Source organism: Streptomyces sp. PTY087I2, assembly GCF_001687325.1.
Classification (GTDB): Bacteria; Actinomycetota; Actinomycetes; order Streptomycetales; family Streptomycetaceae; genus Streptomyces.
Window position 1 is genome coordinate 56,703 of sequence record NZ_LZRD01000025.1, and the last position, 56,709, is coordinate 113,411.

At 72.0% G+C, this 56,709-nt stretch carries 47 protein-coding genes, 1 tRNA gene and 1 pseudogene (2 of these 49 running past the window's edge); 29 read left to right on the forward strand and 20 right to left on the reverse strand.

Annotated features, from left to right (window positions below):
• Positions 1–195: the beginning of a universal stress protein gene (locus A3Q37_RS26545; RefSeq protein ID WP_065488147.1), read on the reverse strand. 327 nt of this gene lie to the left of the window's left edge; the window shows 195 of its 522 coding nt (coding positions 1–195); its start codon is at positions 193–195; its stop codon lies beyond the left edge, outside the window.
• A gap of 919 nt (positions 196–1,114) precedes the next feature.
• On the opposite strand from A3Q37_RS26545, the gene A3Q37_RS26550 reads away from it, so the two are divergent.
• The 5 genes from A3Q37_RS26550 to A3Q37_RS26570 all read left to right on the forward strand — a co-directional run bounded on the left by A3Q37_RS26550 (position 1,115) and on the right by A3Q37_RS26570 (position 5,072).
• Positions 1,115–2,332 (forward strand): helix-turn-helix domain-containing protein, encoded by a 1,218-nt coding sequence (locus A3Q37_RS26550; protein ID WP_065488148.1) that lies wholly within the window; start codon positions 1,115–1,117, stop codon positions 2,330–2,332.
• Between the two features lie 10 nt (positions 2,333–2,342).
• On the forward strand, positions 2,343–2,948 hold the full coding sequence (gene orn, locus A3Q37_RS26555; RefSeq protein WP_065488149.1) for an oligoribonuclease: 606 nt from the start codon (positions 2,343–2,345) through the stop codon (positions 2,946–2,948).
• 120 nt (positions 2,949–3,068) lie between these two features.
• Positions 3,069–3,141, forward strand: a tRNA-His gene (locus A3Q37_RS26560).
• A 130-nt stretch (positions 3,142–3,271) separates the two neighbouring features.
• Positions 3,272–4,006 (forward strand): 2OG-Fe(II) oxygenase, encoded by a 735-nt coding sequence (locus tag A3Q37_RS26565; RefSeq protein ID WP_065488202.1) that lies wholly within the window; start codon positions 3,272–3,274, stop codon positions 4,004–4,006.
• A 487-nt stretch (positions 4,007–4,493) separates the two neighbouring features.
• Complete coding sequence (locus tag A3Q37_RS26570) at positions 4,494–5,072, forward strand: DNA-3-methyladenine glycosylase I (RefSeq protein ID WP_079138006.1); 579 nt, start codon at positions 4,494–4,496, stop codon at positions 5,070–5,072.
• Positions 5,073–5,087: 15 nt separating this feature from the next.
• Here A3Q37_RS26570 and A3Q37_RS26575 read toward each other — a convergent pair whose 3' ends face one another.
• Entirely contained in the window at positions 5,088–6,617 is a 1,530-nt protein-coding gene (locus A3Q37_RS26575; protein WP_065488150.1) for an FAD-dependent monooxygenase, read from the reverse strand.
• 197 nt (positions 6,618–6,814) lie between these two features.
• Between A3Q37_RS26575 and A3Q37_RS26580 the strand changes: the two genes are divergently transcribed.
• From A3Q37_RS26580 to A3Q37_RS26595, 4 genes are all read left to right on the forward strand, one after another.
• Complete coding sequence (locus tag A3Q37_RS26580) at positions 6,815–7,621, forward strand: 2-amino-3,7-dideoxy-D-threo-hept-6-ulosonate synthase (protein ID WP_065488151.1); 807 nt, start codon at positions 6,815–6,817, stop codon at positions 7,619–7,621.
• On the forward strand, positions 7,618–8,727 hold the full coding sequence (locus A3Q37_RS26585; protein WP_065488152.1) for a 3-dehydroquinate synthase II: 1,110 nt from the start codon (positions 7,618–7,620) through the stop codon (positions 8,725–8,727). Before A3Q37_RS26580 ends, A3Q37_RS26585 begins: the two co-directional genes overlap by 4 nt.
• A gap of 88 nt (positions 8,728–8,815) precedes the next feature.
• Positions 8,816–10,237, forward strand: coding sequence for a class I adenylate-forming enzyme family protein (locus A3Q37_RS26590; RefSeq protein WP_255311954.1), 1,422 nt, complete (start codon positions 8,816–8,818; stop codon positions 10,235–10,237).
• A complete protein-coding gene (locus A3Q37_RS26595; protein ID WP_065488153.1) occupies positions 10,234–10,917 on the forward strand; it encodes a helix-turn-helix domain-containing protein in 684 nt (227 codons plus the stop codon). Before A3Q37_RS26590 ends, A3Q37_RS26595 begins: the two co-directional genes overlap by 4 nt.
• Positions 10,918–10,939: 22 nt before the next feature.
• Here A3Q37_RS26595 and A3Q37_RS26600 read toward each other — a convergent pair whose 3' ends face one another.
• Both A3Q37_RS26600 and A3Q37_RS26605 read right to left on the reverse strand, forming a co-directional pair.
• On the reverse strand, positions 10,940–12,547 hold the full coding sequence (locus A3Q37_RS26600) for a 4-hydroxyphenylacetate 3-hydroxylase family protein (protein ID WP_065488154.1): 1,608 nt from the start codon (positions 12,545–12,547) through the stop codon (positions 10,940–10,942).
• A 64-nt stretch (positions 12,548–12,611) separates the two neighbouring features.
• A complete protein-coding gene (locus A3Q37_RS26605) occupies positions 12,612–13,112 on the reverse strand; it encodes a flavin reductase family protein (RefSeq protein ID WP_255311955.1) in 501 nt (166 codons plus the stop codon).
• 214 nt (positions 13,113–13,326) lie between these two features.
• On the opposite strand from A3Q37_RS26605, the gene A3Q37_RS26610 reads away from it, so the two are divergent.
• Positions 13,327–13,989, forward strand: a complete 663-nt coding sequence (locus A3Q37_RS26610; RefSeq protein ID WP_218064572.1) for a class I SAM-dependent methyltransferase — start codon at positions 13,327–13,329, stop codon at positions 13,987–13,989.
• A 72-nt stretch (positions 13,990–14,061) separates the two neighbouring features.
• Here the strand turns inward: A3Q37_RS26610 and A3Q37_RS26615 are convergent, their stop codons facing one another.
• Positions 14,062–15,753 carry an FAD-binding oxidoreductase gene (locus A3Q37_RS26615; protein ID WP_369691473.1) on the reverse strand — a complete coding sequence of 564 codons (1,692 nt, stop codon included), beginning with the start codon at positions 15,751–15,753 and terminating at the stop codon, positions 14,062–14,064.
• Between the two features lie 375 nt (positions 15,754–16,128).
• Between A3Q37_RS26615 and A3Q37_RS26620 the strand changes: the two genes are divergently transcribed.
• The gene (locus A3Q37_RS26620) at positions 16,129–17,814 is read left to right on the forward strand and encodes an FAD-binding oxidoreductase (RefSeq protein ID WP_107471596.1); all 1,686 of its coding nucleotides are present in this window, start codon (positions 16,129–16,131) and stop codon (positions 17,812–17,814) included.
• Between the two features lie 71 nt (positions 17,815–17,885).
• On the opposite strand, the gene A3Q37_RS26625 is transcribed toward A3Q37_RS26620, so the two are convergent.
• The 5 genes from A3Q37_RS26625 to A3Q37_RS26645 all read right to left on the reverse strand — a co-directional run bounded on the left by A3Q37_RS26625 (position 17,886) and on the right by A3Q37_RS26645 (position 23,238).
• Complete coding sequence (locus tag A3Q37_RS26625) at positions 17,886–18,542, reverse strand: cupin domain-containing protein (protein WP_065488157.1); 657 nt, start codon at positions 18,540–18,542, stop codon at positions 17,886–17,888.
• A 115-nt stretch (positions 18,543–18,657) separates the two neighbouring features.
• On the reverse strand, positions 18,658–19,431 hold the full coding sequence (locus A3Q37_RS26630) for an SDR family oxidoreductase (protein WP_065488158.1): 774 nt from the start codon (positions 19,429–19,431) through the stop codon (positions 18,658–18,660).
• A 160-nt stretch (positions 19,432–19,591) separates the two neighbouring features.
• Entirely contained in the window at positions 19,592–20,398 is an 807-nt protein-coding gene (locus A3Q37_RS26635; RefSeq protein ID WP_065488159.1) for an SDR family NAD(P)-dependent oxidoreductase, read from the reverse strand.
• A 108-nt stretch (positions 20,399–20,506) separates the two neighbouring features.
• Positions 20,507–21,385, reverse strand: coding sequence for an AfsR/SARP family transcriptional regulator (locus A3Q37_RS26640; RefSeq protein ID WP_255311956.1), 879 nt, complete (start codon positions 21,383–21,385; stop codon positions 20,507–20,509).
• Positions 21,386–21,558: 173 nt separating this feature from the next.
• On the reverse strand, positions 21,559–23,238 hold the full coding sequence (locus tag A3Q37_RS26645) for an FAD-dependent monooxygenase (protein WP_065488161.1): 1,680 nt from the start codon (positions 23,236–23,238) through the stop codon (positions 21,559–21,561).
• Between the two features lie 315 nt (positions 23,239–23,553).
• On the opposite strand from A3Q37_RS26645, the gene A3Q37_RS26650 reads away from it, so the two are divergent.
• From A3Q37_RS26650 to A3Q37_RS26690, 9 genes are all read left to right on the forward strand, one after another.
• Complete coding sequence (locus tag A3Q37_RS26650; RefSeq protein ID WP_065488162.1) at positions 23,554–25,278, forward strand: class I adenylate-forming enzyme family protein; 1,725 nt, start codon at positions 23,554–23,556, stop codon at positions 25,276–25,278.
• A 45-nt stretch (positions 25,279–25,323) separates the two neighbouring features.
• Positions 25,324–26,328, forward strand: a complete 1,005-nt coding sequence (locus A3Q37_RS26655; protein WP_065488163.1) for a methyltransferase — start codon at positions 25,324–25,326, stop codon at positions 26,326–26,328.
• A 50-nt stretch (positions 26,329–26,378) separates the two neighbouring features.
• Positions 26,379–28,397: an FAD/NAD(P)-binding domain-containing protein gene (locus A3Q37_RS26660; RefSeq protein WP_065488164.1), complete on the forward strand. Its 2,019-nt coding sequence runs from the start codon at positions 26,379–26,381 to the stop codon at positions 28,395–28,397.
• Positions 28,394–29,815: an adenylosuccinate lyase family protein gene (locus tag A3Q37_RS26665; RefSeq protein WP_065488165.1), complete on the forward strand. Its 1,422-nt coding sequence runs from the start codon at positions 28,394–28,396 to the stop codon at positions 29,813–29,815. The genes A3Q37_RS26660 and A3Q37_RS26665 overlap by 4 nt, the downstream gene beginning before the upstream one ends.
• A 139-nt stretch (positions 29,816–29,954) precedes the next feature.
• On the forward strand, positions 29,955–30,941 hold the full coding sequence (locus tag A3Q37_RS26670; protein ID WP_065488166.1) for a carbohydrate kinase family protein: 987 nt from the start codon (positions 29,955–29,957) through the stop codon (positions 30,939–30,941).
• A gap of 132 nt (positions 30,942–31,073) precedes the next feature.
• Positions 31,074–31,862, forward strand: a complete 789-nt coding sequence (locus A3Q37_RS26675) for an AfsR/SARP family transcriptional regulator (protein ID WP_065488167.1) — start codon at positions 31,074–31,076, stop codon at positions 31,860–31,862.
• A 76-nt stretch (positions 31,863–31,938) separates the two neighbouring features.
• Positions 31,939–32,526 carry an RNA polymerase sigma factor gene (locus A3Q37_RS26680; protein WP_065488168.1) on the forward strand — a complete coding sequence of 196 codons (588 nt, stop codon included), beginning with the start codon at positions 31,939–31,941 and terminating at the stop codon, positions 32,524–32,526.
• Positions 32,523–33,368, forward strand: a complete 846-nt coding sequence (locus tag A3Q37_RS26685; RefSeq protein WP_079138005.1) for an MGMT family protein — start codon at positions 32,523–32,525, stop codon at positions 33,366–33,368. Before A3Q37_RS26680 ends, A3Q37_RS26685 begins: the two co-directional genes overlap by 4 nt.
• Before the next feature lie 51 nt (positions 33,369–33,419).
• On the forward strand, positions 33,420–34,001 hold the full coding sequence (locus A3Q37_RS26690; RefSeq protein ID WP_255311957.1) for a methylated-DNA--[protein]-cysteine S-methyltransferase: 582 nt from the start codon (positions 33,420–33,422) through the stop codon (positions 33,999–34,001).
• 39 nt (positions 34,002–34,040) lie between these two features.
• Here A3Q37_RS26690 and A3Q37_RS26695 read toward each other — a convergent pair whose 3' ends face one another.
• From A3Q37_RS26695 to A3Q37_RS26715, 5 genes are all read right to left on the reverse strand, one after another.
• Positions 34,041–35,078, reverse strand: coding sequence for a LacI family DNA-binding transcriptional regulator (locus A3Q37_RS26695; RefSeq protein WP_065488170.1), 1,038 nt, complete (start codon positions 35,076–35,078; stop codon positions 34,041–34,043).
• Positions 35,079–35,264: 186 nt separating this feature from the next.
• Positions 35,265–36,722 (reverse strand): GH1 family beta-glucosidase, encoded by a 1,458-nt coding sequence (locus A3Q37_RS26700; RefSeq protein ID WP_065488171.1) that lies wholly within the window; start codon positions 36,720–36,722, stop codon positions 35,265–35,267.
• Between the two features lie 48 nt (positions 36,723–36,770).
• Positions 36,771–37,691 (reverse strand): carbohydrate ABC transporter permease, encoded by a 921-nt coding sequence (locus A3Q37_RS26705; RefSeq protein WP_065488172.1) that lies wholly within the window; start codon positions 37,689–37,691, stop codon positions 36,771–36,773.
• Positions 37,688–38,704 carry a carbohydrate ABC transporter permease gene (locus A3Q37_RS26710; protein ID WP_065488173.1) on the reverse strand — a complete coding sequence of 339 codons (1,017 nt, stop codon included), beginning with the start codon at positions 38,702–38,704 and terminating at the stop codon, positions 37,688–37,690. The genes A3Q37_RS26705 and A3Q37_RS26710 overlap by 4 nt, the downstream gene beginning before the upstream one ends.
• Before the next feature lie 99 nt (positions 38,705–38,803).
• Positions 38,804–40,126, reverse strand: coding sequence for an ABC transporter substrate-binding protein (locus A3Q37_RS26715; protein WP_065488174.1), 1,323 nt, complete (start codon positions 40,124–40,126; stop codon positions 38,804–38,806).
• Between the two features lie 294 nt (positions 40,127–40,420).
• On the opposite strand from A3Q37_RS26715, the gene aspT reads away from it, so the two are divergent.
• The gene (gene aspT / locus A3Q37_RS26720) at positions 40,421–42,097 is read left to right on the forward strand and encodes an aspartate-alanine antiporter (RefSeq protein ID WP_065488175.1); all 1,677 of its coding nucleotides are present in this window, start codon (positions 40,421–40,423) and stop codon (positions 42,095–42,097) included.
• A 46-nt stretch (positions 42,098–42,143) separates the two neighbouring features.
• Positions 42,144–43,796: a bifunctional aspartate transaminase/aspartate 4-decarboxylase gene (locus tag A3Q37_RS26725; protein WP_065488176.1), complete on the forward strand. Its 1,653-nt coding sequence runs from the start codon at positions 42,144–42,146 to the stop codon at positions 43,794–43,796.
• Between the two features lie 201 nt (positions 43,797–43,997).
• On the opposite strand, the gene A3Q37_RS26730 is transcribed toward A3Q37_RS26725, so the two are convergent.
• Complete coding sequence (locus A3Q37_RS26730; protein WP_065488177.1) at positions 43,998–45,455, reverse strand: HAMP domain-containing sensor histidine kinase; 1,458 nt, start codon at positions 45,453–45,455, stop codon at positions 43,998–44,000.
• Positions 45,452–46,183, reverse strand: coding sequence for a response regulator transcription factor (locus A3Q37_RS26735; RefSeq protein ID WP_065488178.1), 732 nt, complete (start codon positions 46,181–46,183; stop codon positions 45,452–45,454). The genes A3Q37_RS26730 and A3Q37_RS26735 overlap by 4 nt, the downstream gene beginning before the upstream one ends.
• A 231-nt stretch (positions 46,184–46,414) precedes the next feature.
• Here A3Q37_RS26735 and A3Q37_RS26740 point away from each other — a divergent pair, with 231 nt between their 5' ends.
• Positions 46,415–46,984 carry a hypothetical protein gene (locus tag A3Q37_RS26740; protein WP_065488179.1) on the forward strand — a complete coding sequence of 190 codons (570 nt, stop codon included), beginning with the start codon at positions 46,415–46,417 and terminating at the stop codon, positions 46,982–46,984.
• Between the two features lie 15 nt (positions 46,985–46,999).
• Here the strand turns inward: A3Q37_RS26740 and A3Q37_RS26745 are convergent, their stop codons facing one another.
• Complete coding sequence (locus tag A3Q37_RS26745) at positions 47,000–47,941, reverse strand: spermidine synthase (RefSeq protein WP_065488180.1); 942 nt, start codon at positions 47,939–47,941, stop codon at positions 47,000–47,002.
• A gap of 87 nt (positions 47,942–48,028) precedes the next feature.
• Positions 48,029–48,439, reverse strand: coding sequence for a hypothetical protein (locus tag A3Q37_RS26750; RefSeq protein WP_176711516.1), 411 nt, complete (start codon positions 48,437–48,439; stop codon positions 48,029–48,031).
• Positions 48,440–48,728: 289 nt separating this feature from the next.
• Between A3Q37_RS26750 and A3Q37_RS26755 the strand changes: the two genes are divergently transcribed.
• On the forward strand, positions 48,729–50,114 hold the full coding sequence (locus A3Q37_RS26755) for a transcriptional regulator (RefSeq protein WP_065488182.1): 1,386 nt from the start codon (positions 48,729–48,731) through the stop codon (positions 50,112–50,114).
• Between the two features lie 317 nt (positions 50,115–50,431).
• Here the strand turns inward: A3Q37_RS26755 and A3Q37_RS26760 are convergent, their stop codons facing one another.
• On the reverse strand, positions 50,432–51,028 hold the full coding sequence (locus A3Q37_RS26760; protein WP_010062813.1) for a histidine phosphatase family protein: 597 nt from the start codon (positions 51,026–51,028) through the stop codon (positions 50,432–50,434).
• A gap of 244 nt (positions 51,029–51,272) precedes the next feature.
• Between A3Q37_RS26760 and A3Q37_RS26765 the strand changes: the two genes are divergently transcribed.
• From A3Q37_RS26765 to A3Q37_RS26785, 5 genes and pseudogenes are all read left to right on the forward strand, one after another.
• Positions 51,273–52,277 (forward strand): phosphatase PAP2 family protein, encoded by a 1,005-nt coding sequence (locus tag A3Q37_RS26765; RefSeq protein ID WP_065488183.1) that lies wholly within the window; start codon positions 51,273–51,275, stop codon positions 52,275–52,277.
• Between the two features lie 118 nt (positions 52,278–52,395).
• Positions 52,396–53,456 (forward strand): annotated as a pseudogene (locus A3Q37_RS26770) (hypothetical protein).
• Positions 53,447–55,126, forward strand: a complete 1,680-nt coding sequence (locus tag A3Q37_RS26775; protein ID WP_065488184.1) for a hypothetical protein — start codon at positions 53,447–53,449, stop codon at positions 55,124–55,126. The pseudogene A3Q37_RS26770 and the gene A3Q37_RS26775 overlap by 10 nt, the downstream one beginning before the upstream one ends.
• A 25-nt stretch (positions 55,127–55,151) precedes the next feature.
• Positions 55,152–56,486: an AAA domain-containing protein gene (locus A3Q37_RS26780; RefSeq protein WP_065488185.1), complete on the forward strand. Its 1,335-nt coding sequence runs from the start codon at positions 55,152–55,154 to the stop codon at positions 56,484–56,486.
• Positions 56,487–56,593: 107 nt separating this feature from the next.
• Positions 56,594–56,709, forward strand: the start of a protein-coding gene (locus A3Q37_RS26785) for a hypothetical protein (protein WP_010062808.1). It continues 226 nt past the right edge of the window; only the first 116 of its 342 coding nucleotides appear in the window; the start codon lies at positions 56,594–56,596; the stop codon falls past the right edge of the window.

Sequence of the window (56,709 nt, forward strand, 5' to 3'; positions counted from 1 at the left end):
GCCCGAGCGGCCGGCCATGCCGATGGCGTAGGCGAGGGCCCGCTCGCTGGACGTGGAGCCGTCGAAACCGACCACGACTCCGTGCCGGAAGGCGGGATCGCACGCATGGCGTGCTTCTTCGACCGTCCGCGGCTCCGACCCGGGGTCGGCGAGCGGCTTGCGGTCCTTGGGTTCAGGGATTTCGTGACCGGCCATCGGTGTCTCGGCGAAGAGAGTCCTCGTGAGGAGGGAACGGTTTCGACGTGCGTTCAAGGTGCGTCAGCTGACGGTGAAGCTCTGTCCGGGAATCATCTTCCCAACCCCATACCCCCAAGGGTACGGCGTCACTCCTCCATCGCCCAGACCCCCGCAAAAGCGTGCGTGACGCTGGAGGGAGCATGCACGAGCCCGTCCGGTATGGCAATGCCGGTTGTGTCGTACACGGGCCTGAGAGGGAGCGAACACCGTCGGGCGTCCTGTTTTTCGCGACGGTCCGCGACCGGCCGTCGGAGGCGGCGACGGGGTCCGCACCCGGTCCCTGTTGGCCACATCGCCGAACTCCATCCGAAACCCGTCGTTCGCGTGTTCCGCGGCACATCGGCGGGTGACGCGAACCCGCGCGGCCGTGACCCCGGCCACGCCGCTACGCCCGCCGCGACCGCCTTCCCTGACCCGAACACGCCATGGATCCACGGCCGCCCGGGAGCGCACCGGCGCGGCCGCCTCACGGCGGTTGTGCGCCCGGCGTGACCGGATACAGCACACGCAACCGATGGTTTTCAGCCAACTTCGCCCGGGGGCCGACCCCTTCGCGGGATGGCCGGACAACCCACCGCCCACCAGGCAGGAACGGACCGCGCGGTACGCTTTCACCCGACGCGGACGGGCCACGTTGGCGAAGGGCACTTCCCTGTGCGCTTCGCAGGTGAAACGCTTCGTGATCGAACGCTTCACGCCACGTTTCCTTATCGACATCGAGCTGGTGGGGGAAGGTGTCACGGCGGGACCACGCGACGCAGTAGATTCGATCTTGAAAATCGGGGGCTGGGAACCGTGCGAAACCGAGGGGAAACGTGCAGGAGCGGCAGGCCCGTAAGGACCAGGGAGACGCGAACACCGAGGGGGGCTTAGCGTCATGAGCCAGGACTCCGCCACCGCGACGGAGGCCGCACGCAAGCTGACCGGGCGGCGACGCCGGGAAGTCGTTGCCGTGCTGCTGTTCAGCGGCGGCCCTATCTTCGAGAGCTCCATCCCGCTCTCCGTTTTCGGGATCGACCGGCAGGACGCGGGAGTTCCCCGCTACCGCCTGCTGGTCTGCGGGGGCGAGGAAGGACCGCTGCGCACCACAGGTGGGCTCGAACTCACCGCGCCGTACGGCCTGGAGGCGATCAGCAGGGCCGGCACCGTGGTGGTGCCCGCCTGGCGGTCGATCACCTCGCCGCCGCCCGCCGAGGCACTGGACGCGCTGCGGCGCGCCCATGAGGAGGGCGCCCGCATCGTCGGTCTGTGCACGGGAGCCTTCGTGCTCGCGGCCGCCGGCCTGCTGGACGGCCGGCCGGCCACCACACACTGGATGTACGCGCCGACGCTGGCCAAGCGCTATCCGTCGGTGCACGTCGATCCGCGCGAGCTGTTCGTGGACGACGGCGATGTGCTCACCTCCGCCGGAACGGCGGCGGGTATCGATCTCTGCCTCCATATAGTCCGCACCGACCACGGCACGGAGGCCGCCGGGGCACTCGCCCGCCGGCTCGTCGTGCCGCCGCGGCGCAGTGGCGGGCAGGAGCGCTACCTGGACAGGTCTTTACCGGAGGAGATCGGGTCCGACCCGCTCGCCGAGGTCGTGGCCTGGGCCCTGGAGCATCTGCACGAGCAGTTCGACGTGGAGACGCTCGCGGCGCGCGCCTACATGAGCAGGCGGACCTTCGACCGCAGGTTCCGTTCGCTCACCGGCAGCGCACCGCTCCAGTGGCTGATCACCCAGCGGGTGCTTCAGGCACAGAGGCTGCTGGAGACCTCCGACTACTCGGTCGACGAGGTCGCCGGCCGCTGCGGATTCCGCTCCCCGGTCGCGCTGCGCGGGCACTTCCGCCGCCAGCTCGGCTCCTCCCCCGCCGCGTACCGGGCCGCCTACCGGGCCCGTCGTCCGCAGGGGGTGGCGGAGAGTGCCGCGACGGTGGTCGAGACGATGGTGCCCAGCCAGGGGCCGTCGTCCGGACGCCGGGGTTCCGCGTTGCCCTCCGCACCGGTCGCCATGGCGGCCGCGACGGGTCCCGGGGAGCACTCCCTGCCCGGCCCCGACGCGTTCGTTCCCGGACGCCCGGCCCTGCCGGGACAGCGGAGTGCCCCGTAGGGTGGGGCCCATGAACGACCGCATGGTGTGGATCGACTGCGAGATGACCGGGCTCTCGTTGACGGACGACGCACTCATCGAGGTGGCCGCCCTGGTCACCGACTCGGAGCTGAACGTGCTCGGCGAAGGGGTGGACATCGTGATCCGCCCGCCGGACGCGGCCCTGGAGACCATGCCCGAGGTGGTGCGGCAGATGCACACCGCCTCGGGCCTCCTCGACGAGCTGGCCGGGGGCACCACCCTGGCGGACGCCGAGGAGCAGGTCCTGGCCTACGTCCGCGAGCATGTGAAGGAGCCCGGCAAGGCCCCGCTCTGCGGAAACTCGGTCGGTACCGACCGCGGCTTCCTGGCGCGGGACATGCGGGATCTGGAGAGCTATCTCCACTACCGGATCGTGGACGTGTCCTCGGTCAAGGAGCTGGCCCGGCGCTGGTTCCCCCGGGCGTATTTCAACAGCCCGGACAAGAATGGCAACCACCGGGCGCTGGCGGACATCCGTGACTCCATCACGGAGCTCCGCTACTACCGGGAGGCGGTCTTCGTCCCGCAGCCCGGCCCGGACTCGGAGCGCGCCAAGGAGATCGCGGCGCGTCTGGCGGCCCCGACCGCACCGTAGGAACCCGCTGGTCACGGGCGTGGAAGCGCCCGCGGACCGGCCCCGGGAAACGGGGGCGCGAGCACCCTCCCGGACCCTGTACACTTTTTCTCGGCCGGTCGGAAACGACCGGGCGACATGGTGGGTATAGCTCAGCTGGTAGAGCACCTGGTTGTGGTCCAGGATGTCGCGGGTTCAAGTCCCGTTACTCACCCTTCAGGGAAAGCCCCTGATCTGCGGAAACGCAGGTCAGGGGCTTTTTCGCGCGCCATGGCGGAGGAAACCCCGGGGCAAGTTCGTCATCCTCGGCGGGTCCCCGTGGCGCCGGACATACGGTGGTGGTCATGCCATCCCACGACATCAACCCGTCCGGTCCCCGTCCGTCCCCTGTCGAGGAGACCGACTGGGCTCAGGTCTCCGAGGAGATGAACGCGCACGGATACGCGATCACCTCGCCGGTCCTCGATCCGGAGCAGTGCCGGAGCATCGCCGAGTTATACGACGACACCGAGAGATTCCGCGCCACCATCGACATGCAGCGCTACCGGTTCGGGGCCGGGCAGTACCGGTACTTCGACCACCCGATCCCCGAGGTCGTCGCGGAGCTGCGCGAGGCCTTCTACCCGCGGCTGCTGCCGATCGCCCGGGAGTGGGCCGAGAAGCTGAAACGGCCCGCGCCCTGGCCGGACAGCCTCCAGGAGTGGCTCGCGATGTGCCACGAGGCGGGGCAGACCCGGCCGACGCCGATCCTGCTGCGCTACGGGCAGGGCGACTGGAACGCCCTGCACCGGGATCTGTACGGGGACCTGGTCTTCCCGCTCCAGGTGGTCATCGGGCTCGACACGTACGCGGCCGACTACACCGGCGGCGAGTTCCTCATGGTCGAGCAGCGGCCCCGGGCGCAGTCCCGGGGCAGTTCGGCTGTCCTTCCGCAGGGCAGCGGGCTGGTCTTCACCACCCGGGACCGGCCGGTGGCCTCGGCCCGCGGCTGGTCGGCCGCGCCCATGCGGCACGGGGTGAGCACCGTGCGCTCCGGTCTCCGCCGCACCCTCGGGCTGGTGTTCCATGACGCCGCCTGACGCCCCGCACACCGCCGCCGAACTGGACGCGCTCCTGCGGCTCATCCCGTCCTCGGTCCGGGACGTCGCCGTCGGGCACGGGCGGGACGGGGTCCACCGGGCCGCCGCCGAGGCCTTCGTCGCGGCGTGGGAGGCGACCGGGCGCACGGTCACGGCGGTCGTGGACTGGCCCGAGGAGGCCGCCTCCTGGCTCCGGCCCGCGCGGCGGTTCGCCGCCGGGGCCCCGGACGCCTGGGTGGTGGCCGGGGCGCCGCCGGGCTGGGCGCGGATGAGCCGGCGGCTGGCGCACAGCACCGACTGGGCGGCGGACCGTACGTACGCCTTCGCCTCGCTCGACACCCCGCGGCTCGCGGAGCTCGCCGGGGCCCCGGTCCTCGACGGGCTGCGCGGCGCCACGGCGGACGGCGGCACCTGGCAGATCTTCGACGGCGGCAGGACGCACTGGCCGCCTCCTGCCCCGGTCGCCGCGGCCGAGGACGGCGGTCCGGTGCTGGGGGCGGACGGGCGCAGGCGCTGTCCGTGGGCTGCCGGGCATCCGCTGAATCTGGCGTACCACGACAGCGAATGGGGGCTGCCGGTCCACGGCGAACAGGCGCTGTTCGAGCGGGTCTCGCTGGAGGCGTTCCAGGCCGGGCTGAGCTGGCTGACGATCCTCGCCAAGCGGCCCGCGTTCCGTGCGGCGTTCGACGGGTTCGTCCCGGAGAAGGTGGCGGCGTACACGGACGCCGATGTCCTGCGGCTGATGGCCGACGCCGGGATCGTCCGCAACCGGGCCAAGATCGAGGCGACCGTGCGCAACGCCCGTGCCGTCCTGGCGCTGCGGGAGAGCGGCGGCCTGGACCGGCTGATCTGGTCGCACCGGCCCGCCGAGACCCCGCGGCCGCGGACGGTGGCCGAGGTGCCGACGAGCACCCCCGGGTCGAAGGCCCTGGCCCGCGAGCTGCGGTCGTACGGGTTCAGCTTCGTCGGCCCGACCACGAGTTACGCCCTCATGGAGGCCATCGGGATGGTCGACACGCATCTCGTGGGCTGCCACCGCCGGGGCTCGCGGCAGGCTGCCGGCTGAGGGGCCGGGCTTCCGTCAGCGGGCGGGTCCGAACCAGCGGGTGAGCGAGTCCCGCAGTTCGGGCCCGTCCCGCCGGTCGCCCCGCCCGCTCCAGGCCGTGTAGCCGTCGGGCCGCACGAGCAGGGCCGTGGTGCCGAGCGGCTCGTCGGTCGTGGCGGTGACGACGTCGACCCGGTCGTGCCACGGGGCGGCCGCCGCGCGCAGCTCGGCGTGGTCGGCGAGGTCGAGGAGGACCGGGCGCGCGGCGTGCAGCAGTCCGGCGAGGGTGGCGGTGCCCTCGGCGGTCTTCAGCGTGAGGTCGGGGGCGAGCCGGCCGACCAGCGGGGCGTTTCTGCGCAGCCCCATGTCGTACACCAGCGAGGTGCCGGTGATCATGCTGCTGAGGTGGTCGTTGACCTCGTCGAAGTGCATCAGCTCCGCGAAGAGCTCGCGCAGCGCGTCGGTGCGCGGGGCCGGGTCCATCAGCGCGACCTGGGCGCGCACGTTGTGCAGGACGGCGGCCGCGTCGGGGTGGCGCTCGGCCTGATAGGTGTCCAGCAGGTCGGCGGGGGCGCCTCCGCGTAGATGCGCGGCCAGCTTCCAGCAGAGGTTGAAGGCGTCCTGGAGGCCGAGGTTGACGCCCTGTCCGCCCGCCGGGAAGTGCACATGGGCCGCGTCCCCGGCGAGCAGGACCCGGCCGTGGCGGTAGGTCTCGGCCTGGAGTGCGGCGTCGCTGAAGCGGGTGAGCCAGGTCGGCGAGTCCATCGGGACCTCGCGGCCGGCGATGCGGGCGACCTCCGTCCGTAGCTCGTCCAGGGTGACCGGGGAGTGCCGGTCGGGGTGCGGGCCGCGGAAGTCGTACGTACACACCCGGCTGCGGCCGGACGGCGACACCCACAGCAGGGTCCAGCCGTGCGGTGTGCGCTGCCACCCCGACGGGGCGTTCCACGGGTCGAGGAGGCGGACCTCGCCCATCAGGGCGGAGACCGTGGCGGGCGTGCCGGTGAAGGCGATGCCGGAGAGCTTGCGGACCGCGCTGCGCGCCCCGTCCGCGCCGACGACCCAGCGGGCCGTGACCGTACGGGGGTGGCCGGCCGTGTCGCGCAGGTCGAGCCGGACGTGGTCGCATTCCTGGTGGATGCCGGTCAGCTCGCTGTCCCGTTCGACGCGGGCGCCGAGCGTACGGGCGTGTCCGGCGAACACCTCCTGGGCCCAGGCCTGCGGGCTGGTGATCATGGCCGGGCCCTCGTCCACCACCCGGGACAGATCCAGGTCGAACAGCGCGCCGAAGTGGAAGCGGACCCTGCCCCGTTCGTCGCGCCGCGCGGGGGGCCCGGGCTGGACCGCGTCCAGGATGCCCCGCCGGTGCAGGAGTTGCGCGGTGCGGGCGTGCAGCGTGCTCGCCTTGGAGACGGGCGAGGGGGTGGGCAGCTTCTCGTACACCGTCGTGCGGACGCCCAGGAGGGCCAGCTCTCTGGCGACCAGCATGCCGACCGGACCACCGCCCACCACGGCGACGTCTGTGTCCACGGCGGTGGGAACCGTCTCCCGGGGGCTGGCGGGCATGGCAGCTCCGTCTGTCGTCGGTGGTGGGGGGTCGCAGGGTCAAACCCCGTGTGAACAGTCCCGGTTGCGCGGCTCTCTGGCTCGATTCTTCAGCGGCCGCTGCGACAGTGCAGCCAGGAGAGCGGCCACCACGGCTTCGACCTGTTTCCTCTCCGGTCGCGCAGAGATCACGATGGAAGAGGTGTGTCATGTCAAGCATGCCGCTGAGTGGCAAGGCGCTGCGCCTGGCACGGCTGTCCAGGCGGGGTGACGGCCGCTATCTGTTCGTCCCGCTCGACCACTCCGTGTCCGACGGCCCCTTCGTCAGCGGTGCGGGCTTCCGCGAGCTGGTCCGCAGCATCAGCGAGGGCGGCGCGGACGCCGTCGTCGTCCACAAGGGCCGGGCCCGGATGATTCCGCCGGGCCTGCTCACCCGCACCGCGCTCGTGGTGCATCTGAGCGCCAGTACCGCCCATGCTCCGGACGTCGACGCCAAGGTCCTGGTCGGCGATGTGGAGGACGCCGTACGGATCGGCGCGGACGCCGTCAGTGTCCACGTCAACATCGGTTCGCCGACCGAGGCGGCACAGCTCGCCGATCTCGGCGCCGTCGCCTCGGCGTGCGACCGGTGGGGCATGCCGCTGCTGGCGATGATCTACCCGCGCGGGCCGCGGGTGGCGGATCCCAGCCTGCCGGAACTGGTCTCGCACGTCACCAGCATCGCCGCCGACCTCGGCGCCGACCTGGTCAAAACGGTCTTCGCCTCGCCGACGCCCCGGATGTCGGAAGTCGTGGCGAACTCCCCGCTGCCGGTCCTGGTGGCCGGAGGCGGGGGCAGCGGTCCCACCTTGCACCAGTTCGCGTCCTCGGCCCTGGCCGCCGGATGCAGCGGACTGGCTGTCGGGCGACGGGTCTTCGCCGGCCCGTCCCCCCGGCAGACGGTCCGGGAGCTCGCCGAAATCGTCCATGGCCGGGTGCTCGCGACCGAGCCGACTCCGCCCTCACACATGGCAGGTGTGCTGTGAAATTTGCCTGGATCGACATGCGTAACGTCCCCGCGGAGCACCGTGAATCGGTGATCGACGCGGCCGTCCACGCCCGGGTCGACGCCATCGTCGACAGCGATGTCGCCACGCTGGCGACCCTGCCGAACACGGTGAAAAGGGTGCTGGCCGGCGCCCAGCGGCCGGCCGAGCAGACCCTCGACGACGTGATCGTGCTGAACGAGGTGGCCGACAGCGGCCGGCTGGGCGAGCTCCAGGCCCTCCACCGCAACGGTCAGAAGGACACCGCCGGTCTGGTCAACGTGGTCGACGACCCGTCGCTGACGCTGGCCTGCGACACGGCGATCGCGCTGGCGTACACCGTGGTGGAGTTCAAGGACCCGACGAAGATCCCGCTGGAGATCGTGATCGCGGCGGCCGACCGTTCGCCGGGCCAGCTGATCTGCCGGGCCGACGACATCGAGGAGGCCCAGGTCATCGTCGACGTCCTGGAGAAGGGTTCGGAGGGCGTCCTGCTGTCGCCCCGGGACGCCAACGACGTCTTCGCCCTGGTGGAGATGCTCCAGGTGAAGACGCCCGCGCTCCAGCTGTCCACGCTGACCGTCGAATCCATCGAGCACCTCGGGCTCGGGGACCGGGTGTGCATCGACACCTGCACCCATTTCGAGAAGGACGAGGGGATGCTCGTCGGCTCGTACGCGCACGGGTTCATCCTGTGCGTGAGCGAGACCCATCCCCTGCCGTACATGCCGACCCGTCCGTTCCGTATCAACGCGGGCGCGCTGCACAGCTATGTCTTCGGCCAGGACAACCGCACCAACTACCTCAGCGAGCTCAAGGCGGGCAGTTCCGTCCTCGCGGTCGGCGCCGACGGACGCACCCGCCGCATCGTGGTGGGCCGCATCAAGCTGGAGTCCCGGCCGCTGCTGAGCATCAAGGCCCGTTCGACGGAGGGCGTCGAGGTCAACCTCATCGTCCAGGACGACTGGCATGTGCGGGTCCTCGGGCCCGGTGCCGCCGTGCTGAACGTCACCGAGCTCAAGCAGGGCGACCAGGTGCTGGGCCATGTCGCCACCGACAAGCGGCATGTCGGCTGGCCGGTCGGCGAGTTCTGCGTCGAGAAGTAGCACCCGGTGTCCGGTCCGGGGCAGCCCGCGCGGCGGCCCCGGACCGGACCTGTCGCAGGACGGACGATCCGGCCGGTGGGAAGGGACCATGTCGCAACAGTCCTGGCAAGCTCCGCTGTCGTCGCTGGTGCACCGCGCCCGGGGCCCGGTCTGGGTGCAGGCCGGGCGGCCCGGCTCCGAGGTCGACGCGACCGCGCTCCGGGTCCGGACGGACCGGCTGGCGCACACCTTCCGCTGCCACGGGATCGGTCCCGGCAGCACCGTCGCGCTGCACGGAACACCGAGTTTCACCCAGCTGTGGTCGCTGTTCGCCCTCTGGTCGCTGGACGCGCAGGTGATCCTGCTGGAGCCACGGCCCGGGCAGGCGGAGCGCGAGGCGCTGCTCGAACTCTGCGCGCCGCAGTACGTCATGACCTTCGGCGAACTGTACGGGCGCGAGGACCTGTTCGTCGGTGAGTGCGAGGTGCTGGTACGCCGTCGGCGCACCGGCCGCCCGGCGCGCACCGGCCACTGCCTCGTGCAGTTCTCCTCCGGAACGACGGGGCGCCCCAAGGCCGTCGGCCGTACCGCGCGGTCGCTGCTGACCGAGCTGGAGCGGCTGCGCGCCCTCCCGGAGATGCCCCGGGAGGGCGAACGGGTCGCGGTGCTGGGCCCGGTGGCCCACTCGTTCGCCCTGGTCGCGGGCGTTCTGTACGCGCTCGGCGCCGGCGCCACCGTGGTCTTCCCCACCTCGCAGGATCCGGAGGCGCTCGCCGCGTCGGCCCACGGGTCGCACGTGGTGATCGGCGGCCCCCGGCACTTCGGGGCGCTGGCCCACGCGGACGCCGGGCTCACCCTGCCGGATCTGCGGCTCGCCGTCTCCGGCGGGGACGTGCTGGACGCCGGGGACGCCGGGGCCTTCGCCCGCCGGTACGGCGTGCTGGTGGGGCAGGGGTACGGGACGACGGAGACCGGGATGGTGTCGACGGATCTGTCGGGGGCGGCCGGGCCGGGGGCGATCGGTACGCCCGTGCCCGGTGTCCGGACCCGCATCCTCGGCGGCGTCCTCGGTGTTCATCTTCCCGCGTCTCCCTATCTGTACGAGGATCTGCCGCCGCACGACGGCTGGCTGTCCACGCAGGACCTGGTGACCCGCGATCCGGCGACCGGCGTGCTGCGGCTGCGCGGCCGGGTCGAGAGCCTCGCGCCGGGCGGTGTCGACGCGCTGCGGATCGAGGCGGTGCTCCGTGCCCACCAGGACGTCACCGACGCCGTGGTGCTCGGGGCCGATCCGCCGCAGGCCCTGGTCGCGTGCGGCGACGGGCTGACGCGCACGGATCTGGCCGCCTGGTGCCACCGCTTCCTCGGCCCTTCCGGGGTCGCGCCGCGCTTCCACCTGGTGCCCGAACTCCCCCGCACGGCGGGCGGGAAGGTGCTGCGCGACCGGGACTGGCTGCACGGGCGCAGCTGGTCCAGCCGTCCTGCCGCACGGCAGGACGGCCGGCGACAAGAGAGACGGGAGCGACGATGACAGGCACCGTTGCGTACGGACGTGACGTCACCGGAACCGGCAAGGCGGGCCGCAGCGGGTCGCACGCCCTCGCGGTGGCGCGGGCCTGCCGGCTGATGGACGAGTCCGCTGCCCCGCCGAACCTCCAGGAGCTGGCGCACTCGGCCGGCTACAGCCGTTTCCACTTCCACCGGATGTTCAAGACCTTCACCGGGGTGACCCCGCACGCGTACGTGTCGGTGGTGCGCGCCCGTCGCGTACGCCATGAACTGGCGCACGCCCCCACGGTGTCGGACGCCATCTACCGGTCGGGCTTCAACTCCAACGGGCACTTCTACTCCGCGTCCCCGGCGATCCTCGGCATGACGCCGCAGGAGTTCCGCTCGGGCGGCCGCGGGACCGTGATCCGGTACGCCTGTGCTCCGTCGTCGCTGGGCCCGGTGCTGGTCGCGGCGGCGGACAAGGGCGTGTGCGCGGTGCTGGCGGCGGCCGGGGCGCCGGGCCGGGCGGTCCTGGCCCGGCTGTTCCCGCTGGCCCGGCTGACGGCCGGGGACAGCGGGTTCGCGGCGCGGGTGAGCGCCGCGGTCCGCCGGGCGGAGCCGCCGGCGGCCGGCCGGGCGCTGCTGCCCGTGGATCTGCTGGAGGTGTGCCTGCACGAGCGGGTGCGCCAGGAGCTCTCGGGGCCCGGCGCGGCCGTGTGAGGCGCGCCGGGCCCGTCCCGGCTCAGCCGGAGTTGCCGAGGTTCCCGCGCAGGCCCTTGAACCCGTCGAACGAGTCGAGGTCGGGCACGGTCCAGCCGTCGAGGTCGTACTCCTGGAGGCACTGTTCGGCGAAGCCCTTGTAGGCGGCCACCTGACCGCTGGCCTCCTGCGCCTGGAGGATGTCGGTGCGCACCGCCTCGTGGTTGCCCGAGTAGTTGCGCTCGTACAGCTCGTGGCGGCCGCCGAACTCGGTGCCGACGGCGTCCCACAGCAGCTTCATGAGCTTGACGCGGCTGACGGCTTCGTGGCCGCCCGAGCCGCGTACGTACTTGTCGAGGTACGGGCGGATCTCGGGGTTCTTGAAGTCCTCGGCGCCGGAGGTGGTGTAGATCAGTCCGCTGGCGACGTCCTGCTGGATGATCTCCTTGATGCGCGGGTAGCCGATCGTCATGAACCAGCGGTAGGCCATGCCGTAGTCGAGGCGCGGCAGCAGTGCGCCGTTCTTCCACTCCTGGGGGTTGCGGGCCGCGGCGTCGCTGAGGGCCCAGAACATGTTCCGCCAGGCCAGCACCTCGCCGACCCGGGCCTGGACGCCCCGGAAGTCCTTGGTGCCGGTCATCTCGACGGCCTTGAGCAGCAGCCCGGCGATGAAGTCGATCTTCACGGCGAGGCGGATGGAACCGTGGAAGGTGAGGCGTTCCAGGAAGCCGGACTGCGGCGCGAACCCGTTGACCCGGTCGACGTCCCCGTACAGGAAGACGTTCTCCCAGGGGATGAGGACCTTGTCCATGACGAAGATCGTGTCGTTCTCGTCGAACCTGCTGGAGAGCGGGTAGTCGAAGGGGGTGCCGAGGACCCCGGCGGTCGCCGCGTACGACGGCCGGCAGATCAGCTTCAGTCCCGGCGCGTCCATCGGGACGGTCGCGACGAGCGCGAACTCCTTGTCCTTCAGGGGCAGTCCGTAGTGCGACACGAAGTTGAAGTGGGTGATCGCCGAACCGGTGGCGACGACCTTGGCGCCGCTGACGATCAGCCCGTTGTCGGTCTCCTTCTCCACGTGGACGTAGACGTCCCTGACCTCTTCCGCGGGGCGGTTGCGGTCGACCGGCGGGTGGATGATCGCGTGGTTCCAGAAGAGCACCTGCTCCTGGGACTCGCGGTACCAGCGCCGGGCGTTCTCCTGGTAGGGCGCGTAGTAGTCGCTGTTGGCGCCGAGCGTGCCGAGGAACGCGGCCTTGTAGTCGGGGCTGCGGCCCATCCAGCCGTACGTCATCCTCGCCCACTCCGCGATCGCCTCGCGGTCCTCGACGAGGTCCTGGACGCTGCGGGGGGTGCGGAAGAACTTGTGGGTCCAGCCGTCGGAGCCGGTGTCGGTGGGGGCGGTGAGGACATCGCGCCGGGCCGGGTCGTGGAGGGCGTCGTAGAGCCGCGCGGTCATCAGCGCGGAGTTGCGGAAGGCGGGGTGGGCCGTCACGTCCTTGACCCGGTCGCCGTAGAGGTGGATCTCCCGGCCGTCGCGCAGCGACTCCAGGTACGCGTCGCCGGTCAGCGGGCGTGTCACCCGGCGCGGGGAATCCGGGCCGCCGGCCGCTGTCGCCGCTTCTGCCGTCTCGCCCTGCTCAAGCGTCATGTCGGTTTCCTTTTCGGGTGGTTGAGCCCCGCGAGGGGCCGGCGGTGAAGAAGGGCGCCCGGCGTCAGCGGCGGGCGGATCCGAGATCGGCGGCCGAGCGCAGGGCGTGGAAGGAACCGCGGTGGAAGACCAGGGGCTCGCCGCCCGGGGCGTCGAAGCTCAGCACCTCGCCGACGTACAGCAGATGGTCGCCGCCGTCGTAGGAGGCCCACGGCCCGCAGGCAAGGTGCGCGACGGTTCCGGCCAGCCGCGGCGCGGGCCCGGCGTCCTGCCACTCGATGTCCTCGTGGGGCGCCTCGCTCCGGCCGGCGAAGCGCAGCGCGAGGTCGCCCTGGTCCGCCGCGAGGACGTTCACCCCGAACGGCCCGCCGGCCAGCAGCGCGCTCAGCCTGGAGCGCCGGTCCAGGGACACCATGATCAGCGGCGGCCGGAGCGAGACGGAGGTGAACGAGCTGACGGTGGCGCCGTGCACCGTTCCGAGGTCGCCGTGGAGGGTGGTGACGACGGTGACTCCGGACGCGAACTGTCCCAGGCAGTCCCGGAAACTTCGCTCGCCTGCGCTCACGAGAATTCCTCCACATCGGGAATGCGAGTACATCGAAAATGTGAGACACAAAGGAAATGCGCTGCACATTCCCCAGCGATACACGACCAGTGTCGCAGGGGTGTCTGAAGAATCAATCAAGGGAGCACCGGGCGCATTTCCGTGCTTGACAGGGAATACGCGCCGCAGTTTAGATGACCGCATCGTCAGAGGTATGCCGTCGAAGGGATCAGGTGTGAGAATCCAGGTCGATTTGAGCGATGCCATTCAGGACTATGTCGCCGATGTCTCCCTGCGCGAACCCGATCTGCTGGCCGAACTGCGGGAGAAGACGTCCGAGCTGCCTCTGCATCTGATGCAGATATCTCCCGAACAGGGTCAGTTCCTGTCGCTGCTGGTGAAGGCGGTCGGCGCGAAGCGCACGCTGGAGGTCGGCGTCTTCACGGGCTACAGCCTGCTGTCGACGGCGCTGGCACTGCCCGCGGACGGCTCCGTGGTGGCCCTGGACCTCGACGAGGACTGGGCGGCGACGGCGCTGGAGTTCTGCGAGCGGGCCGGCGTGGCCGACAAGGTGGACTTCCGGCTCGGCGACGCGCGCGAGACCCTGGCGGACCTGTTGCGCGAGGACGGCGCGCCGGGTTCGTTCGACTTCGTGTTCATCGACGCGGACAAGGAGGGCTACGCCGAGTACTACGAGGCGGCCCTGAAGCTGCTGCGTCCGGGCGGCCTGGTCGTGGTGGACAACGTGCTGTGGCACGGGGCGGTCATCGACCACGAGGTGCAGGACTCGGAGACGCGGGCGCTGCGCGAGTTCAACGCCAAGCTGCACGACGACAAGCGCGTGGATCTGAGCCTGCTGCCGTTCGCGGACGGTCTGACCTTCGCGTTGAAGCGCTGACGCGGCCGTACGGAAGCCGCGGCCCTCGCCCGATTCCGCGGGGCGAGGGCCGCGGTGTGTCCACGCGGCGGGTCAGGACGGCAGCTGGATCGACTGCCGGTGGCGGAAGACGTTCCGGGGGTCGTACGCCTTCTTGATCCGCTGGAGCCTGGGGTAGTTGCCCTTGTAGTAGAGCTCGTGCCAGGGGACCGAGGACGTGTTGTGCCGGGGGTCGCTGAGGTCGACGTCCGGGTAGTTGACGTAGCAGCCGTCGGTGACCGCGTCGGGGACGGGGACGCCGCCGGTCTCGACGTACAGGTCCTCGTAGAACTCCCGGATCCAGCGTACGGACGCGGCCTCGTCCGCCGGGTCGGTCCACCAGATCATCCAGGCCATCTTGAAGGCGGAGTCGCGGTGGGCGTAGGCGGTCGCCGTGGCGGGAACGGCGTTGGACTGCCCGCCGTGCGAGCTCAGCATCAGGGAGGCGGTCGGGTTGCCGAGATCCTCGCGCGACAGATGCTTGTAGAGCTTCTTGATATGCCGGGCCGGGAATGAGGCACGCATGTAGGCGGACTTGAAGTCGCCTTTCAGCGTGGGGTTGTTGGTCGTCGCGTTCGCCGTTCCTATGTACTGGGTCGCCTGCATCCACGGCAGGCGGCGCGGCTCCGCGAATTCCGGCATGGGCTTGAACTCGCCGATCGGTGTCACGGCCGGGCCGCTTCTGACTCCGACGCCCTTGGTCACCGCGGCCATGAAGTCGGCGTGCAGTTTTTCGGCGCGGGGCACGGAGGCGTCGACCTGGGTGACGATATTGACGGCCCCGTTGGAGCGGTGGTTGAGCGAGAGAAGGCTACAGATCGCGGAATTGGGGTCGTCCGGCTCGCTGTGCGCCACGTGCCAGTCCGCGAAGTTCTTCACCAGCCGTACGAAGTCGGCCTCGGTCAGGTCCTTCCAGGCCCAGGCGGCGGCGCTGATCAGCACCTCGGCGGGCGGCTTCGGCAGCAGGCTCTCGGGGGTCCGGCCCGGCGCTCCGGGGCTGCGGAACCAGTAGCGGGTGACGATGCCGAAGTTGCCGCCGCCGCCCCCGGTGTGGGCCCACCACAGATCGCGGTTCGGGTCGTTCTGCTCCCGGGTGGCGACCACGGTCCGGACCTTGCCCGAGGCGTCGACGACCACGACCTCCACCGCGTACAGGTGGTCGATGACGAGACCGTGCTTGCGCAGGAGCATGCCCCAGCCGCCGCCGCTGACATGTCCGCCGACGCCGACGGAGTAGCAGGTGCCCGCCGGGATCGTGACGCCCCACGGCCGGTACAGCCGTTCGTACACGTCCAGCAGCCGGGCGCCGGCCTCGACGGAGAACGCGTGCATCCGGGGGTCGTAGCCCACCGTCGCCATCTCCGACATGTCGACGATGACCTCGACGTCGGCGTTGAAGACGAAGTCCTCCCAGCAGTGGCCGCCGCCCCGGACCGTGATCCGCTTGCCCTTGTCCACGGCCAGCTGCACGACCTGGGCCACCTGCTCGGTCGTCTCGACCACATAGACGGCGTCCGGCGAGCCGACCCACCGCTGGTTCCAGCCGCGCACCAGGTCCGGGTAGCGCTTGTCGGCCGGGGTGACCGCCACGGCCGAAGCGGGCCGGACGGCCGCCGGGGCGCCCGCGGTCGGCTCCGCGGCGGTCGCGGTGCCCGCGGTCGCCGTCCCTCCGATGACGGCGGCGCCCGCCACGCTCGCGCCGGCCGTCAGGAATCTGCGCCGTTCGAAACCGTCTGTATCACGCACTTTTCAAACCCTTCCCACGCGTCGGTGCGGATGATGCTAAGTGCCGTCCCGGGGCGGGGAACTCCAATTCTTGCGGTCTTTCGGCCGGCCCGGAGAAAAATGAACACGCTTGACAGGCCGAGGCCACCTGGCTCTAATTATCGCCACGTCGGCCGAAACATGACGCGAGCCCGCCGGCCCCTCGGCAGACGTCCGTGGGCACCGGCAATCCCCCCTCGCCGGAGGCGACTCCGCCATTGCGTATGCAATCGGGTGCCCCGTCCGACATCCTCCCCCCAGAACCTCACGTTCCGTTTATTCCGGCGGAACCACCGGGGACATCAGGGCGTCCCTGGAAACCAGTAATGTCTTTCGGCTTCGAGAAGGGTGAACACGATGAAGCGGTCAGCGGGTCTCGGTCGGCGGAAGTTCCTGACAGGCACCACGGCCGGTCTGGGCGGGGCGGCATTACTCTCGGGCGGCGGAAGCGCTTTCGCCGCCACCGCGAAGCCCGGTCCGCGCGCGGCGGCCCCGTCGATCGGGCCGGTCACGGTCACCCCGGCCGACCAGCAGTACCAGGATTCGGTCAGAGCACTGAACGCGCGATATGTGGCGCGCCCCGATTCGGTGCAGTTCGTGGACGCCCCCGAGCAGATACCGGCCATCGTGGAGCGGGCCGTGAAGGAGGGGAAGCGGCTCAGCGTACGCAGCGGCGGGCACTGCCTGGAGGACTTCGTCTACAACGCCGATGTCCGGACCGTGATCGACGTGTCGCACATGAACGGCGTGTACTACGACCCCGCTCGCCGGGCCATCGCCGTGGAGTCCGGCGCCACCCTGCTCGACCTGTACGAGACGCTCTACCAGGCCTGGGGGATAACCGTCCCCGGCGGCATCTGCTATTCCGTCGGCGTGGGCGGTCATGTCAGCGGCGGCGGCTGGGGGATGCTGGCCCGCCGGGACGGTCTGGTCGTCGACCATCTGTACGCGGTGGAGGTCGTGGTGGTCGACGCCTCGGGCAGAGCGAGAACCGTGCTGGCCACCCGGGAGAAGGACGACCCCCACCGGGAGCTCTGGTGGGCGCACACCGGGGGCGGCGGCGGCAACTTCGGTGTCATCACCCGCTACTTCTTCCGTGCGCCGGACGCCACCGGCGCCGACCCGCGCACGCTGCTGCCGAAGCCGCCGGCCGAAGTCCTGCTCAGCGCGGTCTCGTGGCCCTGGGCCAAGCTCACCAGGAGCGGGTTCGCGCGGCTGGCCCAGAACTACGCCTCCTGGCATGTCGCCCACGGTGCGGCGGACAGCCCGCAGCGCTTCCTGACCAGCTTCCTGATCCTCAATCACCAGGCCAACGGCCAGATCGGCCTGGTCACCCAGGTCGACGCGGGGGCGCCCGGCGCGCAGAGGATGCTGGACGACTACCTCGCGTACATGGGCCGGGGCATCAGCATCGGGCGGGGCGCCCTCACCCGGCAGATGGGCGACATCGGCCCGATGCCGCAGTTCGCCGCCGCGCGCCGGCTGCCGTGGCTCCAGGCCACCCGCTTCGTGGGGACGACGAATCCGCTGCTCAACGACCCGACGCTGCGCGCCGAGTACAAGTCGTCGTACATGCGGGCGGAGTTCCCGCAGGCCCACCTCGACGCCATGTACAAGCACCTCACCCGGACGGACATCGCCGGCCCGAACCTGAACATCCAGCTGACGCCGTTCGGCGGCGCGGTCCGCAGGGTGAGCCAGGACGCGACCGCGGCCGGGCACCGGGGCGCCGCGTTCAAGATGCTCTGGTCGGCGCAGTGGAACGACACGGCGGACGACGCCAAGTACGTGGCGTGGACCCGGGAGAGCTACCAGGAGGTGTACGCGAGGACGGGCGGGGTTCCGGTGCCCGACAGCGTCACCGACGGCTGCTACGTGAACTACCCGGACGCCGACCTGAGTGACCCGAAGTACAACACGTCCGGTGTGCCCTGGCACACGCTGTACTACAAGGACGCCTACCCGCGGTTGCAGCGGGTGAAGAAGGCGTACGACCCCAGGAACGTCTTCCGGCACCGGCAGTCCGTGGAGCTGCCGAACTAGCCGCTCCGGGGCTGCGTTCCCGCTGTCGTGCCCGGGCGCGACAGCGGGAACACGGCCACTCCGCGCACAGGTCAGCGGTGACCCTGGGCCGGCTCTCCGCCGTGAAGGTGTGCCAGGACCTCTTCCGGCAGCTCCTCCAGCTCGGCCGTCTCGAAGGGGCGGCGCTCCAGATATTCGGGATTGCATCCCTGATAGCCGAGAAGCCGCGCGACGGGGGAAAGCACACCGTTGATGACCCGCTGGACCGGCCAGGGGCGGTCGGTGAACCGGAGCACATCGGAGAACTCGCTCATGGTGACGGCGCTCTGGAGGATATTGGGCCGCCCCTCTTTGTTCGTCTTGCCGTCCTGGGCCAGACCGAAGAGCTGCCGGCATATCAACTGTTCGAAACGGTCCGCCCGGTTGTTCAACTCCACCACGACGAAAGTCTCTTCGGTCTCGCTGTGGGCGAACCAGCGGTGCACGGTGCCGGGAGGCACGAGAACGCTCTGCCCGAGCTTGTCGAGAATGACGTCCCGGCCCGCGACATGCACCCGCAGTTCTCCCCGTACGAGAATGAAGCGTTCGGAGCTGTAGGGGTGCGTGTGATATCCGGCTGCAAATCCTCCCGGCTCGACATACATGTCCATCACGGCGCGTTCGCCGCTCGTCCGGGAAGCCGGTGTTCTGATGACCAGCTTCTCCCGGCACAGCGGGTTGTAGTAGGCCTCGCCCGAGTGGACAGTCATGGCGTTCCTCCAGTGAATTCGGTGACCGAGCACTGACTTGGAGCCGGTTGTCACGCACTCCCCACGACGAGGATTTCGCAGCCGCTCTCCTCTGGCACCGCCATTCTTTGCTCTTTCACATACGGGTTCCGCCACTGGCGTCGATGTGCTGGCCTGTGATCCAGCGCCCGGCGTCGGAGGCGAGGAACGCGACCGCGTCGCCGATGTCCTCGGGCTCGCCGACCCGGCCGAAGACGGACTTGGCCGCGGTCTCCTCCCAGGCGTCCTTGTCGTGGCGCAGCCAGTCGGCGTTGGAGTCGGTGTCGACGTATCCGGGGGCGACCACGTTGACCGTGATGCCCCGGGAGCCCAGCTCCTTGGCCAGGATGCGGCTGAAGCTGTCGAGCGCTCCCTTGGTGGCGCCGTAGGCGATGACCTCGGGCAGGCCGAGGCGGGTGACGGCGGAGGAGATGTTGATGACCCGGCCGCCGTCGCGGAGCCGGTCGAGCGCGTGCTGCACGATGAAGAACGGGGCCCGGATGTTCACGGCGACCATCCGGTCGAAGTCGGCCACGGTCGCGTCCGGGAACTGGTCGCGCAGCGCCACCGCGGCGTTGTTGACCAGGATGTCCACCCCGGTGTCCCCGTCGTCGGAGAAGGCGCGCCGCTGTATGTCGAACTCCGCCCAGAACCGCTCGGCGTCGCCCTCGTGGCCGAGCTCCGTGCCGAACGCGAAGGCCTGGCCGCCGGCCTTCTCGATGGCCTCGACCACCTCCTGCGCGGCCGTGGCGTTGGTCGCGTAGTGGACCGCGACCAGCGCGCCCCGGGCGGCCAGCCGCTCGGCGATTCCACGGCCGATGCTGCGGCTGCTCCCGGTGACGACAGCAGTCTTGCCCTTCAATGTCTCCATGAGAGGTCTCCGCTCGAGTCGATGAGAAGCCCAGGGCCGTGGTGCCCGGGACGGTTGGGCCGACGCGGGACGTGCGGGGACGGCGGAGCGTGGCGGGCCTCCCGGTCCCTGCCCGGGGGCCCGCCACGCAGCGCCTCTCGGCGCTCCCGCGCCGCCGGGATCAGACGCTCTTCAGGAACCCGCCGTCGACGGCGAAGTCCGCGCCGGTCGTGCTCGCCGAGCGCGGCGAGGCGAGCAGGAGGATCGCGTCGGCGACCTCCTCCGGCGTGACGAGCCGCTTGGTGACGAGGTTCATCATCTCGGGCGCCACGTTCTCCATGACGTTGTCCCGGTCCGTGCCCGCCATGCCGGCGATGACGTCGGCGGCGCCGCCCTCGTCGGTCCACCAGGCGGTGAGCACCGGGCCGGGCGAGACGGTGTTCACGCGGATGCCCTGCGGGCCGAACTCCTCGGAGAGCACCTGCGTGAGGTTGGTCAGGCCCGCCTTCGCCGCCCCGTACTCCGGGTTGGCGGGCGCGGGCTGGCGGGCGAGGCCCGTCGAGACGTTGATGATCGAGCCCTCGCCCTGCTGGAGCATCTGCGGGATCGCGGCGCGGATCGCGCGGACGACGGCGAAGAGGTTGAACTCGAAGATCGCGCGCCATTCGGCGTCGTCGGCGTCGAAGAAGCCCGTGCGGGGCAGCGTGATGCCGGGCGGCGGGCCGCCGGCGTTGTTCACAAGGATGTCGAGCCGGCCGAATTCGGCGATGGCGCGCTCCACCACCTGGGCGGGGGCCTCGGGGTCCATGAGGTCGACCGACGCATGCACCAGGTTCGGGCCGGCAAGCTTCTCGAGCTCGGGGCTGATCTTGCGGGAGGCGGCCACGACGCGGGCGCCCTCCTCGATCAGCGAGCGGGTGACGGCCAGGCCGATGCCCTTCGACGCTCCGGTGACGACAGCGACACGGCCGGAAAGCTTCAGGTCCATGAATGTCCTTCTGGTGATGGGCTCTCACCCGGGACCCGGGCGGAGCGGTTCCTTGCACTCTCATTGGGTTTCAACACCGCGCGCCCCGAAGGGGTTGCATGACCGCGCTCACCTCGGAAGTCCGGCCCCACTGCGGGTCGGGGACGACGGCTCCGCCGGGGGGCAGGGGCCGACGAGGTCGAGCGACAGCCGCCACTGCGGCATCGACGGGGCGTCGAGCCGCGGATGGGCCGCGAGGATGTCGGTGTTGAGCTGCTGGATACGGGGCGAGGGCGCTGCGCCGTGCTCGTCGCGCAGGGCGTGCCGCAGCCGGTGGAAGACGGCCAGTGCGTCCACCCGGCGGCCGGACCGGTACAGGGCGAGCATCAGCTGGGCGGCGAGGTTCTCGTCCGCGGTGTGTTCGAGCGAGAGGGAGCTCAGTTCGCCGATCAGCGTGTGATGGCGGCCCAGGTCGAGGTCGGCGGATATCCGTCTGCTGAGCGCGTCGAGCCGGTTGCGCTCGACGACCGCGATGGCCGCGTGGAGCAGCGGCCCGATGGGCACGTCGACCAGGATCTGGCCGCGCCATCGCTGCTGTGCGGCGCGCAGCTCGCGGGCGCCGCGGCTCAGCGCGCCGCGGTCCAGGCTGTTCCGGGCGGAGCGGACCTCGTCCTCGTACACGTCCAGGTCGAGTTCGCCCGGCTCGACCCGCAGGACGTAGCCCTGGTCGCGGGTGGTCAGCTGGCCCGGTCCCGCCGGGCCGGGCGAGGCGCTGTTGGGCCGTCCGCCGAGGGTGCGGCGCAATTGCATGACGTAGGTGTGCACAGCCGCGACGGCGCTGGAGGGCGGGCTGTACTCCCAGAGCTCCTCGACAAATTGCGACATGGACACGACGTGATTGGCGTTCATCAGCAGGAGCGCCAGCATCTGACGCTGCTTGGGCGCACTGGGAGTGCGGTCGATTCCGTCGTCGACAACAGAAAGCGGGCCGAGCACACAGAAATCCATTGATCCTCGTATTCGTCGCTGCCGCCGGGAGATCATCCCGCACATGGTCGTAGCGAAAACCTCCGCGGTCGGTTCACAGAGGCCGTTCCGATCTTTTTCCGAGAATATTTCCGTGTTTCAACAAACCCCGGACGCAGCTGAATCAGCCCGCTCCGGACCGGATTCAGCAGAATTCACCGGTGCGCTTCACGTTGTCCATGTCCCGTCACCAGATCCAGCAGCGCCGCGGGGTCGGCGGGTGGCCGCTCGCCGCGCCAGGCCACATGCCCGTCGGGCCGGACGAGGACCAGACCCGGCCCGTACAGTTCGCGCGCCGCCGCGTCGGCGAGGTCCAGCCGTTCGAGCGGCACCCCGCGGTCCCGCGCGGCACGGTCCAGGGCGTCGCAGTCCGCCGCGCGGCCGCCCACCCGGAGGAGGGTGAAGCCGGTGCCGAACCGGTCGAACAGCGAGCTGCCGGGGCCGTGTTCGTCGTCGAGCCAGAGGTGCGGCGCCCGCCCGCCGGGGACGGCGGAGGGGGTGTACGAGACGAACGCGTCCGGCGGCGGGGTGCCGCCGCCCGCGTCGATGACCGGTGAGCCGTCGTAGCGCGCGCCGAGCTGGACACCGAGGGTGTCCAGCGTGCGCTGTCCGTACTCGGCGAGCGCGAGGCCGGTCTTCTCGCGGGCGGCCCGGCCCTCGGCCGAGTCGTCCTCCAGCGCGGCGGGCCGCTCGATCGCGCCGAGGCCGACGGCCAGTTCGCGGGCGGCGGCGGTGTTGCGCAGCGCGACCGGCCGGCGCTCCGCCTCGTAGGAATCGAGCAGCTGCGCGCCGGCCCAGCCCTGCACGGCGGCGGCCAGCTTCCACGCGAGGTTGGCGGCGTCGTCGACGCCGGTGTTCATGCCGAAGCCGCCGTTGGGCGTGAACAGATGGGCGGCGTCACCGGCGAGCAGGACCCGGCCGTCGGAGAACCGCTCGGCGACCAGGGCCGCCCCGGCCGTCCACGGCCGGTGGCCCAGCACCTCCACCGGCAGATCGGCGCCGGCCGCCCGTCGCACGAGCCGCACCAGCTCCGGGGCGTCCACCGTGTCCGGGTCCACGGAGCTGGTCAGCAGGAAGAACTCGTCGACGCCGTTGAGGGCGATCAGATTGAGCGCGAGTTCGCCGTTGAAGACCCAGTTGCTCCAGGCCGCGCGGTCGCCGAGGAACTGCCCGTACAGCGTGGGAACGCGCAGGTGCGCGGCGGTCGCCCGGCGGCCCAGGACATCCTGGTCGAGCGCTCCCTGCCCGCTGTACGAGATGCCCAGGCGGCGCCGGACGAAGCTGCGGCCGCCGTCCGCGCCCACCGCGTACCGGGCGTGCCAGGTACGCGGGCCCGAGGGGCCTTCGGCGCTCACCACGACCCGGTCCGCCCGCTGTTCGAGGCCGGTGACCGTGGTGCCGTAGCCGAGCGTGATACGGGGGCGGGTGCGGGCGTGGTCGAGCAGCAGGCGCTCGACGTACATCTGGTTGGCCCGGTGCATCGGCTCCGGCACCTGGTCGGTGCGGTCCGCCGCCGCCGTCCGTGCCCGGACCTGCCCGGAGCCGGGCCACGGCAGCAGGCACAGGCCGTGGCCGCCGTACCGGGTGGAGAAGGAGATCCCGGCGTCGTGCCCGGCGGGCAGGCCCAGGGAACGGATGCGGTCGGCGAGGCCGAGGGTGCGGTAGTGCTCCATGGTGCGGGCGTTGTGCGTGCTGCCCCGTGGTGTGTCCGGCACCGATTCCCCGGAGTTGAGCACCACCGACCCGACGCCGTACCGGTCGAGGAAGAGAGCCAGCAGGAGTCCGACAGGACCGCCTCCCACCATGACGATCGGGGTCGTCGACAAGCGCTCCATCCGGCAATCCTCCAGCCGTAGTCCCGGTGCGTACGGCGAATGCGCCGTACGCATGCGTCCTTGCACGGTGGTTTTGCTCAGTGGTCTTTGCACAGCTGCCGACGGACAGACTCGCAGCGGTGCCTGAAGGATGGAGCGAGATCGCTCGGCACCTGTGCTGCCGAATACGTGACGACCTGCGAAATCGCGGCCGTGGACCGAATCTTTAGAAGGATCTCACAGACTTCCCAGGGCCGGGGTGGCAATCATCCACCGGGCACCCCGGAACACCGCCCTCCTTAATGCGGCTCTCCCTGCGGAGCGAGAGGTAGTTCTATGTTCCTCTTCGGTACACACCGGTCCCTGGCCCAGCGCCTCCGGCTTTTCGCCGACCGCGGGCTGGGCGCCGGGAACTTCTTCTGGCATGCCTGGAAGGTCGCGTCCGACCGCGACCGGCCGCTGCTCTTCCACCCCGACGTGGCCTCCCCCACCTGGCCGGAGGAGAAACTGGAGGGCCTGTCCCTCGACGACATCCGTGTCGCCGCGATCCGGTACGCGAACTGGTACCGCGGGCAGGGCGTGACGGCCGGCAGCCACGTCGGCGTCATCACCGGGCACGGACTGTTCGGGCTGATCCACCACATCGCCCTCACCGGCCTGGGCGCGGCGGCCGTGCACTGCAACCCGCGGATGGAACCGGCCACCGCGGCCGACTACTTCCTGCGCACCAAGTCCCAACTCATCGTCGGCGACACCGTGTTGCTGGACGCGTGCGCCGAGGCGTGGGAGGCCGCCGGGACGAAGGACACCCCGCGGCTCCAGGACATCCAGGTGCTGGACGCGACCGCCGCCTTCCCCGAGCGGCCGCTCGCCGGGTTCCCGCACCGGCACTCCGCCGACGACCTCGTGATGATCTCCCACTCGTCCGGCACCACCGGGCGCCCCAAGGCACCGGTGTTCCACCACGGTTCGTTCTTCATCGGCAAGCGCGAGCGGCTGTTCACCTTCCCGTCGCTGCGCACCGACCGGCTGCTGACCGCCCTGCCGCACAGCCACTCGGCCGGCATCAGCTATCTGAGCATGGCGCTCCTGCTGGGCATCCCCACCCTGATCCTGGACAACGCGGACGGCGAGAAGGTGGTCCGGGCCATCAACGCCTTCCACCCCAGCACGGTCCTCGGCTTCCCGCTGACGCTCGCCGAGATCGACTCCGCCGGGATCCGCCCGGAGGCGGCCCAGAACATCCGTCTCTGGAACGGTATGGGCGACGCCTCGCACGAGCGCCACGTCCGCCCGCTGGTCGCGCTCGGCAGCCGGGGCAGCGGGGCGAAGAGGACCGCGGGCTCCGTCTATCTGGACGGGCTCGGCTCCTCCGAGATGGGCATGGTGCTCTTCAAGCAGGCCTACACGGCGCAGACTTCGCAGTACGGGCGGCTGATCGGCAAGCCGGCCCGGGTGGTGCGCAGCGCGGCCGTGCTGGACGAGTCGGGCCGCGAGGCGCCCACCGGCCAGGCCGGACGCCTGGGCGTCCGCACCCCCAGCGTCACACCCGGCTACTGGGACGACCCCCGGCTGAACGAGGAGTCGCTGGTCGACGGCTACTTCCTCACGGGTGACATCGTGCGCCGGGACACCGAGGGCCGCTGGTACCACCTGGACCGCACGCCCGACGTCATCAGGTCCGCCGACGGCGACGTCTACAGCCTGCCGCTGGAGGAGGTCGTCCTGCTGACCACCGGGGCGCTGGACGCCGCGGTGGTCGCCGTCGACGGACCGGGCGACTCGACCGCGTCGGTGCCCGTCGCGGTCGTCTACTACCCGGACGACGTCGAGCGGGTGCCCGCGGATGTGCTGCGGGTCTGCAACGAGGCCCTCGACCGGGCGGGCCTGGCCCGGCTGCACGCCCTGGTCCTGGCCGCCGGACGCGACGAGCTGCCGGTCGGTGTGACGGGCAAGGTCCTCAAGCGCCGGCTGCGCGAGAAGCACCGCCGGCTGCTCCACGAGCCGGCCGCCGGCGCCGTCGCCGTGGCCACCCCCGACGGATCCGCGCACACCGGCTGAACCCGCCGGGCCCCTCACCATCCCGTCTCACAGGAAGGCCCTCCCATGGTCGACCGGAGCGCAGCCCGCCGGGTCGTCGACATCGTCACCGGCGCCTGGCAGTCGCAAGCCCTGTACGCGGCCGTGGCCCTGGGCCTCGCCGACCACATCGCCGCCGGACACGTCACCGACGAGAAGCTGGCGGCCGCGGCCGGAGCGGACGAGGACGCGATCACGCGGCTGATGCGGCTGCTGACGGCCATGGAGGTGTTCGCCGGCGACGGCCGCGACGGCTACCGTCCGACGGCCGTCAGCGAGTGCCTGCGCGAGGGCGCCGACCAGTCCATGAGCGACATGGTCCGCATCTACGGCGAGGAGTTCCACCGGGCCTGGGGGGCGGTGGTGCCCGCCGTCCGCAGCGGCACCTCCGGCTTCGCCCACGCCTTCGGGACCTCGCTGCACGCGTATCTGCGCGAGGACCCGAGCGCGGGCCTGAAGTTCCAGCGGGCGATGAACGCGGGCAACGTGTTCTTCCCCGACGTCCTGGACGCCTACGACTTCAGCCGGGTGAACACCGTCGTGGACGTGGCCGGCGGCAGCGGATCCCTGCTGGCGACGGTGGTGCGGGCGCACCCCGGCGTACGCGGTGTGCTCTTCGACCAGCCGCACATGCTGCCGATCGCCGCCCGGTACCTCGACGCGGCCGTCGGCCCCGGCCGCTGCGAGACGCGAGGGGGCGACATCTTCCGCGAGGTGCCCGGCGGCGCCGACGTCTATCTGCTCTCGCGGGTCCTCCAGGACTGGGACGACGAGCACTGCGTACGGCTCCTGTCCACCGTCCGCCGGGCCATGCCCGACGCCTCGCGGCTGCTGGTCCTCGAACGGGTCGTCCCCGAGGACGGTTCGCAGCTGCTGCCGCTGCTGTGGGACCTCCATCTGCTGATGGCGGCCGGCGGCCGGGAGCGGACCGGGCCCGGTTACGCGGACGTCCTCGGCGCGGCCGGGTTCCGGGTGGAATCCGTACGCCCCCTGGCACTGGAGACCAGCCTGCTCGTCGCCGCCCCGGCCTAGGAACACCGGCCCGACGGTGTGGCCCCTTCGAGACGTAACGGAGAATCCGGATGAGCAGCGGGTACCTCACAGTCTGCATAGTCGGGGCCGGGCCGCGCGGCCTGGCCGTGCTGGAGAGGATCTGCGCCAACGAACGGCAGGCCGCATCGCGCACGGCGGTGACCGTTCATGTCGTGGACCGCGCCAGACCGGGGCCGGGCCGGGTCTGGCGGACCGACCAGTCACCGCATCTGCTGATGAACACGGTGGCCTCGCAGGTCACCGCGCACACCGATGCCAGCGTGGCGATGGAGGGGCCGGTCCGGGCCGGGCCGAGTCTGTACGAGTGGGCCGTCTCCCTGGCGGAGGGCGGCAGTTCACGGGTGGCCGCGTCCGGCCGGGAGAGCGGGTTCCTCGCCGAGGCGGCCGCCCTGGGCCCGGACTCGTACCCCAGCAGGGCGCTGTACGGCCGCTATCTGGAGGAGGCCTTCGACCGTACAGTGGCGACGGCCCCGGCCCATGTCCGCGTCGTGACCCACCGCTCCCTCGCCGTCGCGCTCGACGGCGAGGCGTCCGAGGCGCAGACGCTCACGCTCACGGACGGCACCCGCCTGACCGGTCTGGACGCCGTGGTGCTCGCCCAGGGCCATGTCCCGGCCCTGAACTCGCCGGGCGAGGAGCGTCTGGCCCGCGAGTCGCGGGCGCGCGGCCTGGTCCACATCCTGCCGGCCAACCCCGCGGACGTGGACCTGTCCGCCGTCCGGCCCGGCGAGGCCGTGCTGCTGCGGGGGCTCGGGCTGAACTTCTTCGACCACATGGCGCTCCTCACCCTGGGGCGGGGCGGCCGCTTCGAACGCTCCGGCGGCCGCCTGGTCTACCGGCCCTCGGGCCGTGAGCCGCGCCTGTACGCGGGGTCCCGGCGCGGTGTCCCGTACCACGCGCGCGGCGAGAACGAGAAGGGCGCGCACGGCCGTCATCTGCCGGTGCTCCTCACCGAGGAGACGATCGCCCGGCTGCACCGGCGTTCGGTGGACGGGGAGCGCCTGCATTTCGGCACGGACCTGTGGCCGTTGATCGCGAAGGAGGTGGAGAGCGTGTATTACGCCGCTCTGCTGCGCGCGCGAAACGAGCGGTCGGAGGTCCGGTCCGGGGTGAAGGAGTTCACCGACCGCTATCTGGCGGCGCCTCCGGGCGGGGCCGAACAGGATCTGCTCGACGCGTACGCCGTCGCTCCCGCCGAGCGCTGGGACTGGGAGCGGATCTCCCGGCCTTACGGCGACCGGGTGTTCGCCGACCGGGACGACTTCCGCGACTGGCTGCTCGGGCATCTGGCCCGGGATGTGGCCGAGGCCCGGTCGGGCAATGTCAGCGGTCCGCTGAAGGCCGCGCTGGACGTGCTGCGCGATCTGCGCAACGAGATCCGGATCGCGGTGGACCACGGCCGCGTCGAGGGCAACTCCTACCGGGACGACCTCCAGGGCTGGTACACGCCGCTCAACGCGTTCCTGTCGATCGGCCCGCCGCTCTCGCGCATCGAGGAGATGATCGCGCTGCTGGAGTCGGGTGTGCTGGACGTGCTGGGGCCCGGGATGAACGTCGTCATCGAGAACGGGAGCCGGGAGTCCGGCGGCGGGGCGTCCTTCGTGGCGACCTCCGACCGGGTGGGCGGGCCACCGGTGCGGGCCGCCGTGCTGATCGAGGCCCGGCTGCCCGAGCCGGACATACGCCGCACCGCCGATCCGCTGCTGGCCTATCTGCTGGCCACCGGTCAGGCGCGCCCCTATCTCATCGACGGTGCCTGCGGCACGAGTTACGAGACGGGCGGCCTGGCCGTCACCGAGCGGCCCTACCGGGTCGTGGACGCCGAGGGGCGCGCCCATCCGCGCCGGTTCGCGTACGGCGTGCCCACCGAGGCGGTCCACTGGGTGACGGCGGCGGGTATCCGTCCTGGCGTCAACTCGGCGATCCTGGGGGACGCGGATGCCCTCGCCCGGACGGTGCTCCGCCTGGAGCCGGCTCCCGCCCAGGCGGACGAACCGGCGGACGAACCGGCTTCCCGGGGCAGCGACTTCACGCAGGCGCTGGCATGACGGCGGCCGAGCCGGGACCGGACGCCGGGCTGCTCTCCCCGGTGTGCGCCGGCACCCCCGTCGAGGCGGCCGTCGACGACCGGGCGTGGCTCCAGGCCATGCTCGACGCCGAAGCGGCCCTGGCCCGCGCGCAGTCGACGCTGGGCACCGTGCCGCCCGCCGCGGCTGCCGCCATCACGAAGGCGGCGCGCGCCGAGCTCTTCGACGTACGGGCGCTGGCGCTGGCCGCACGCGAGACGGCCAATCCCGTGGTGCCGCTGGTGCGGGAGCTGACCCGGCTGGTGGCGCGGAGCGATCCGGCCGCCGCCGAGTACGTGCACCGAGGGTCGACGAGCCAGGATGTCTTCGACACCGGTGCGATGCTGGTCTCCGCCCGGGTGGCGCGACTGCTTCTGGCCGATCTGCGGCGTACCGCCGACGCGCTGTACGCCCTGGCCGCCGCGCACCGGGACACGCCGATGGCCGGCCGGACGCTGGCCCTGCACGCGGTGCCGACCACCTTCGGGCTCAAGGCCGCGGGCTGGCGGGATCTGGTGCTGGACGCGGCCGACCGGGTGGCCGGAGTGCTGGAGAGCGGGCTGCCCGTGTCGCTCGGCGGGGCGGCGGGCACCCTGGCCGGTTATCTGGAGTACGCGGAGATCGCGGCGGGCGGGGCGTCCGGCGGGGTCGATCACGGCGCGTATCTCGACGCCCTGAACGGCGCGTTCGCGGCGGAGACCGGACTCGCGCGGCAGACGGTTCCGTGGCACTCCCTGCGGACGCCGGTCGCGGACCTGGCCGCCGCGCTCGCCTTCACCACGGGCGCGCTCGGGAAGATCGCCGTCGATGTGCAGTCGATGGTCCGCACCGAGGTCGGCGAGGTGGCCGAACCGGCCGTCGCGGGCCGCGGCCGCTCGTCGGCCATGCCGCACAAACGTAATCCGGTTCTCGCCACTCTCATCCGCAGCGCGGCTCTCCAACTCCCGGCGCTCGCGGCCGGGCTGACCCAGTGCATGCTCGCCGAGGACGAGCGCTCGGCGGGGGTCTGGCACGCGGAGTGGCCGCTGCTGCGCGCCTGTCTGCGGCTGGCCGGGGGCGCGGCCCACACCGCCGTCGAGCTCGCCGAAGGACTTGTGGTCCGGCCGGAGCGCATGCGCGGGAACCTGGAGATGACCGGCAGCCAGATGACGTCCGAACGCGTCGCCGCCGCCCTGGCGTCGGGGCTGGGGCGCGGCCGGGCCCAGGAGCTGCTGTCCGAGGCTTCCGCGACCGCCCGGCGCACCGGCCGCCCCCTGGCGGAGGTGCTCGCCGCGCTCCCCGATGTGGCCGCCCGCCTGGACGCCCGGGAGCTGGCGGCCCTGCTGGATCCGCTCGGCTACACCGGGGCGGCCGGTCCGTTGACCGACCGGGCGCTGGAGCGTCCCGCCGGTCCGGCCTGATCGACGGGGCGCCCGTACGCGGCCCTGGGGCCGAGGCCGCCCGGAGCGCAGAGGCCGTGCGGCGCCCCGCCGGGACCGCCGTCCGGCAAGCCCTTTCCCTTCCGACGCACCGAACCGCAAGGTCCAAGGAGAAGCCGCCGTGCGCATCGCCGTGACCGGTTCCATCGCCACCGACCATCTGATGGTCTTCCCCGGACGGTTCGCCGACCAGCTGATCGCTGAGCAGCTGGACCGGGTCTCGCTGTCCTTCCTCGCCGACTCGCTGGAGATCCACCCGGGCGGGTCCGCCGCCAACATCGCCGTCGGGCTCGGCCGGCTGGGGCTCGGCCCGGTGCTGGCCGGCGCGGTCGGCGCGGACTTCGCCGACTACCGGGCCTGGCTGCACGACAACGGCGTGGACACCGAGCTGGTGCGGATCAGCGATTCGCTGCACACCGCGCGCTTCGTGTGCACCACGGACGCCGACCAGAACCAGATCGCCGCCTTCTACTCCGGCGCGATGGCGGAGGCCCGGGAGATCACCCTCGCGTCGACCGCGCGCCGGGTCGGGGGCATCGACCTGGTGGTCATCGCGCCCAACGACCCCGAGGCGATGCGCCGCCACACCGACGAGTGCCGCCGGCTGGGGCTCGGCTTCGCCGCCGCCCCCTCCCAGCAGCTCGCCCGCCTGGACGGGAAGGACACCCGCCGGCTGGTGGACGGGGCCCGCTTCCTCTTCACCAACGAGTACGAGGCCGCCCTGCTGCTGAAACGGAGCGGCTGGTCCTACGGCGACGTCCTCGCCCGGGTCGGCACCTGGATCACCACCCGCGGCGCCAACGGCGCCACCATCGCCCGTACCGGCCGGCCGGCCCTGCGGATCCCCGCCGTCCCGACCTCGGAACCGGCCGACCCGACCGGCGTCGGCGACGCCTTCCGCGCCGGGTTCCTGGCGGGCGTCGGGTGGGGCTGGCCGGACGAGCGCGCGGCCCAGCTCGGCTGCGCGATGGCCACCACGGTGCTCGAATCGGTGGGGCCTCAGGAGTACACGCTTTCCGTGGCCGGTCTCCGCCACGGAATCAGGAAGACCTACGGTCCGACAGCCGCGACGGAGATCGAACAGCGGCTCGCCGGTGTACACGCGTGAGTTGGCAACACTCCGGCACCCGCCGGATCGAAACGGCTCGATTCGTTTCCATGGAATTGACGCGACCGAATCCGGGTCCCTAACGTCGGCCCTCCGTGGGTACCGGAGTCTCCCGAAGATACGGAGTAGGCAATGGAAATGGGCGTTTTAGGTTCGTTGGTGCTGGTCAGCGGCCAGGTCGACCTGACTCCGAGCGCACCGAAACCACGCCAGCTGCTCGCCTTCCTGATGCTCAACGCCAACCGCATGGTGCGGGCCAGCGATTGCATCAAGGAGTTATGGGACTCCCACCCCCCGAAAAGCTCGATGTCCACGCTCCAGACATACGTGCTCCACATAAGACAGGCTCTCCGCTGTACGGCGGCCGAAGTTCCCAGCCAGACCCTGGTCACCCAGAACCACGGCTACCAGCTGAACGTCGCACCCCGCTCCTTCGACCGGTTCCGCTTCGAGCACCGGGACCGGCTCGGCCAGGAAGCCGCGGCGGCGGGCCGCTTCCAGCAGGCGTCCGCGCAGTTCTCCGAAGCCCTCGCCCTGTGGCGCGGACCGGCCCTGGAGGACGTCAGGACGGGCCCGCTCAGCAGGACCCATCTGGTCGAGCTGGAGGAGACCCGCAAGTGCGTGCTCGAACGCCGCATCGAGGCGGATCTGCGGGTCGGCCGGCACCGTGAACTCCTGGACGAACTCGCCGCCCTCGCCGTACAGCACCCCACGCACGAGAACATCCACGCCCAGTACATGCTCGCCCTCCACCGGTCGGGCTACCGGCCCCGGGCGGTCACCGTCCACCACGCGCTGAGCAGCGCGCTGCGCGACACCCTCGGCATCGAGCCCACCCCGCGCATGCAGGGCCTCTATGAGGCCATCAAGTCCGACGCCCCCGTGCTGGACGTTCCGGCGCTCACCCCCCGGACCGTGTGACCGCTCCACGGCCGCTCCGGGCCGGCGGCTTCGCCACCCCGGCAACCCTTCTCATCGGGACGGTGTTTCCTCAGTGATGGACGACGAGGCGAAGCAGCTGACCGAATTACTCGCCACGGATCTGGACGACGGCTTCACCGAGCTGGTCCGGATCCATGCGCAGGTGGTTCACCTCTTCCTGTTACGGGTGACCGGGTCCGCCGCCGAGGCGGACGACCTGGGACAGGACACGTTCCTGCGTGCCTACACGGCGCTGCGGGGCTACTCCGGCGACCGCCGGAGGGCCCTGCTGCCGCGGGCGTGGCTGCTGACCATCGCGGCGAACGTCTGGCGCAACCACGTACGCACCAGCGTGCGGCGCCCGGTGTCGGCGATGCGGGTGGAGGACGCGGAAGACCTGTGGAGCGACGGGAGGCCGGGGCCCGAGGAGCGGGCCTCGACGGCGGAGGACCGCGGCCGGCTGGTCGCGGCGCTGTCGCAACTGCCGGAGATCTACCGCGTACCGGTGGTGCTCCGGCATGTGATGGGCCTGAGCTACGGGGAGATGGCACAGGTGCAGGGGTGCCCGGTGGGTACGGCGAAGGCACAGGTGTCCCGGGGTCTGGGGCATCTGCGCCGGCTGCTCGAACCGCAGGAAGCGGTGCGGAAGGATGTGGCGATGTGAACCACGACAACGAGGGGGTCTTCCCCTCGTCCGGCGACCTGGGGTCCCGGCTGGCCGCCCTGGGCCCGCGTGGAGCGACCACTCCGGAGGACTTCGCGCTGCGGGTCCTGCGGCGTGCGGGCATCTCGCAGAGCCGCTACGACACGTACGTGCGCCTGGAGACGGCCGCGGGAGGGCTGTTCGTGGCCTTCGGTCCGGAGGCCGTCACGGGGGCCGTGCTGGAGTCGCGGTACGGCCGGGAGCGGGAGCGTCTGACGCCGGAGCGGTTCGAGGAGTCGCACCGCCGTCGCGTCGGCCGCTCCGCGATCCCCACCGACAAGGCGCCGGCCGGTCTCCGGCCGGCCCTGCGCACCGGCCGTGCCCGGCAGGTGCCGATCGATCTGTCGGGGCTGCCCGCGGGCGAGCGCGCCGTGCTGGAGGCGGTGCGCTCCATTCCGCCCGGCCAGCTGCGCCCGGTCACCTGGATCGCCCGGGAGGCCTCGCTGCCGCTGGAGTCGGGCGCGAAGTCGGTGGTCGGCTTCCTCGCCAGGAACCCGGTCACCGTGCTCATCCCGTGTCACCGGGCGACCGACGACAACGGCGCCCCGTGCGACGCGGCGTACGTCCACGAGGTGGGCGACGCGCTGCGCGACGCGGAGGGCATCGACATGGTCACGGTGCGGCAGTGGGCGCAGGGCGGTGACACGCTGCTCGGCAGCGACACCACCCATATCTACTGCCATCCCACCTGTGCGCACGCGCGGCGGATCACCCCGGCGCACCGCGTCCCGTTCCGTACGGCCAGGGATGCCCACGGCGCGGGCTACCGGGCGTGCAAGAGCTGCCGCCCGGTGGCTGTCTGACCCCGGCAGGAACGGCCGGGCCACCCCTCGACGACCCACGGAGTACCCACCATGCCCAGGAGCGCTTCCGCTGCCGGACGGACCGGCCCGAGCGCCGTGTCGCTCACCGTCCTCCCGACCCCTCTCGGCGAGCTGCGACTGGCCGCCACCGCGGACGCGCTGGTCTACTGCGGTTTCCAGCCCGTGGACGAGGTCCGTGCCCGGTTCGCGCGCGCGGGGCTGCGGGAGGCCGGGCAGGCCGACCGGGACGGCGAGGGTGCGCGGCGGACCGTCCTCGACGAGGCCTCCGCCCAGCTGGACGCGTATCTCACCGGACGGCTGCGCTCGTTCGGCCTCCCGCTGGACCTGTGCCTGGCCACGCCGTTCAGCCGGGAGACGGTGTCGAGCCTGGAGGCGTTCGTGCCGTACGGGAGCACGGCGACGTACGGCGCGCTGGCCCGGGCGCTGGACCGGCCGCGCGCCGCCCGGGCCGTGGGCACCGCGCTCGGCGCGAATCCGCTGTGCGTGGTGCTGCCCTGCCACCGCATCGTGGGATCGACGGGAACGCTCACCGGTTACGCGGGCGGGGTCGACGCCAAGAAGTACCTCCTGGCGCTGGAGGCGGGCGACGAGCCCGGCGCCGGCGGACGCTGAGCAGCAGATCAGCGCAAGCCCCGGCGTACCGGCCCCCCGTCACGACGAGTCGCGGACCACCAGCTCCGTGGGCAGGACCACCGAGGGGCGCTCGTCGCCCGGGGTGCGGCCCGCGATCTCGTCCAGGAGAAGCTGGGCCATGCGGCGGCCCATCTCCTCTATGGGCTGGCGGACGCTGGTGAGGGCCGGGTGCATATGGCGGGCGACGACCGAGTCGTCGAAGCCGACCAGGGCCACGTCCTCGGGGATGCGGCGGTCCGCCTCGCGCAGGACCTGGCGGGCGCCCGCGGCCATCACGTCGGACGCGACGAAGACCGCGTCCAGGTCGGGGCGGCGGGCCAGGAGGTCGCGCATGGCCGCCGCGCCGCCCTCCTCGGTGAAGTCGGCGGGGGCGATGAGGCGTTCGTCGGGGGCCAGGCCGGCGGCGGAGACCGCCGCGCGGTAGCCGTCCAGGCGGCGCTGGGCCCCGTACACCTCCAGCCGGCCGGTGATCGTGGCCACCTGGCGGCGGCCCCGGGAGACCAGGTGCTCGACGGCGGCCCGCGCGCCCTCGAAGTTGTCGGAGTCGACCGAGGGCAGCGTCTCGGCCGCGTGCCGGGCGCCGCTGATCACGCACGGCATGCCCAGCTGCTCCAGGAGCTCCGGCAGCGGGTCGTCCGCGTGGACGGCGACCAGGAGGACCCCGTCGACGCGGTGGGCGGTGAGGTACTGGGCGAGGCGGCGGCGCTCGCGGTCGTTGCCGACGAGGGTGAGAAGCAGTTGCATCTCGGTGTCGGCCAGGGCGGCCCCGACGCCGCGCACTATGGCGGAGAAGTACGGCTCGGCGAAGAAGCGGGTCTCCGGCTCGGGCACCACGAGCGCGATGGCGTCGGTGCGGTTGCCCGCCAGGGCGCGGGCGGCGCGGTTGGGGACGTATCCCAGCTCGGCCACGGCCGCCTCGACCGCCTGCCGGGTCGCGTCGCTGACCCGGGGCGAGCCGTTGATGACCCGCGAGGCGGTGCCCCGGCCGACGCCGGCCCGTGCCGCCACCTCTTCGAGCGTGGGCCGCCCGCCGCTCCGTACTCGCGCTGCCGCCATGGCCGCCTCCCCGTTCCCGGTCAATTTCTCACAGCCGTAACGTCAATCCAAGTCCTGGATCGATCACCTCGACGAGCGTACGGACAGGGTAATGGGAGCGCTCCCAGAAGCGGTCGCGAAACGGCGGTGGTGGAACGGCGGTGGGCCCGGTCGCGGGGACGACCGGGCCCACCGTTCCCGGGAAGCTCAGGCCTGCGGGGGCAGCGCGTGGCGGGCGATCACGTCGCCGTACCAGTGGGCGCTGGACTTGGGCGTACGGCGCTGGGTCGCGTAGTCGACGTACACCGCGCCGAAGCGCTTCGCATAGCCGTAGCCCCACTCGAAGTTATCCATCAGGGACCAGAGGAAGTAGCCCCGTACGTCCGCCCCGTCGGCCACCGCCCGGCGGACCGCCTCCAGGTGGCCGTGGAGATAGGCGATCCGCTCGGGGTCGTGGACCCGGCCGTCCGCGTCCGGGGCGTCGTCGAAGGCGGCCCCGTTCTCGGTGACCATCAGCGGCAGGTCCGGGTGCTCGCGTGCGACGTCCATGAGGAGGTCGTACAGGCCCTCCGGCTTGACCGACCAGTTCATCGCGGTGACCGGGCGGCCCTCGGCCAGGTGGAAGGCGACGTGCTCGGAGCCGGGCCACGGGGAGTGGTCGCTGCTGCCGTGGCCGTCGTTGCGGGTGTCGCCGGCGCCGTCGGCGGGCGTGGAGACGATGGTGGGCGTGTAGTAGTTGACGCCGAGCACGTCGATCGGGGCCGCGATGGCGGTGAGGTCGCCCTCGTGGATCAACTCGGGCCAGTCCACGATGCGTTCGGTGTCGGCGAGGAGGTCTTCCGGGTACGCGCCCTTGAGCATCGGACCGGTGAAGACCCGGTTGCCGACCGCGTCGATCCGGCGGGCCGCGTCCGCGTCCGCCGCGCTGTCGGTCAGCGGGCGCACCTGGTGGAGGTTGAGGGTGACCGAGGTCTGCGCGGCAGCGGGGAGGTTCGCGCGCAGCGCCTCGGTCGCCCGGCCGTGGGCGAGGTTGAGGTGGTGGGCGGCCCGCAGCGCGGCGGCCGGTTCGGTGCGGCCGGGGGCGTGGACCCCGGAGCCGTACCCGAGGAAGGCCGAGCACCAGGGCTCGTTCAGCGTCGTCCACATCGGGACCCGGTCGCCGAGCGCGCGGGCCATGATGGCCGCGTAGTCCGCGAACCGTTCGGCGGTCGCGCGCTCGGGCCAGCCGCCCGCGTCCTCCAGCTCCTGCGGCAGGTCCCAGTGGTAGAGGGTGGCCACGGGCTTGATGCCGGCGAGGAGCAGCTCGTCGACGAGCGAGCGGTAGAAGTCCAGGCCGCGTTCGACGGCGGGGCCCCGGCCGGTGGGCTGGACGCGGGACCACGAGACGGAGAAGCGGTACGCCTGGAGGCCGAGGCGCTTCATCAGGGCGACGTCGTCGCGGTAGCGGTGGAAGTGGTCGGCGGCCACGTCCCCGGTGTCACCGTTCAGGACCTTGCCGGGGGTGTGGCTGAAGGTGTCCCAGATGGAGGGGGTGCGGCCCCGCTCGGAGACCGCGCCCTCCACCTGGTACGCGGCGGTGGCCGCGCCCCACAGGAAGCCGGTCGGGAAAGGGGCCTGGGCGGCGGGTGCCTGCTGCGGGACCGTGTCGGGTCGGACGGCTGTCATGCGGGAGCGCTCCCTAAGAGGAAGTGAGGGGTGGGGAGGGGTGGGGCTTCAGCCCTTGACCGCGCCGGACATGATGCCGCCGACGATCTTCTTGCCGAAGAGGACGAACACCACCAGCAGCGGCAGCGTGCTGATCAGCGCGCCCGCCATCACGATGGACTGGTCGGGGGTGTACGAGGCGCTGAGCTGGCCGAGGGCCACCTGAAGGGTCGGGTTCTGCTGGTTGAGGGCCAGATAGGGCCAGAAGAAGTCGTTCCACGCCTGGACGAAGGTGAGCATCCCGAGCACCATCATCGCTGGGCGGGCCACCGGCAGCACCACGCTGCGCACGATGCGGAAGTTGTTCGCGCCGTCGATCTTGGCCGCCTCGATCAGCTCGTACGGCAGGGCCTCGATCAGGTACTGGCGCATGAAGAACACGCCGAACGCGCTCACCAGCGTCGGGAAGATCACCGATTCGAGCTGGCCGCCCCAGCCGAGGCCGGACATCATCATGAACAGCGGGACGACGCTGAGCTGCGGCGGGATGGTGAGGGTGGCGATGACCGCGGTCATCAGCCAGCCGCGGCCCCGGAAGCGCATCTTGGCGAACGCGTAGCCGGCGAGCGTGCAGAAGAAGAGCGTGGCCAGGGTGATCGAGGACGAGACGATGACGCTGTTGACGATCGCCTTGCCGAGGTTCGCCTGCTCCCAGGCCGTTTGGAGGTTCTCCGCCAGCTTGCCGCCGGGCAGGAACGGCGGGGTGGAGGCGAGGACTTCGTCCTGGGTGCGGGAGGCCGCGACGAGGGTCCAGTAGAGCGGCAGCAGCGAGCCGAAGCCGACGACGGCGAGCGCGACGTACGCGAACGGGCCGCCTTTCAGCTGCTGTCCGGCGCCCATCCGGAAGCGGCTCGGGCGGGCGGGCCCGCCGCCCCTCGGGGTCGGCGCGGGCTGCACGGGGGTGGTCGGCGTGGGGCTGGTCAGGGTCATGAAGGCGCTCCCGGTCGGACCGCGGACGTGCGGGCGAATCGGCCGACGATCCAGTTGGCCGCGGCGATGAGCAGCAGAAGGGCGAGCATCGCCCAGGCGACGGCGGCGGCCGGGCCGAGATGTCCGAGGTTCCAGCCGTAGTTGTAGAGGTAGATGCTGAGCGTCTCGTACTGGTTCTCGTTGCCGCCGGTGGCGCCCAGCGCTCCGCCCTCCAGCAGCAGCGGTTCACCGAAGAGCTGCATGGAGCCGATGGTGGAGATGACGATGGTGAACAGGATCGTGGGCCGTAGCGAGGGGATGGTGACCTTGCGGAACTGCTGCCAGCGCGACGCCCCGTCCAACGAGGCTGCTTCGTAGAGGTCGTTGGGGACGGCCTGCATGGCCGCCAGGTAGATCAGCGCGTTGTAGCCGGTCCACCGCCAGATGACGATGACCGAGATCGCGAGCTTCGAAGTCCAGTGCCCGTTGGCCCAGTTGACCGGGTCGAAGCCGACGAGGCCAAGCGTCCAGTTGAGCAGTCCGCCGTCGGCCCGGAAGACCAGGGCGAAGACGAGGGCCGCCGAGGCCACGGAGGTGGCGTACGGGGTGAGGATGATCGTGCGCCAGAACGTGCTGGCCCGCAGGCGGTAGTTGAGGAGATGGGCGAGGCCCAGGGCCATCAGGAGCTGCGGGACGGTCGAGATGACGCCGATCAGGAAGGTGTTGCTGACCGAGGTCCAGAACTCGGGGTCGTTGAGGATCTTGTCGAAGTTCTCCCAGCCCACCCACTCCATCGAGTCCAGGCCGGTCATCGAGACCCGGTGCAGGGCGATCCAGCCGGTGTAGAGCAGCGGGTAGAGGCCGAAGGCCCCGAAGATCAGGAAGAACGGGGCGATATAGGCGTACGGGGACGCCTTGTCGTCGAAGCGCCACAGCCGGCTGCGCCACAACTGCCGCCGCTCGCTGGGTGGTTCGTTCTTCGACGGGCGGGGCGCCTGCGGGTACGCATCCCGGGTGGGGGTCGAGGTTGCCACGGGCGGGGAGTCCTTCCCTGGGTGCGGCTGGGGAGTCGGGCGGGGCCGGGGCGGGCGGCGGCGGGGCGGCCGCCGCCCGCCCCGGAGGGCGGACCGGGGTCAGCCGATGGCCTTGTCGATCGTCCGGACGGCCGCGTCCCAGGCCTTGTCGGGGCTGGTGCCGCGCTGCTCCATGTTGTTGATCTGGGTGGAGATGGAGTCCTTGATCACGCCGTCCTTCGGGCCGAGGACCGCCTCGGGGATGGACTTCGCGCCGTCGGCGTAGATCTGGCCGATGGGGGCGTTGTTGAAGTACGGCAGGGTCGCGTTCTTCACGTCGGGCAGCTCGTAGGCGCCCTGGTTGGACGGGAAGACGCCGATCGCCTTGAAGACGGCGGCCTGCTGCTCGGGGGCGGTCAGCCACTTGACGAGCTTGGCGGCCTCGTCCACGTTCTTCCCGGACTTGGGGACGGCGAGGAAGGAGCCGCCCCAGTTGGCGGAGGTGTTGCCGGGGGCGCTGGTGATGTCCCACTTGCCCTTGTTGGCGTCACCGGCGTACGTGGAGATCTGGCCGGCCATCCAGGCGGGGCAGACGACGGTGGCCACGGTGCTCTTGCGCAGGGCCGCCTGCCACTGGTCCTCGAACTGGGCCAGGCCCTGCGTCAGCTTCTTGGACGCGGCCTGGGCGGCGAGGTCCCAGCCCTTCTGGACGCTGGCGCTCTCCTTGTAGACCGGCTTGCCGCTCGCGTCGTAGTACTGCTCGGGGCTGGAACTGACCACGGCGTTGAACATGGCGCTCGCGGAGTCCATGAAGTACGTGCCGGAGGGGGCCTTCTTCTTGTACTGCTCGCCGAGGGCGAGGTAGGCCTCCCAGCCGCCCTCGGTCAGCTTCGCGACCTCGTCGCGTTCGGTGGGCAGCCCGGCCTTCTCGAACAGTTCGCGGTTGTAGCAGAGGGACATGGGGCCTATGTCGGTGCCCGCGCCGATGACCGCGCCGCTGGGGGCGGTGGCCTGCTTCGCCTTCCAGGAGACCCACTCGTCCACACCGATGACCTTGGAGAGGTCGGCGAAGGAGTCCGCCTTGGTGTCGACGATCTCCTTGATCCGGCCGACCTCGATGCCCTGGACGTCGGCGAGACCGCTGCCGGAGTTCAGCTGCTGGAGGAGCTTGGGGTAGTAGTTCTTCTCCTCGGCGGTGGTGTCCTCCTTGACCGTGATCTTCGGGTTCAGCTCGTGGTACTTCTCGAAGAGCCCGGCCTCCTTGTAACCGAACTGCCCGAAGTCGGCGACGGTCAGGGTGATGTTGCCGTTCGCGTCGGCTCCCTTGTCCGAGTCGGACGAGCCGCCGCATCCGGTGAGGAGGAGGGCCGTGACCGTGAGGCCCGTGGTGGCCACGAGGGCGGTTCTGTGGCGTCGACCGGCAACGCTGCGGGTGATGCGCATTCCACTGCTCCTTGTTCCGGGGGTCCGGCAATGGCGCATGGGAGCGCTCCCATGCATCGTTGCCGGAAGGTTCCTGCCTCAAGGGGGTGGGTGTCAAGAGTTGAAGACGATTCCGTTGCCGAGGGATGTCCGGCGCGTCACGGAGGGGGTCTCGGGCGACCCTCCCGTCGGAAGGTGAACGGAGGCGACTCCGGGCCGGGCGAGGTGCCGGTGCACACCACCCCTGTTAATTTCTCCCTTATGCACCTTTCGATCGCCCTGGTCGCCGACCCCAGCCCCGGTGAGTGAGGCGGGATGGGCGTCCTGCGCGACCATCCCGAACTGGCTCTCTTCTTCTGCCTCGCGGCCGGCTATCTCGTCGGCAAGCTCCGCGTCGGCCCGATCACGCTCGGCGGTATCTGCGGCACCCTGATCGTGTCGCTGCTGATCGGCACCCGGCACGTCAGCGTCGACGACGACGTCAAGACGGTCTTCTTCGCGCTGTTCATCTTCTCGCTCGGCTACCTGGCCGGGCCGCAGTTCTTCGCCAACCTCAACCGCAAGAGCCTGCGCTTCTTCACGCTCTGCCTGATCGAGCTGGTCTGCGTCCTCGGCATCGCCTTCGGGCTCGCCAAGGCCTTCGACCTGGACGTGGGCACGGCCTCCGGAATCCTGGCCGGGGCGGCCACCGAGTCCGCCGTCGTGGGCACGGCCACCGAGGCGATCGGGAAGCTCAGCGACCTGACCTCGGAGCAGATCACCCAGTACCAGGGGCATGTGGCCACCGCCTACACGGTCTGCTACCTCTTCGGCCTGATCACCATCGTGCTGTTCACCAGCCAGATCATGCCGATGCTGCTGCGCATCAACCTGGCGGACGCCTCGCGCGAGCTGTGGGAGAAGATGCGCGGCGGGCAGGCCGGGCTGGAGTCCGACGAGCGCGAGGCGCTGCCCTCCATGGTCGGCCGTACGTATCTGGTGACGCGGGCGGACGGCCGGACCGTCGGTGATCTCCAGAGCGCCATGGGCGGCCGGATCACCGTCGAGGGGGTCAAGCGCGGCAGCAAGCTGCTGACGCCCTCCCCCGGTCTGGAGCTGACGCTCAGCGATCTCGTCCAGGTGGTCGGGGAGCGGGCGGCGATCATCGACGCGGGCCGGGAGATCGGCCCGGAGACCCCGGCCGTACCGGGGCTCGACACCCCCCTGGCCACCAGCCAGGTCGCCGTCACCGAGAAGGAGACGATCGGCGCGACCATCGACCGGCTGGAGAAGCGGCACCCGGAGTTCCGCAAGGACGGCGTGTACATCACCGATGTGCTCCGCAACGACCAGCATCTGCCCGCCAGCGGGGAGACGGTCCTCGCCCGGGGCGACGTCCTCACCCTGGTCGGCGCCCGCGGCGGACTGAACCGGCTGGTCGCCAAGCTCGGCGCGGTGGTCAAGAACGACGCCACCGACTTCATCTACCTCGGCTTCGGCATCGTGGCGGGCTCGCTGCTCGGTCAGATCGTCGTCAAGCTCGGCGATGTCCCGATGTCGCTCGGCACCGGCGGCGGCTGTCTGATCTCGGGGCTGGTCTTCGGCTGGTTCCGCTCCCGCAGCCAGACCTTCGGGGCGTTCCCGCCGCAGGCCGCGACCACGCTCAAGGACATGGGTCTGGCCGTCTTCATCGCCTGTACGGGACTGGCGGCGGGCCCGCAGGCCTGGCCGCTGCTGAAGGAGTACGGGGCGCTGCTGCCGTTCGCGGGCATCGCCATGGTGCTGGTCCCGGCGACGATCTCGCTGATCGTCGGGACCAAGCTGCTGAAGATCGAGAAGCCGCTCCTGATCGGCGCCATCGCCGGCCAGCAGTGCTCGACCCCGGCGATCACCTCCATCACCCAGGTGGCCCAGAGCTCCGTCCCGCTGCTCGGCTACACGATCACGTACACGCTCTCCAACTTCCTGCTGCCGCTGACCGGGCCCATCCTGGTCGGCGTCCTGGGGGCCTGACGTGACCGCCCTTCGCGCCCCCGACCCGTACGGAACGGACACCGCCATGCCGAAGACCCGCCTCAGCCGTGAAGAGATCCGGTCCTACGCCCAGCTCTCCCCCTTCGAGCTGAAGGACACGTTCATCCGGATCGCCACGGACGCGCAGAGCGACCGGCCGGGTCAGAAGGGGAAGACGACCCGGGCCATGCTCAACGCCGGTCGCGGCAACCCGAACTGGGTCGCCACCGGCCCCCGCGAGGCGTACCACGCGCTCGGCTACTTCGCGATCGCGGAGTCCCGGCGGGTCTGGACGGCCGACAACCTGGGCGGCATGCCGGAGCAGGCCGGGTGTGCGGAGCGCTTCGACCACTTCGTCCGTACGCATCCGGAGCTGCCGGGTATCGAGCTGCTGAAGGCGAGCGTCGATCTGGCGGTGAAGCGGTTCGGCTTCGACCGGGAGGCGTTCCTGCACGAGCTGGCGGACTCCTCGATCGGCGACAACTACCCGGTGCCGGACCGGATCCTGCACCACACCGAGGAGATCGTGCGCGGCTATGTCGCGGACGAGATGTTCGACCACCGGCCGCCGGAGGGGCAGACGCTGAGCCTGTTCGCGACCGAGGGCGGCACGGCGGCGATGTGCTACATCTTCGACTCGCTGATGAAGAACGGGATCCTGGAGAAGGGCGACCGGATCGCCCTGATGGTGCCGGTGTTCACCCCGTATCTGGAGATCCCGGAGCTGGACACGTACGGCTTCGACGTGGTGCACGTGGAGGCGAGCCTGTTCACCGAGACCGGGGTGCGGCAGTGGCGCTACCCGGAGGAGGAGATCGCCAAGCTCGCGGACCCCTCGATCAAGCTGGTCTGCTGCGTGAATCCGAGCAACCCGCCCTCGCTGGCGCTCTCTTCACGGGTCTCCGAGCAGATCGTGTCCATCGTGAGCGAGCACAACCCCCACCTGATCGTCGTGACGGACGATGTGTACGGGACGTTCGTCGAGGGCTTCCGCTCGCTCGCGGCCGACCTGCCGCGCAACACTCTCCTCGTCTACTCCTACTCCAAGCACTACGGGGCGACCGGCTGGCGGCTCGGGGTGATCGCGCTGCACGACGACAACGTGATCGACGCGATGCTGGCGGAGCAGGACCAGGAGCAGAAGGACCGGCTCAACAGGCGTTACGGATCACTGACGTTGGAGCCGGAGAAGATGCGGTTCATCGACCGGATGGTGGCGGACTCCCGGCAGGTCGCGCTGAACCACACGGCGGGGCTGTCGCTGCCGCAGCAGGTGATGATGGCGCTGTTCTCGCTCTTCGACATGCTGGACGAGGGGCAGGCGTACAAGCACCGGATCCGGGCGATCGTGCGGCAGCGGCTCGAACTCCTGCTGGAGGGCGCGCACATGAAGATCTCGGAGGATCCGAAGCGGGCGGCGTACTACATCGAACTGGATCTGCTGGCCGAGGCGGAGCGGGTCCACGGGAAGCCGTTCGCCGACTTCCTGGAGCAGAACTACGAGCCGGTCGACCCGCTGTTCCGGCTGGCCGAGCAGACCTCGGTGGTGCTGCTGAACGGCGGCGGCTTCGACGGCCCGGAGTGGTCGGTGCGGGTGTCGCTGGCCAACCTGGACGACCTGGACTATCTGAAGATCGGCCACCATCTGCGGGCGATCTTCGACGCGTACGCGGAGGAGTGGCGGGCGCGGACCGGGTGACACGGGAGCCGGTGTCCCCACCGCCACCGGGGCGAACGGTGGCGGCGGGGGCCGACGTGGGGGCCCCGGGGAAGGTGGGGGTTCGACGACGTCCCGGGGTTGCTTCATGAAGAACGCTAGCGCCTGCGCAACGGGCGAAGCGGGCGTTACGGACAGGGGTGGGTGTTCTTAGGTTCCGCTTAAGGGACGCATCGGAGCGGGTTAATGCTGGGCCCCCGGGCCGGTCGTGGTCCGGGCCTCCTTCCGTTCCCGCCACCCGATCCGGCGGCCCACCCGGCGGCCGTGGCCGCGCCGGCCGCGCTCGGGGCGGTCGCCGTGCAGGCCGATCCAGATCCGGACCTCGGTGCCGCCGAGGACGGACCGGCCGATGCGCAGGTCGCCGCCGGTGGACTCGGCGACCCGGCGCACGATGTCCAGGCCGAGTCCGGTGGAGCCGACGGAGCCGCTCGCCCCGTCCCGCCCGCTGGCGCCCCGGGCGAGGGCCGCCTTGGGGTCGTCGATGCCCGGTCCCGCGTCGGAGACGAGCACGATGACCGCGTCGCCGCTGTGGTGGACGTCGACGGCGAAGGCGGTGCCCTCGGGGGTGTGGCGGAAGACGTTGCCGAGCAACGCGTCCAGTGCGGCTGCCAGTTCGGGGCGGGCGACGGGGATCCGTACCGTACGGTCGACTCCCGCGAGGCGCACCTCGCGGCCCTCGTCCTCCGCGAGCGCCGACCAGAAGCCCATGCGTTCGCGGATCACCTCGGAGGCGTCGCAGCCCGCCCCCGTCTGCACACCCTGGGTCTGCGGGCGCTGTTCGCGGGCGGTGCGGATGATCGTGTCGACCTCGTGCTCCAGCTGCTGGACCGCCGCCCGGGTCTGTTCGGCCGCCGGGCCCTCGCCGAGGGACGCGGCGTTCAGCCGGAGCACGGTGAGCGGGGTGCGCAGCCGGTGCGAGAGGTCGGCGGCGAGCTCGCGCTCGTTGGCCAGGAGCTGGACGACCTGGTCGGCCATGGAGTTGAACGCGATGGCGGCGGACCGCAGTTCGGTGGGCCCCTCCTCGGGGACCCGGGTGCCCAGGCGCCCCTCCCCCAGGTCCTGGGCGGCCCCGGCGAGGCGCTGGGCGGGCTGCACCATCCGTACGCCGAGCCGGTCGGCGACCGCGACCGAGCCGACGATCAGGGCGACGCCGACGCCCGCCAGCATCAGCCAGGCGGTGGCGACCCCGTTGGAGACCTCGCCCTCGGGGACGAACACCTCGACGACGGCGATCTCGCCGGTGCTCAGCGCGGTCGGCTGGAGGAGCGCGAACCCGCCGGTGACCTCGGTGATGGAGGCCCGCCCGGCCTTGCGCACGGTCTCGACGTCCTTGGGGGTGGCGCGCCGGGTGCCGATGTCCAGCGCCTCGCCCTCGGCTCCGTCCGCCGCCTGCTCGGGGGCCGGGACGTGGACGGCGAGGTGGCCCCGGTCGCCCGGTTCGGTGGACAGGACGGCCCGGGTCAGCTCCTCGCGGTCGGTGGTGATGGAGAGGGTCGGGGCGATCGTCCCGGCCTGGCGCTCCGCATCGGAGAAGGCCCGGTCGCTGGCCATCTCCCGGATGACGAGCCCGAGCGGTACGGCGAAGGCGATGACGACCATCGCGGTGACCGCCAGGCAGACCTTGACCAGGGCCCATCTCATGCGGGCGGCTCCGTGACCGGCGCACCGGCGTCCGGGGCGTCGGCCGGCGGCTGGAGCTTCACGCCGACGCCGCGCAGGGTGTGCAGATAGCGCGGGCGGGCCGCGGTCTCGCCGAGCTTGCGGCGCAGCCAGGACAGATGGACGTCGATGGTCTGGTCGTCGCCGTAGGACTGCTGCCAGACCTCGGCCAGCAGCTCCTTGCGGGCGACGACCACGCCGGGCCGCCCGGCCAGAAAGGTGAGCAGGTCGAACTCGCGGCGGGTCAGGTCGAGTTCGGCCCCGTCCAGCTCGGCGCTGCGGCGCAGCGGGTCGATGGAGAGCCCGCCGACGCGGATGACCCGGGGCGGCGGCGCCTCGCCCCCGGCGGCGCGCGAGCGGCGGAGCACGGCGGCCATCCGGGCGGAGAGATGCTCGACGGAGAACGGTTTCGTCAGGTAGTCGTCGGCGCCGTCGTTGAGCAGCCGGACGATCTCGCTCTCGTCGTCGCGGGCGGTGGCGATGATGACGGGGACGTCGGTGATGGACCGCAGCATCTTCAGCGCCTCCGAGCCGTCGAGGTCGGGCAGCCCGAGGTCGAGGATGACCACGTCGAAGCGGAAGTGCGCGACCTCGCGCAGCGCTTCGAGCGCGGTGCCCACGCTCCGTACCGTGTGGGAGGCCTCACTGAGGTGCCGGATGAGGGCGGAACGTACGAACTGGTCGTCCTCGACCACGAGCACACTTGCCATGGGCGGCACCGTACGCCATGGCGAGGGGCCCGGTCCCGGCCCCGTCGGAATCCTCCGCAAAGGCCGGAGAAGGGCGTTTGCCCCGTCGACACGGGCGGATTCGAGGCGGCCCGGGGCAGGTCTTCGGGGGAGCCGGAGCGGGCTTTCCGCGGGAGCCGGAGCGGGCCCTTCGGGGAGTCGGAGCGGACTGTGCGGTTCCAGGAGCGGGCCGGGTGGTGCAGGATGTGCCCGATGCAACGAGGACTCGTACACACGCTGGCGTGGTCGCTCGCCACCGGCGCGGCGGTCACGCTCTCGTGGTGGGGTGTGCACACGGTCATGACGGGGACGGCGTACGACCCGCCCCGCGCCGTGCCGATCTCGGTGGGCGCGGGGGCTCCTCAGCGCATCGGGCAGAGCACCGAGGCACCGCTCGTCTCCTCGACGCACCGGACGTCGCCCTCCCCGTCCGCCTCCGCCTCGCCGAGCACCGGCGACGCGCGCCCCTCGGATTCGCCCCCGAGCCCGTCGCGTACGCCGTCGGCCTCGGCGAAGCCGCCCGCGGGGACGGCTCCGGCGGAGGCTTCGGGCCAGGTGAAGGGCTATCGGACCGATGGCGGGCGGGTGGTGTTCGAGCTGGGCGCCGACTCGGCGAAGCTCGTCTCGGCGACGCCCGAGCCGGGCTGGTCGATGCAGGTGTGGAAGAACGACGCCTGGATCCGGGTGGACTTCAGCGACGGGGGCGGGAAGGACGGCACGACGTACTCGGTGTTCTGCACCTGGAACGGGACGCCGCCGACGGTGCAGATCGTCGAACCGTAGTCCTTGATGGACTGATCAGGGGTTCTCGAAGACGGACGGCGGAGGCGCGGGCGACGGCTTGGCCGCCGCGTCGGTGACGACGGCCGCGCCGCCGGTGAAGTCGGTGAGCGCACGGCCGTGTTCGACGCGGCCGGGGTGCGGATCGCTCGCCACCCGCCGGGTGAACTCGGCGACCGGGAGCGGCAGGGCGGAGGCGAGCAGGACCGCGTTGCCGAAGCGGCGACCGCGCCACACCACCGGGTCGGCGGCCAGCGCCAGTTCGGGGAAGACGGCGGCGGCGGTGGCGACCTGGCCGCGCAGATGGGCGAGCGGGGGGCCGTCGGCGAGGTTGGCGGCGTAGCGCCCCTCGGGCTTCAGCACCCGGCGTACCTCGCCGAGGAATTCGGCGGAGGTCAGGTGGGCGGGGGTACGGGCGCCGCTGAACACGTCCGCGATGACCAGGTCCGCCCAGCCGTCGGGAAATCTGCCGAGCCCTTCGCGGGCGTCGGCCGCCCGGACCCGGACGCGGGCCTGGGGGTCCAGCGGGAGGTGGTCGCGGACGAACTGGACGAGGGGCGCGTCGAGTTCGACGATCTGCTGGGTGGAGCGGGGACGGGTGGCGGCGGTGTACCGGGCGAGGGTGAACGCGCCGCCGCCCAGGTGCAGGACGTGCAGCGGCTGGAGCGGGGGTGCGGCGAGGTCGATGATGTGGCCGAGGCGGCGCTGGTAGGCGAACGAGAGGTACGTGGGGTCGTCGAGGTCCACGTGGGACTGCGGGGCGTTGTCGATCAGGAGCGTCCAGCCGCGCGGGCGCTCGCGGTCGGGCAGAAGCTCGGCGACGCCACCGCCGACCGACCGGGAGACGGCCTCGCGCTCACCTCGGCCGCGCCCGGAGCCCGGGCGTTCCGGACGGCCCTTGGCCTTCGCGCTGTCCGCGCCCTTCCCCTTGCCCCGGCCCGGCGTTCCTCGACGTGCCACGTTCGCTGGTCCTTGCTGGTGGGGGCCCGGGGGCGCCGGCCTGGCGGAGATGCGCGGAGGTGTTCCGCGCGTCCGGCCATTATGGGCTCAGCGGCAGCTGTCCGCGGCCTCGATCAGGCGGGCCGCCTGGTCGAGGGCGGCGCGGAGCACGGCCGGGTCGGTGACCGGGGCGTCCTCGGCGGGCGGGAGCAGCCAGCCGGATCCGGAGGCCGGCGGCTCGGCGGGGATGCGCAGCCCGCGGCCGTCGGTCCGCGTACAGGCGCTGCCGGGTACGTCCCAGCCGTCGGCGGTGCCCGGCGGCACGAGGAAGCCGAGGGTGGCGCAGGCCCCGTCGTGCAGGACCGGGCCGACGGCCTCCTGGTCGCCGCCGCGGCGGAGGATGTCGACGGCCTCCAGGCCCTGCCGGGCCGGGACCGTGACGAGGTCCAGGGGCGGGTCCGCCGGGGCGGGGGTCGTCGCGGTCGTCCGTGAGCCGGTCTCCCTGCCGAGGTGCAACAAGGGAACCCCTCCTCTCATCGCCGAACGGAGCCACACTCCGTCTCCACATGGACCAACGCCGCGGGTGCGTCAAGGGCTACGGGCGCACACCGCCGCAAAGGGTGGCAGTTCATGGCGGATCACGGGTGGTATGACCGGTTTCGCAACGAAACGCTGTGTGTGCGGACCATCACAGCAGGTACGTTCTTGCTCCGCCGGGACACCGGAACTCCGGGGAGGCCGGAGAGATCCGGGGAGGCCCGGGGACGCCGGGTGGCACGACCCCCGGCTGCACCAGAGAGGGGCCGGCATGGCGTCGACAGGGGCAGTTCCCAACCTCGCCTTCCGTCAGCTGCGCGGACAGCGCTCCGCCGGGGAGTTCGCGGCGGCCGTCCGCAGAGCGGCCCGGGAGATCGGGGAGCAGGTCGCGTGCGACGCCCGGTACATCGGACGCGTGGAGTCCGGGGAGATCCGCTGCCCCAACTACGCCTACGAACGCGTCTTCCTGCACATGTTCCCCGGGGCGTCCCTGACCGATCTGGGGTTCTCGGCCCGCGAGAGCGTACGGGGACGGGGCGCCCGGGTCGTGTCGGAACCCCCGCCTCCGTGTCCGCCCACGGCCGCATCCCCGGCCGCCCCGTCGCCCCGCGACACCGATACCGACGACATCCCCGAGGAGAGCGACGTGCTGCGTCGCGTGTTCATGACGAGCGGCACCGCCACGGTGGCGGCCGCTTCCCTGGGTCTCGGCGGGGCGCCCGCCTCCGCCGCCCGGATCTCTCTGCCCACGCAGCGCCGGGTCGGCGAGGCGGAGGTGGCCGCCGTCGAGAAGGCCGTACGGCAGATCCGGCTGCTGGACGACCGGCACGGCGGTGACGGGCTCTACCGGCGGGCCGCGCAGCCGCTGCGCGCGGCGTACGAGCTGCTGGACGCGGGGAGCACCGCGCGGCGCGCCACCTCGGACCGGCTGCACGCGGGCGCGGGTGAGCTGGCCATCTCGGTGGGGTGGCTGGCCCATGACTCGGGCCGCTTCGACGACGCCCGCTCGCACTACGCGGAGGCGCTGGCGACGGCGCGGCTTGCGGGGGACGCGGGGCTTGAGGCGCACGCGTTCTGCAACACGTCGTTCCTGGCCCGGGACGCGGGGCGGCCGCGCGAGGCGGTCCGGGCGGCGGAGGCCGGCCAGCGGGCCGCCCGCACGCTGGGCTCGCCCCGGCTGCTGGCGCTGCTCGCGCTGCGGGAGGCGGGGGGCCGGGCGGGGCTCGGTGACCGTACGGGGTGCGACCGGGCGATCGGGCGGGCCCGGGCGGCGTTCGACCGGGGGCCCGCGTCCGGTGACCCCGAGTGGATGAGCTTCTTCCGCGAGGCGGAGCTGGAGCTGCTGGAGGCGCAGTGCTGGTCGGCGCTGGGCGACTGGTCCCGGGCGGCGCGGCACGGGCGGCGGGCGGTGCTGCTCCAGGACGCGCACTTCACCCGGAACCTCGCCCTGTACCGGGCGCAGCTCACGGGTGACCTGGCCCGTGCGGGCCGGGCGGACGAGGCGGCGGCGACGGGTCACCAGGTGCTGGACCTGCTGACCCGGGTGCAGTCGTCGCGGATCCGGGGGATGTTGGCGGGGGCGGCGCGAGCGCTGGCCCCTCGGGCCGGAACGCCAGAGGTGACGTCGTTCCTGACCCGCCACGAATCAAGCCCGTAGACCGGCACCCCTTTCAGCCCGTCGAGCGGCGCCCCCTACAGCCCGCTCCGGGGCGCGCAAACCCAGCCCGTCCGGCGTTCGAGGACGGAACCGTTCAGCCCGTTCCCGGGTGCGCAAACCCAGCCCGTCCGGCGTTTGAGGACGGAACCGTTGAGCACCTTCCCGGGTGCGCATCAGGGTCTCCCCCGCCCCGGGGTCCGCGAAGTTCCCGCCCACCGGGCGAAGGGTTCCGTCCTCAAGCGCCGGACGGGCTGGATGTGGCGCGGGCGGGCTGAAAGGGCGGGTGCAGGCGCAAGAGGTGCGGGCACCCCGCGAAGTCACCGGTCCAGGTGGCCCGTGTCGTTCCAGCGTTCCACTGCCGGCAGGCCGTACGCCCAGCCCAGGACCGACAACGACGTCGGCTCCAGGCGGATCCGCGCGCCGAAGGACAGGTCCTCGCCGAGCCAGCGCGCCCCCAGCGCCCGCAGAATGTGGCCGTGGGCGAAGACCAGCACGTCCCGGTCCGCAGACCGCGCCCACGCGACGATCTCGTCCGCGCGGGCGGTGACATCGGCGACGGACTCCCCGCCGGGAACCCCGTCCCGCCAGATCAGCCAGTCCGGCCGGTCCGCCTTGATCTCCGCCGGGGTCAGCCCCTCGTACGCCCCGTAGTCCCACTCCATCAGCGCGTCCCACCGCTCCGCCCGCTCCCCGAACCCCGCGAGCTCGCAGGTCTCGGCGGCCCGGACCAGCGGGCTGGTGCGGACCTCGACGCCGGGCAGCCCCGCCCACGGCGCCCGGTGCAGCCGCTCCCCGAGCAGCTTCGCGCCCTCGCGCCCGCTGTCCAGGAGCGGGATGTCCGTCCTGCCGGTGTGGTTGCCCCGGACCGACCACTGGGTCTGGCCGTGCCGGGCGAGCAGGATGCGCGGTGCCATGAAGGCTCTCCCTGAAACGCTGGTGCTGGGTTCTTCCATCATCCCGTACAGCCCCGCCAGGCAACCTCCCGGCCCTGATGGGCGTCCCTTTCTGAGCAGTCCCCCCGGCCATGGACCAGGGCCACAGGGGGGACCGCCGCGTACGGGACGTCCGGAAGGGGACCCCCGGGGGATGCGGTGGCACGGTGCCGCCGTACGGTTGAACGTTCTTCGTCGGCCGCATGAACATGGGGAGAGCTACCGGATGCCGCACGCCACCGCGCCGCCCGCGACCGGTCATCGGCCTCGCTGGTGGACGGAACTGCCACTGATCGCGGTGGTGTACGCGCTGTATTCCGTGGGCCGCCTCCTGGTGCGCGGCGATGTGTCGACGGCCGTCGACCACGGCCTGGCGATCCTGCGCCTCGAACAGGCGCTGTACCTCAACGCCGAGCACCCGCTGAACCGTCTCTTCACCAGCACCCCGTCCCTCGGCATACCCGCCGACTTCGCGTACGCCTCCCTGCACTACGTGGTCACCCCGGCCGTCCTCATATGGATGTTCCGGCGCAGGTCGGCGGCGTACCGGGCGGCCCGGGTCTGGCTGATGAACTCCACGCTGCTGGGTCTGGTCGGCTTCACGCTGGTGCCGACCTGCCCGCCCCGGCTGCTGGACGCGAGCCACGGCTTCGTCGACACGATGGCGCAGTACAGCGCGTACGGCTGGTGGGGCGCGGGGGCGAGCGCGCCGCGCGGGCTGAGCGGGATGACCAACCAGTACGCGGCGATGCCGAGCCTGCACGTCGGCTGGTCGCTGTGGTGCGGGATCCTGCTGTGGCGGCACGGCCGTCACCCACTCATACGCGCGGCGGGAATCGCCTATCCGCTGATCACCACGATCGTCGTGATGGGCACCGCCAACCACTACTTCCTGGACGCCGTCGCGGGCGCGGCCGTGATGGGCGTCGGGGCCCTGCTGGTGAAGCCGGTCATCCGGTTCGCCGACGGGGTCAAGGCGCGGCTGGCCGGCGTCCTCCCCGGCGGCCTCATCGGCGGCCGGAAGCAGGGCGGCGCGAGCACCGCCGCCGCGGCGATTCCGGCGACCGTGTCCCCGGATGTCAGTGCCGGGTGCAAGACTTCCACGGGTGAGCGAATCCCCGGCCAGCGGACCACCTCCGCAGATCCCCCCGGCACGGCAGTCGGCGGCGCGGCAGCCAGAGACGCCGCCGACGCGGACGCGAGCGACGACGCTCCGGCAGCGGCTCGCTGAGCTGCGCGGCCCGTCCGTCGCACCGCATCCGCTCGACGCCAGAGCCCTGGCCGCCCTCGCCGCCAACCCCGGCTGCAAGCGGCGGGCCCTGCTGGACGGCGCCGGGGTCGACAAGGGCGTGCTGGCCACCGCGCTCGGCTCACCCGCCCCCTTCGGGCAGTCCCAGTTCGCCTTCATGCGGGGCAACGCCTTCGAGGCGAAGGTCAAGGCCGACGGCGGCGCGGAGCTGCTGCGTCTGCTGTACGAGCGTTTGGGCGGCTCCTCCCCCGCTCCCGGCCCGGACGTCGCCACGCCCGATCTGAGCGCAGCCGGTCCTGAGGGCCGGGCCGCACGGACCGCGCTCGCCCTGCGGGAGGCCACGGCGGCGGGTGGCTGGGCGCTGCTGGACCATCCGATGCTGGCCCTGGAGGTGGCGGGCTCCCCCGCCTATCTGGAGCCGGACGCGGTGGTCGTGCACCCCGACGGCCGGTGGACGGTCGTCGAGATCAAGTCGTTTCCCATGATCGACGCCTCCGCCGACGCGTCGAAGGTCGGCGCCGCCGCCCGGCAGGCCGCGGTGTACGTGCTGGCGCTGGAGCGGGTCGCGGCGGTCACGGAGGGTGCCGAGGTCGGGCAGCGGGTGCTGCTGGTCTGCCCCAAGGACTTCTCGAACCTGCCGACCGCCTCCGTCGTGGACGTACGCAAGCAGCGCGCGGTGACCCGGCGGCAGCTGACCCGGCTGACCCGGATCGAGGACATCGCGGCGGAGCTGCCGGAGGGGACGACGTTCGACCCGGCGTGCCCGTCGGATGAGCTGGACGCGGCCGTGGCGGCGGTGCCCCCGGCGTACGCCCCGGAGTGCCTGGCCGCCTGCGAGCTGGCCTTCCACTGCCGGGCGAAGTCCCGGGCCGAGGGGGCGGTGGAGACGCTGGGCCGGAGTGTGCGCGGTGAGCTGGGCGGGCTGACGACGGTGGCCGGGGTGCTGGCCGCCGCCGCGGGCAAGGAGGGCGATCCCGCCCGACGGTCGCGGCGCTGCGCCGGGCCGCCGCGCTGCGGGCCGAGGCCCTGGAGAGCGCCGCCCACCTGCGGGCCGGGGCGCGGGAAGCCGCCTCGGCCGCGGGCGCCGGGGCGCGGGAAGCCGTCGCCGTCGCGAGCGCCGGGGCGTCGGACGGTCCGGAAGGTGCGGCCGCATGTCGCTGATCACCACCCTGGCCCGGCTGGAGGCCGTCGACACCGGCCGCGCCCAGCCGCTCGCGACCGTACGCCACCGTCATCTGACCGACCGGCCGCTGGTGCTGGTCCCGTTGACCACCGCCGGTGAGGCCGGGGCCCCGCTCGGGGCGCTGGTCGGCACGGACCGGGAGGCGCCCCGGCTGCTGGCCGTCGCCCAGCCGCGCGACCGGGACCTGCGGTTCGCGTTCCTGGCCGAGCTGGCGGAGGCGGTCCTGCCGCACATCGAGGCGTACGCGGACGTCGTCGAGCCCGCCGAGCGCAACGAGACCGATCCGGCGACCGGCAGGAAGACCAAGGTCGAGGTCGAGCTGTGCACGGACGCGGGCCAGCTGATCGTGCCGAGCCGGGCGGGCGTCGAGTTCGTGCGGCTGCTGGGCCGGTCCATGCGGTTCCGCCGTACCGCCGAGGACGATCCGGACACCCCGTATCCGGCCCCGGCCCGGGTGCCGCTGCTCGGCCGCTGGCTAACGCACTACGGGGAGCGGGCCCGGGTGCCCGGCTCCTCGCTCCTGCTGGCCGCCACCGATCTGCTGAACCGGCACTGGGCGACCGGGCAGAGCAGCCTGGAGGACCAGCATCTGGGCGCGCTGCTGTCCTGGATCGACCCGCCGGCCGGTTCCACGGGGGCCGAGGCGGCGCTGCGGGCGGAGCTGGCCCGGGACGGGGAGGGCCAACTGCTCTGCCCGCCGGCCGGTCCGGCGACCGATCCGGACTTCGACAATCGGCTCCTCGCCCCGGCGATCGAGCGGTACGACCGGGCGCGCACCGCGCTCGCGTCCGCCGAGGACGGACTGGCGGCGGATGCCCGCCTGGGTGAGCTGAGCGGCGCCGAGCGGGAGATCCGTTCGCTGCTGGCGCGGGTCATGCTGCCGACCTGGGACGCGGTCTGGCGCGGTCTCGACCTGCTGCGGGAGCTGCCGGAGGGGTCCCGGGCCGAGGACCGCTGGACCCGGGACCGCTGGTCGTTCACCGCGCACCGCGACCGGGTGCGCTCGGGCGAGCCGCCGCAGCCGCGCCGCGACGACGCGGTGACGGCGGCACAGAAGCTGGCCTCCCGGGAGACCGCCCAGGCCCAATTGGAGGCGCAGGAGGCTCTGGACGATCCGCTGGTGCTGGCGGGGCGGCGGCTCGCGGGCGAGGCGTTCGTCGCGACGGTGACGGACGTGGAGATGACGTACACGGAGTCGAAGCGGCCCTCGCCGCGCCCGCTGGTCACCGTCCGCACGGACGAGCGGCCGCATCTGGGCGAGCGGACGAAGGTCTACCGCTCGCTGGAGGGCAAGCCGCAGACGGCGGAGTTCGTGCGGTACGTCTCCGAGGACACCCCGGGCGACGACGCGGCCCCGGCCGATGCGAACGGGTCGACGGTCGACGGCGGCGGAGTCCCGGCCGACGGCGACGTCCTGCTGGTGCTGCGGGTCCTGGACCGGATGGGCCGGGGCAAGGAGCCCGCGCCCGGGTCGGTGCCGGAGGCCGGGGAGCGGATCGCCTGGACCTTGTTCGAGCACGACCAGCGCGGCGGGCCGAAGCTGCCGGACCCGGAGGAGACGCCCTGGACCCACGGCGGGCCGCCGGGCGCGGATGCCGCGACGCGTGCGGAGCAACCCGACCCCGTGACCCCGGAGGACCTGCTGTGACCACTGCCATCCGGGAGGACCTTCCGTGAGCACCGTCTTCGATCCGGGCGCGGCGGCGGCCCGTGCGACCGGCGCGATCCTCGACGACACCCTGCACGGCAGCAGCCGGGGCGTCGTCGTGGACTCGCCCCCGGGCGCGGGCAAGTCGACGCTGGTGGTCCGGGCGGCCCTGGAGCTGGCCGCCGCCGGGCACCCGCTGATGGTGATCGCGCAGACGAACGCCCAGGTCGACGATCTGGTCGTACGGCTCGCGGAGAAGGACCCGGAGCTGCCGGTGGGGCGGCTGCACAGCAGCGACTCCGACCCGTACGACAAGGTCCTCGACGGCCTCGCCAACGTCACCAAGTCCGCGAAGGCCGCCGATCTGGCCGGGCTGGACGTGGTGATCTCGACGGCCGCCAAGTGGGCGCACGTGAAGAACGTGGAGCCGTGGGGGCACGCGATCGTCGACGAGGCGTACCAGATGCGTTCGGACGCGCTGCTGGCCGTGGCCGGGCTGTTCGAGCGGGCGCTGTTCGTCGGGGACCCGGGCCAGCTGGACCCGTTCTCGATCGTGGGCGCGGACCAGTGGGCGGGGCTGAGCTACGACCCCTCGGCGAGCGCGGTGTCCACGCTGCTCGCGCACAATCCGGAGCTGCCGCAGCACCGGCTGCCGGTCTCCTGGCGGCTCCCGGCGTCGGCGGCCCCGCTGGTGTCGGACGCGTTCTACCCGTACACGCCGTTCCGCAGCGGTACGGGCCACGGGGACCGGAAGCTCTCGTTCGGGGTGGCGTCGGACGGGTCGGGGCCGGACCGGGTGCTGGACGAGGCGGCGGAGTCCGGGTGGGGGCTGCTGGAGCTGCCCGCCCGGCACACTCCGCGTACGGACCCCGAGGCGGTACGGGCGGTGGCCCTGGTGGTCCGGCGGCTGCTGGACCGGGGTGGCGTCGCCACCAGCGAGCGGGCCGAGGAGCCGGTGCCGGTGACGGCGGACCGGGTGGCGGTCGGCACGGCCCACCGGGACCAGGCGGCCGCGGTGCGGGCGGCGCTCGCGGAGCTGGGCGTCACGGGGGTCGCGGTCGACACGGCGAACCGGCTCCAGGGCCGCGAGTTCGACGTCACGGTGGTCCTGCACCCCCTGTCGGGCCGCCCCGACGCCACGGCCTTCCACCTGGAGACGGGCCGCCTGTGCGTGCTGGCGTCCCGGCACCGGCACGCCTGCGTCGTGGTGTGCCGGGAAGGGGTGACGGACCTGCTGGACGAGCACCCGTCCACGGAGCCGGTCCAGCTGGGCGTCACGGTGAAGTTCCCCGACGGCTGGGAGGCCAACCACGCGGTGCTGGCCCACCTCGCGGAGCACCGGGTGCGCTGGAGACCGTAGAACCGGTGAAGGTGTCCGGCCCCGCGAAGCTCAGGCCCTGGGGCCCCCTTGCGTGGGGTTGGACAATGGAGGGTGGCCGTCCTGGCCGTGCGAGGGAGGAACAGCACATGACAGAGTCCGAGCGGAACGAACGGCAGCGGCTGCGCCCCGCGCCGCTGCTCTTCGAGCCGTCTCAGGCCACGGCGGACCCGGAGCACTTCTTCGACCTGGAGTCGCTGGAGGA

What these genes read in the sequence shown, in the direction of transcription:
- A3Q37_RS26565 (WP_065488202.1), top strand. Translation starts at nt 3,272, where the DNA reads ATGCCATCCCACGACATCAACCCGTCCGGTCCCCGTCCGTCCCCTGTC.
- A3Q37_RS26690 (WP_255311957.1), top strand. Translation starts at nt 33,420, where the DNA reads ATGCCCAGGAGCGCTTCCGCTGCCGGACGGACCGGCCCGAGCGCCGTG.
- orn (WP_065488149.1), top strand. Translation starts at nt 2,343, where the DNA reads ATGAACGACCGCATGGTGTGGATCGACTGCGAGATGACCGGGCTCTCG.
- A3Q37_RS26600 (WP_065488154.1), bottom strand. Translation starts at nt 12,547, where the DNA reads ATGACGCTTGAGCAGGGCGAGACGGCAGAAGCGGCGACAGCGGCCGGC.
- A3Q37_RS26625 (WP_065488157.1), bottom strand. Translation starts at nt 18,542, where the DNA reads ATGACTGTCCACTCGGGCGAGGCCTACTACAACCCGCTGTGCCGGGAG.
- A3Q37_RS26715 (WP_065488174.1), bottom strand. Translation starts at nt 40,126, where the DNA reads ATGCGCATCACCCGCAGCGTTGCCGGTCGACGCCACAGAACCGCCCTC.
- A3Q37_RS26735 (WP_065488178.1), bottom strand. Translation starts at nt 46,183, where the DNA reads ATGGCAAGTGTGCTCGTGGTCGAGGACGACCAGTTCGTACGTTCCGCC.
- A3Q37_RS26590 (WP_255311954.1), top strand. Translation starts at nt 8,816, where the DNA reads ATGTCGCAACAGTCCTGGCAAGCTCCGCTGTCGTCGCTGGTGCACCGC.
- A3Q37_RS26575 (WP_065488150.1), bottom strand. Translation starts at nt 6,617, where the DNA reads ATGCCCGCCAGCCCCCGGGAGACGGTTCCCACCGCCGTGGACACAGAC.
- A3Q37_RS26660 (WP_065488164.1), top strand. Translation starts at nt 26,379, where the DNA reads ATGAGCAGCGGGTACCTCACAGTCTGCATAGTCGGGGCCGGGCCGCGC.
- A3Q37_RS26755 (WP_065488182.1), top strand. Translation starts at nt 48,729, where the DNA reads ATGGCGTCGACAGGGGCAGTTCCCAACCTCGCCTTCCGTCAGCTGCGC.
- A3Q37_RS26650 (WP_065488162.1), top strand. Translation starts at nt 23,554, where the DNA reads ATGTTCCTCTTCGGTACACACCGGTCCCTGGCCCAGCGCCTCCGGCTT.
- A3Q37_RS26595 (WP_065488153.1), top strand. Translation starts at nt 10,234, where the DNA reads ATGACAGGCACCGTTGCGTACGGACGTGACGTCACCGGAACCGGCAAG.
- A3Q37_RS26675 (WP_065488167.1), top strand. Translation starts at nt 31,074, where the DNA reads ATGGAAATGGGCGTTTTAGGTTCGTTGGTGCTGGTCAGCGGCCAGGTC.
- A3Q37_RS26740 (WP_065488179.1), top strand. Translation starts at nt 46,415, where the DNA reads ATGCAACGAGGACTCGTACACACGCTGGCGTGGTCGCTCGCCACCGGC.
- A3Q37_RS26695 (WP_065488170.1), bottom strand. Translation starts at nt 35,078, where the DNA reads ATGGCGGCAGCGCGAGTACGGAGCGGCGGGCGGCCCACGCTCGAAGAG.
- A3Q37_RS26550 (WP_065488148.1), top strand. Translation starts at nt 1,115, where the DNA reads ATGAGCCAGGACTCCGCCACCGCGACGGAGGCCGCACGCAAGCTGACC.
- A3Q37_RS26635 (WP_065488159.1), bottom strand. Translation starts at nt 20,398, where the DNA reads ATGGACCTGAAGCTTTCCGGCCGTGTCGCTGTCGTCACCGGAGCGTCG.
- A3Q37_RS26765 (WP_065488183.1), top strand. Translation starts at nt 51,273, where the DNA reads ATGCCGCACGCCACCGCGCCGCCCGCGACCGGTCATCGGCCTCGCTGG.
- A3Q37_RS26705 (WP_065488172.1), bottom strand. Translation starts at nt 37,691, where the DNA reads ATGACCCTGACCAGCCCCACGCCGACCACCCCCGTGCAGCCCGCGCCG.
- aspT (WP_065488175.1), top strand. Translation starts at nt 40,421, where the DNA reads ATGGGCGTCCTGCGCGACCATCCCGAACTGGCTCTCTTCTTCTGCCTC.
- A3Q37_RS26640 (WP_255311956.1), bottom strand. Translation starts at nt 21,385, where the DNA reads ATGGATTTCTGTGTGCTCGGCCCGCTTTCTGTTGTCGACGACGGAATC.
- A3Q37_RS26760 (WP_010062813.1), bottom strand. Translation starts at nt 51,028, where the DNA reads ATGGCACCGCGCATCCTGCTCGCCCGGCACGGCCAGACCCAGTGGTCG.
- A3Q37_RS26630 (WP_065488158.1), bottom strand. Translation starts at nt 19,431, where the DNA reads ATGGAGACATTGAAGGGCAAGACTGCTGTCGTCACCGGGAGCAGCCGC.
- A3Q37_RS26680 (WP_065488168.1), top strand. Translation starts at nt 31,939, where the DNA reads ATGGACGACGAGGCGAAGCAGCTGACCGAATTACTCGCCACGGATCTG.
- A3Q37_RS26700 (WP_065488171.1), bottom strand. Translation starts at nt 36,722, where the DNA reads ATGACAGCCGTCCGACCCGACACGGTCCCGCAGCAGGCACCCGCCGCC.
- A3Q37_RS26580 (WP_065488151.1), top strand. Translation starts at nt 6,815, where the DNA reads ATGCCGCTGAGTGGCAAGGCGCTGCGCCTGGCACGGCTGTCCAGGCGG.
- A3Q37_RS26775 (WP_065488184.1), top strand. Translation starts at nt 53,447, where the DNA reads ATGTCGCTGATCACCACCCTGGCCCGGCTGGAGGCCGTCGACACCGGC.
- A3Q37_RS26645 (WP_065488161.1), bottom strand. Translation starts at nt 23,238, where the DNA reads ATGGAGCGCTTGTCGACGACCCCGATCGTCATGGTGGGAGGCGGTCCT.
- A3Q37_RS26725 (WP_065488176.1), top strand. Translation starts at nt 42,144, where the DNA reads ATGCCGAAGACCCGCCTCAGCCGTGAAGAGATCCGGTCCTACGCCCAG.
- A3Q37_RS26620 (WP_107471596.1), top strand. Translation starts at nt 16,129, where the DNA reads ATGAAGCGGTCAGCGGGTCTCGGTCGGCGGAAGTTCCTGACAGGCACC.
- A3Q37_RS26665 (WP_065488165.1), top strand. Translation starts at nt 28,394, where the DNA reads ATGACGGCGGCCGAGCCGGGACCGGACGCCGGGCTGCTCTCCCCGGTG.
- A3Q37_RS26655 (WP_065488163.1), top strand. Translation starts at nt 25,324, where the DNA reads ATGGTCGACCGGAGCGCAGCCCGCCGGGTCGTCGACATCGTCACCGGC.
- A3Q37_RS26730 (WP_065488177.1), bottom strand. Translation starts at nt 45,455, where the DNA reads ATGAGATGGGCCCTGGTCAAGGTCTGCCTGGCGGTCACCGCGATGGTC.